Source organism: Candidatus Pantoea communis, assembly GCF_011752685.1.
Lineage (GTDB): Bacteria > Pseudomonadota > Gammaproteobacteria > Enterobacterales > Enterobacteriaceae > Pantoea > Pantoea communis.
The window spans coordinates 173015-229240 of record NZ_VWXC01000002.1 but is presented as its reverse complement, the minus strand read 5'-3'; the positions used below and the strand labels follow the sequence as shown (position 1 = coordinate 229240).

General features: G+C 52.8%; 61 protein-coding genes (1 of these 61 running past the window's edge). 28 read left to right on the top strand and 33 right to left on the bottom strand.

What is annotated here, in order from left to right:
- Positions 1-263: 263 nt before the first annotated feature.
- The 4 genes from efeB to putP form a co-directional block, all read right to left on the bottom strand.
- On the bottom strand, positions 264-1544 hold the full coding sequence (efeB, locus tag F3J37_RS05155; RefSeq protein ID WP_166932233.1) for an iron uptake transporter deferrochelatase/peroxidase subunit: 1281 nt from the start codon (positions 1542-1544) through the stop codon (positions 264-266).
- 2 nt (positions 1545-1546) lie between these two features.
- Positions 1547-2665 carry an iron uptake system protein EfeO gene (gene efeO / locus F3J37_RS05150; protein ID WP_034824332.1) on the bottom strand — a complete coding sequence of 373 codons (1119 nt, stop codon included), beginning with the start codon at positions 2663-2665 and terminating at the stop codon, positions 1547-1549.
- Positions 2666-2719: 54 nt separating this feature from the next.
- Positions 2720-3553 (bottom strand): iron uptake transporter permease EfeU, encoded by an 834-nt coding sequence (gene efeU, locus F3J37_RS05145; protein WP_166932231.1) that lies wholly within the window; start codon positions 3551-3553, stop codon positions 2720-2722.
- A gap of 643 nt (positions 3554-4196) precedes the next feature.
- On the bottom strand, positions 4197-5681 hold the full coding sequence (gene putP, locus F3J37_RS05140) for a sodium/proline symporter PutP (protein ID WP_166932230.1): 1485 nt from the start codon (positions 5679-5681) through the stop codon (positions 4197-4199).
- A 445-nt stretch (positions 5682-6126) separates the two neighbouring features.
- On the opposite strand from putP, the gene putA reads away from it, so the two are divergent.
- A complete protein-coding gene (gene putA, locus F3J37_RS05135; protein WP_166932229.1) occupies positions 6127-10071 on the top strand; it encodes a trifunctional transcriptional regulator/proline dehydrogenase/L-glutamate gamma-semialdehyde dehydrogenase in 3945 nt (1314 codons plus the stop codon).
- 89 nt (positions 10072-10160) lie between these two features.
- Here the strand turns inward: putA and F3J37_RS05130 are convergent, their stop codons facing one another.
- The 11 genes from F3J37_RS05130 to F3J37_RS05080 all read right to left on the bottom strand — a co-directional run bounded on the left by F3J37_RS05130 (position 10161) and on the right by F3J37_RS05080 (position 22240).
- A complete protein-coding gene (locus tag F3J37_RS05130; RefSeq protein ID WP_166932227.1) occupies positions 10161-11243 on the bottom strand; it encodes an acyltransferase family protein in 1083 nt (360 codons plus the stop codon).
- Positions 11244-11652: 409 nt separating this feature from the next.
- The gene (locus F3J37_RS05125; RefSeq protein WP_034824344.1) at positions 11653-12741 is read right to left on the bottom strand and encodes an acyltransferase family protein; all 1089 of its coding nucleotides are present in this window, start codon (positions 12739-12741) and stop codon (positions 11653-11655) included.
- A 236-nt stretch (positions 12742-12977) separates the two neighbouring features.
- Positions 12978-13730: an L-cystine ABC transporter ATP-binding protein TcyN gene (gene tcyN, locus F3J37_RS05120; protein ID WP_034824347.1), complete on the bottom strand. Its 753-nt coding sequence runs from the start codon at positions 13728-13730 to the stop codon at positions 12978-12980.
- On the bottom strand, positions 13727-14395 hold the full coding sequence (gene tcyL, locus F3J37_RS05115) for a cystine ABC transporter permease (protein WP_045815117.1): 669 nt from the start codon (positions 14393-14395) through the stop codon (positions 13727-13729). Before tcyL ends, tcyN begins: the two co-directional genes overlap by 4 nt.
- Positions 14395-15195, bottom strand: a complete 801-nt coding sequence (gene tcyJ / locus F3J37_RS05110; RefSeq protein WP_034824352.1) for a cystine ABC transporter substrate-binding protein — start codon at positions 15193-15195, stop codon at positions 14395-14397. The genes tcyL and tcyJ overlap by 1 nt, the downstream gene beginning before the upstream one ends.
- Before the next feature lie 143 nt (positions 15196-15338).
- Positions 15339-16325 carry a D-cysteine desulfhydrase gene (locus F3J37_RS05105; protein WP_038650031.1) on the bottom strand — a complete coding sequence of 329 codons (987 nt, stop codon included), beginning with the start codon at positions 16323-16325 and terminating at the stop codon, positions 15339-15341.
- A gap of 131 nt (positions 16326-16456) precedes the next feature.
- Positions 16457-16960, bottom strand: coding sequence for a flagella biosynthesis regulatory protein FliZ (gene fliZ / locus F3J37_RS05100; RefSeq protein WP_034824353.1), 504 nt, complete (start codon positions 16958-16960; stop codon positions 16457-16459).
- Positions 16961-17009: 49 nt separating this feature from the next.
- Positions 17010-17732 (bottom strand): RNA polymerase sigma factor FliA, encoded by a 723-nt coding sequence (locus tag F3J37_RS05095; RefSeq protein ID WP_034824356.1) that lies wholly within the window; start codon positions 17730-17732, stop codon positions 17010-17012.
- Positions 17733-17875: 143 nt separating this feature from the next.
- Positions 17876-18844, bottom strand: a complete 969-nt coding sequence (locus F3J37_RS05090) for an HNH endonuclease signature motif containing protein (protein WP_166932225.1) — start codon at positions 18842-18844, stop codon at positions 17876-17878.
- A gap of 245 nt (positions 18845-19089) precedes the next feature.
- Positions 19090-20292 carry a flagellin lysine-N-methylase gene (fliB, locus tag F3J37_RS05085; protein WP_166932223.1) on the bottom strand — a complete coding sequence of 401 codons (1203 nt, stop codon included), beginning with the start codon at positions 20290-20292 and terminating at the stop codon, positions 19090-19092.
- A gap of 169 nt (positions 20293-20461) precedes the next feature.
- Positions 20462-22240 (bottom strand): FliC/FljB family flagellin, encoded by a 1779-nt coding sequence (locus F3J37_RS05080; protein WP_166932221.1) that lies wholly within the window; start codon positions 22238-22240, stop codon positions 20462-20464.
- A gap of 336 nt (positions 22241-22576) precedes the next feature.
- On the opposite strand from F3J37_RS05080, the gene fliD reads away from it, so the two are divergent.
- Genes fliD through fliT form a run of 3 tightly spaced genes read left to right on the top strand, consistent with a single transcriptional unit; the run spans position 22577 to position 24774 of the window.
- A complete protein-coding gene (gene fliD / locus F3J37_RS05075) occupies positions 22577-24004 on the top strand; it encodes a flagellar filament capping protein FliD (RefSeq protein WP_166932219.1) in 1428 nt (475 codons plus the stop codon).
- A 9-nt stretch (positions 24005-24013) separates the two neighbouring features.
- Complete coding sequence (gene fliS, locus F3J37_RS05070; protein ID WP_038646375.1) at positions 24014-24421, top strand: flagellar export chaperone FliS; 408 nt, start codon at positions 24014-24016, stop codon at positions 24419-24421.
- Positions 24421-24774, top strand: coding sequence for a flagella biosynthesis regulatory protein FliT (gene fliT / locus F3J37_RS05065; RefSeq protein ID WP_166932217.1), 354 nt, complete (start codon positions 24421-24423; stop codon positions 24772-24774). Before fliS ends, fliT begins: the two co-directional genes overlap by 1 nt.
- A 72-nt stretch (positions 24775-24846) precedes the next feature.
- Here the strand turns inward: fliT and yedD are convergent, their stop codons facing one another.
- Positions 24847-25314 carry a lipoprotein YedD gene (gene yedD / locus F3J37_RS05060; protein WP_166932215.1) on the bottom strand — a complete coding sequence of 156 codons (468 nt, stop codon included), beginning with the start codon at positions 25312-25314 and terminating at the stop codon, positions 24847-24849.
- Between the two features lie 148 nt (positions 25315-25462).
- Between yedD and F3J37_RS05055 the strand changes: the two genes are divergently transcribed.
- The gene (locus F3J37_RS05055) at positions 25463-25786 is read left to right on the top strand and encodes a DUF6388 family protein (RefSeq protein WP_034824381.1); all 324 of its coding nucleotides are present in this window, start codon (positions 25463-25465) and stop codon (positions 25784-25786) included.
- A 197-nt stretch (positions 25787-25983) separates the two neighbouring features.
- Here F3J37_RS05055 and iraP read toward each other — a convergent pair whose 3' ends face one another.
- Positions 25984-26277, bottom strand: coding sequence for an anti-adapter protein IraP (gene iraP, locus F3J37_RS05050; protein ID WP_166932213.1), 294 nt, complete (start codon positions 26275-26277; stop codon positions 25984-25986).
- A gap of 169 nt (positions 26278-26446) precedes the next feature.
- Here iraP and F3J37_RS05045 point away from each other — a divergent pair, with 169 nt between their 5' ends.
- Positions 26447-26686, top strand: a complete 240-nt coding sequence (locus tag F3J37_RS05045) for a DinI-like family protein (RefSeq protein ID WP_160868127.1) — start codon at positions 26447-26449, stop codon at positions 26684-26686.
- 18 nt (positions 26687-26704) lie between these two features.
- Here F3J37_RS05045 and F3J37_RS05040 read toward each other — a convergent pair whose 3' ends face one another.
- The 4 genes from F3J37_RS05040 to F3J37_RS05025 all read right to left on the bottom strand — a co-directional run bounded on the left by F3J37_RS05040 (position 26705) and on the right by F3J37_RS05025 (position 28477).
- Positions 26705-26971 (bottom strand): hypothetical protein, encoded by a 267-nt coding sequence (locus F3J37_RS05040; protein WP_034824391.1) that lies wholly within the window; start codon positions 26969-26971, stop codon positions 26705-26707.
- A 127-nt stretch (positions 26972-27098) separates the two neighbouring features.
- Entirely contained in the window at positions 27099-27695 is a 597-nt protein-coding gene (locus tag F3J37_RS05035; protein ID WP_166932211.1) for a hypothetical protein, read from the bottom strand.
- A gap of 82 nt (positions 27696-27777) precedes the next feature.
- Positions 27778-28107, bottom strand: a complete 330-nt coding sequence (locus F3J37_RS05030) for a hypothetical protein (RefSeq protein ID WP_034824398.1) — start codon at positions 28105-28107, stop codon at positions 27778-27780.
- Positions 28088-28477 (bottom strand): hypothetical protein, encoded by a 390-nt coding sequence (locus F3J37_RS05025; protein WP_034824400.1) that lies wholly within the window; start codon positions 28475-28477, stop codon positions 28088-28090. Before F3J37_RS05025 ends, F3J37_RS05030 begins: the two co-directional genes overlap by 20 nt.
- A 144-nt stretch (positions 28478-28621) precedes the next feature.
- Here F3J37_RS05025 and F3J37_RS05020 point away from each other — a divergent pair, with 144 nt between their 5' ends.
- A complete protein-coding gene (locus tag F3J37_RS05020; RefSeq protein WP_166932209.1) occupies positions 28622-29269 on the top strand; it encodes a S24 family peptidase in 648 nt (215 codons plus the stop codon).
- A 57-nt stretch (positions 29270-29326) separates the two neighbouring features.
- Here the strand turns inward: F3J37_RS05020 and F3J37_RS05015 are convergent, their stop codons facing one another.
- Positions 29327-29575 (bottom strand): hypothetical protein, encoded by a 249-nt coding sequence (locus F3J37_RS05015; RefSeq protein ID WP_038646357.1) that lies wholly within the window; start codon positions 29573-29575, stop codon positions 29327-29329.
- Positions 29576-29822: 247 nt separating this feature from the next.
- On the opposite strand from F3J37_RS05015, the gene F3J37_RS05010 reads away from it, so the two are divergent.
- Positions 29823-31034 (top strand): diguanylate phosphodiesterase, encoded by a 1212-nt coding sequence (locus tag F3J37_RS05010; protein ID WP_166932207.1) that lies wholly within the window; start codon positions 29823-29825, stop codon positions 31032-31034.
- Between the two features lie 50 nt (positions 31035-31084).
- On the opposite strand, the gene F3J37_RS05005 is transcribed toward F3J37_RS05010, so the two are convergent.
- From F3J37_RS05005 to fliE, 3 genes are all read right to left on the bottom strand, one after another.
- Positions 31085-31267 carry a hypothetical protein gene (locus tag F3J37_RS05005; protein ID WP_045815127.1) on the bottom strand — a complete coding sequence of 61 codons (183 nt, stop codon included), beginning with the start codon at positions 31265-31267 and terminating at the stop codon, positions 31085-31087.
- Between the two features lie 229 nt (positions 31268-31496).
- Positions 31497-32204: a YnfC family lipoprotein gene (locus F3J37_RS05000; RefSeq protein ID WP_166932205.1), complete on the bottom strand. Its 708-nt coding sequence runs from the start codon at positions 32202-32204 to the stop codon at positions 31497-31499.
- A gap of 109 nt (positions 32205-32313) precedes the next feature.
- Positions 32314-32625 carry a flagellar hook-basal body complex protein FliE gene (fliE, locus tag F3J37_RS04995; protein ID WP_166932203.1) on the bottom strand — a complete coding sequence of 104 codons (312 nt, stop codon included), beginning with the start codon at positions 32623-32625 and terminating at the stop codon, positions 32314-32316.
- 235 nt (positions 32626-32860) lie between these two features.
- Between fliE and fliF the strand changes: the two genes are divergently transcribed.
- From fliF to F3J37_RS04920, 15 genes are all read left to right on the top strand, one after another.
- Positions 32861-34582 (top strand): flagellar basal-body MS-ring/collar protein FliF, encoded by a 1722-nt coding sequence (gene fliF, locus F3J37_RS04990; protein WP_166932201.1) that lies wholly within the window; start codon positions 32861-32863, stop codon positions 34580-34582.
- Positions 34579-35571, top strand: coding sequence for a flagellar motor switch protein FliG (fliG, locus tag F3J37_RS04985; RefSeq protein WP_166932199.1), 993 nt, complete (start codon positions 34579-34581; stop codon positions 35569-35571). Before fliF ends, fliG begins: the two co-directional genes overlap by 4 nt.
- A complete protein-coding gene (gene fliH, locus F3J37_RS04980; protein ID WP_034824427.1) occupies positions 35564-36265 on the top strand; it encodes a flagellar assembly protein FliH in 702 nt (233 codons plus the stop codon). Before fliG ends, fliH begins: the two co-directional genes overlap by 8 nt.
- The gene (fliI, locus tag F3J37_RS04975) at positions 36265-37629 is read left to right on the top strand and encodes a flagellar protein export ATPase FliI (RefSeq protein ID WP_045815130.1); all 1365 of its coding nucleotides are present in this window, start codon (positions 36265-36267) and stop codon (positions 37627-37629) included. The genes fliH and fliI overlap by 1 nt, the downstream gene beginning before the upstream one ends.
- 23 nt (positions 37630-37652) lie before the next feature.
- A complete protein-coding gene (fliJ, locus tag F3J37_RS04970) occupies positions 37653-38096 on the top strand; it encodes a flagellar export protein FliJ (protein ID WP_038646338.1) in 444 nt (147 codons plus the stop codon).
- Complete coding sequence (locus F3J37_RS04965) at positions 38093-39370, top strand: flagellar hook-length control protein FliK (protein ID WP_166932197.1); 1278 nt, start codon at positions 38093-38095, stop codon at positions 39368-39370. Before fliJ ends, F3J37_RS04965 begins: the two co-directional genes overlap by 4 nt.
- A 130-nt stretch (positions 39371-39500) precedes the next feature.
- Positions 39501-39986, top strand: coding sequence for a flagellar basal body-associated protein FliL (fliL, locus tag F3J37_RS04960; RefSeq protein ID WP_034824439.1), 486 nt, complete (start codon positions 39501-39503; stop codon positions 39984-39986).
- A 4-nt stretch (positions 39987-39990) separates the two neighbouring features.
- Positions 39991-40998, top strand: a complete 1008-nt coding sequence (fliM, locus tag F3J37_RS04955; RefSeq protein ID WP_166932195.1) for a flagellar motor switch protein FliM — start codon at positions 39991-39993, stop codon at positions 40996-40998.
- Positions 40991-41398: a flagellar motor switch protein FliN gene (fliN, locus tag F3J37_RS04950; protein ID WP_034824445.1), complete on the top strand. Its 408-nt coding sequence runs from the start codon at positions 40991-40993 to the stop codon at positions 41396-41398. Before fliM ends, fliN begins: the two co-directional genes overlap by 8 nt.
- Before the next feature lie 2 nt (positions 41399-41400).
- Complete coding sequence (fliO, locus tag F3J37_RS04945; RefSeq protein WP_034824448.1) at positions 41401-41796, top strand: flagellar biosynthetic protein FliO; 396 nt, start codon at positions 41401-41403, stop codon at positions 41794-41796.
- Positions 41796-42527, top strand: a complete 732-nt coding sequence (gene fliP, locus F3J37_RS04940) for a flagellar type III secretion system pore protein FliP (protein ID WP_034825234.1) — start codon at positions 41796-41798, stop codon at positions 42525-42527. Before fliO ends, fliP begins: the two co-directional genes overlap by 1 nt.
- Before the next feature lie 77 nt (positions 42528-42604).
- Positions 42605-42874 carry a flagellar biosynthesis protein FliQ gene (gene fliQ / locus F3J37_RS04935; RefSeq protein WP_034824451.1) on the top strand — a complete coding sequence of 90 codons (270 nt, stop codon included), beginning with the start codon at positions 42605-42607 and terminating at the stop codon, positions 42872-42874.
- A complete protein-coding gene (gene fliR, locus F3J37_RS04930; protein WP_160832785.1) occupies positions 42874-43662 on the top strand; it encodes a flagellar biosynthetic protein FliR in 789 nt (262 codons plus the stop codon). The genes fliQ and fliR overlap by 1 nt, the downstream gene beginning before the upstream one ends.
- A 629-nt stretch (positions 43663-44291) precedes the next feature.
- Positions 44292-44927, top strand: coding sequence for a transcriptional regulator RcsA (gene rcsA, locus F3J37_RS04925; protein ID WP_097116789.1), 636 nt, complete (start codon positions 44292-44294; stop codon positions 44925-44927).
- 176 nt (positions 44928-45103) lie between these two features.
- On the top strand, positions 45104-46810 hold the full coding sequence (locus F3J37_RS04920) for a methyl-accepting chemotaxis protein (RefSeq protein ID WP_097116788.1): 1707 nt from the start codon (positions 45104-45106) through the stop codon (positions 46808-46810).
- 78 nt (positions 46811-46888) lie between these two features.
- On the opposite strand, the gene dsrB is transcribed toward F3J37_RS04920, so the two are convergent.
- A complete protein-coding gene (gene dsrB / locus F3J37_RS04915; RefSeq protein ID WP_034824463.1) occupies positions 46889-47083 on the bottom strand; it encodes a protein DsrB in 195 nt (64 codons plus the stop codon).
- Positions 47084-47150: 67 nt separating this feature from the next.
- Positions 47151-47309 carry a YqaE/Pmp3 family membrane protein gene (locus tag F3J37_RS04910; RefSeq protein ID WP_034824466.1) on the bottom strand — a complete coding sequence of 53 codons (159 nt, stop codon included), beginning with the start codon at positions 47307-47309 and terminating at the stop codon, positions 47151-47153.
- Between the two features lie 318 nt (positions 47310-47627).
- Here F3J37_RS04910 and yodD point away from each other — a divergent pair, with 318 nt between their 5' ends.
- From yodD to F3J37_RS04895, 3 genes are all read left to right on the top strand, one after another.
- A complete protein-coding gene (gene yodD / locus F3J37_RS04905) occupies positions 47628-47861 on the top strand; it encodes a YodD family peroxide/acid resistance protein (protein ID WP_038646324.1) in 234 nt (77 codons plus the stop codon).
- A 360-nt stretch (positions 47862-48221) separates the two neighbouring features.
- Positions 48222-49019 (top strand): mannosyl-3-phosphoglycerate phosphatase-related protein, encoded by a 798-nt coding sequence (locus F3J37_RS04900; RefSeq protein WP_166932193.1) that lies wholly within the window; start codon positions 48222-48224, stop codon positions 49017-49019.
- 23 nt (positions 49020-49042) lie between these two features.
- Complete coding sequence (locus F3J37_RS04895; RefSeq protein WP_034824481.1) at positions 49043-50263, top strand: glycosyltransferase family protein; 1221 nt, start codon at positions 49043-49045, stop codon at positions 50261-50263.
- Here the strand turns inward: F3J37_RS04895 and dgcQ are convergent.
- From dgcQ to F3J37_RS04870, 6 genes are all read right to left on the bottom strand, one after another.
- Positions 50260-51912 (bottom strand): cellulose biosynthesis regulator diguanylate cyclase DgcQ, encoded by a 1653-nt coding sequence (gene dgcQ, locus F3J37_RS04890; RefSeq protein WP_166932191.1) that lies wholly within the window; start codon positions 51910-51912, stop codon positions 50260-50262. The two genes, F3J37_RS04895 and dgcQ, sit on opposite strands and share 4 nt — an antisense overlap.
- Before the next feature lie 131 nt (positions 51913-52043).
- A complete protein-coding gene (locus tag F3J37_RS04885; protein WP_034824498.1) occupies positions 52044-52223 on the bottom strand; it encodes a YodC family protein in 180 nt (59 codons plus the stop codon).
- A 180-nt stretch (positions 52224-52403) separates the two neighbouring features.
- Entirely contained in the window at positions 52404-52535 is a 132-nt protein-coding gene (locus F3J37_RS28355; protein ID WP_008105430.1) for a hypothetical protein, read from the bottom strand.
- 39 nt (positions 52536-52574) lie between these two features.
- Entirely contained in the window at positions 52575-53486 is a 912-nt protein-coding gene (locus tag F3J37_RS04880) for a DUF808 domain-containing protein (RefSeq protein ID WP_034824501.1), read from the bottom strand.
- 11 nt (positions 53487-53497) lie between these two features.
- On the bottom strand, positions 53498-53773 hold the full coding sequence (locus F3J37_RS28610; RefSeq protein WP_034824504.1) for a hypothetical protein: 276 nt from the start codon (positions 53771-53773) through the stop codon (positions 53498-53500).
- 70 nt (positions 53774-53843) lie between these two features.
- Positions 53844-54320 carry a very short patch repair endonuclease gene (locus tag F3J37_RS04870; RefSeq protein WP_034824507.1) on the bottom strand — a complete coding sequence of 159 codons (477 nt, stop codon included), beginning with the start codon at positions 54318-54320 and terminating at the stop codon, positions 53844-53846.
- Between the two features lie 127 nt (positions 54321-54447).
- Between F3J37_RS04870 and dcm the strand changes: the two genes are divergently transcribed.
- Together dcm and F3J37_RS04860 are read left to right on the top strand one after the other, a co-directional pair.
- Positions 54448-55848: a DNA (cytosine-5-)-methyltransferase gene (dcm, locus tag F3J37_RS04865; protein ID WP_166932189.1), complete on the top strand. Its 1401-nt coding sequence runs from the start codon at positions 54448-54450 to the stop codon at positions 55846-55848.
- 122 nt (positions 55849-55970) lie between these two features.
- On the top strand, positions 55971-56226 hold the 5' end (the start) of the coding sequence (locus F3J37_RS04860; RefSeq protein ID WP_166932187.1) for a methyl-accepting chemotaxis protein. 1346 nt of this gene lie beyond the right edge of the window; 256 of the gene's 1602 nt are visible here — the first part of the coding sequence; the start codon lies at positions 55971-55973; its stop codon lies off the right edge, out of view.

Here is a 56226-nt window from a genome sequence, read left to right as displayed (position 1 = left end):
CAACGCTTATGAGTAAAGTGCATCATATTAACCATGCTTTGCAACAGTATTTTTACGTCACGACAAAGAAAAACAGATAAGCGAAGCATGAGAATTTTCGTCTTAAATTAAATTATCTCGCATTTTCAGTGGGATGGATTATTTGACGTGCGACGAACTTTTTCGGAACATTCGGAAGTGGAAGCGACCAAAGGAAAGTTTACGGACGGTGAAAAAAGCGCCAGCGCAACCTTATCGCTGTGCTGGCACGGTGCGTTTATTAATCAGACCTGCAGTAAAGGCTGGCCAAGGTAATGTTTTTCGTCAGGGACGCCGGGCAAAACGAAAAAGTATCCTCCGCCAATCGGACGAATATATTCTTCCAGCGCTTCGCCATTGAGACGTTTTTGCACGGTGATAAAGCCTTTGGCTAAATCATGCTGATAGCAAACGAACAAGAGTCCCATATCTAGCTGCCCCGAACCGGTAATCCCTGAGGAGTAACTGTAACCCCGGCGCAGCATTAAACTGCTGTCGGTTTCCGGCGTGCGTGGGTTAGCGAGACGGATATGCGCATCCAGCGCGATGACATCGCCATCCGGGTCTTTGCTGTAATCCGGCACGTCATGTTCCTCTTTCATGCCCAGCGGCGCACCGGAAAGTTTCTCACGACCGAATATCGTTTGCTGTTCACCCAGTGGAGTGCGATCCCACATTTCAACGTGGAAACGAATGATACGCACCGCCTGATAACTGCCGCCCTGCGTCCATGCCGGTTCTTGTTGATTTGCAGTGACCCACAGCAACTGATCCATCAACGCAGGATTATGCGTGTCAGGGTTAGCGGTGCCATCTTTAAAGCCCAGCAGATTGATCGGCGTTTCTTTACCGTGACTGCGTGCGGCGTGGTCGGCGATAAAGCCGTCGCGCCGCCAGCGCACGGCCAGCAGATCGGGCGTGTACTTAATGATGTCGCGCAGTGCGTGTATCACCGTATCTTGCGTATTGGCGCAGATTTGCAGCAGCAGATCGCCGTGACACTGATCGGCATCCAGCGAATCGTTGGGGAAGCGCGTCATGCTTTGCAGTTGCGTCGGTTTGTGTGCACTCAAACCAAAGCGCTCATCAAACAACGAGGTGCCCACGGACAGCGTCATGGTGAGATTATCGGGTGCGATATCGGCGCCAAGAATGCCGGAATCCATTGGCGGCAGCTGCGGGTTGGTGACAACTGGCGCGGCGCCTCCTTTGGTCAGGAAAGCGAAGCGCGCTGTGAGCAGACGGAACAGACGCTCGAGGTCACTTTTATCACTGGCTAAGACGTCAAAGGCCACCAGCATCATCGAAGCTTGCTGCGGGGTGATAATGCCAGCCTGATGCGGGCCGTAGAAAGGTTGCGCCTGCTGGCGCGCATCGGGTGCAACCGTGCCAGGAGAGAAGCTGTCAGCCGCGGCTGCCGTATGGAACGGACAACCGCCACTCAGGGCGGCCGCGCCGCCCAACATACCTAACCCCTGTAATAAACGACGACGCGACGGCTCTGCCGCGTCATTTTTATGGCTCATGATTAGTCGAGACCTAAAGTTCCGCGCAGCAGGGAGAGATCTTCCGCCAGAGTGGTGATCGGCCCTTTCAGCGCATTGCGGTCAGCGGTAGTCAGTTTCTCGTAAGATTCGAAACCGTCTTTGGTGCGGTATTTGCTGAGGATGCTGTCGACTTTCTTAAAGTTAGCATCGACTTTCGCCAGCAGCTGCGGGTTAGCTTTTTGCAGCTGTGGACGCAGCAGATCAACGATTTTCTGTGCACCGTCGATATTGGCCTGGAAGTCGGACAGGTCGGTACGGCTGTAACGATCTTCTTCACCCGAGATTTTGCTGGCCGCCACTTCTTCGATCAGGCCTGCTGCGCCACCGACCACTTTCGCCGGAGGGAAGGCCAGTTCACTGATGCGGGTCTGCAGATCCAGCACGTCCTGATTCAGCTTAGTCGCAAACTCTTCTGCACCTTTGGTGGTTTTGTCGGCCCACAGGATTTTTTCGATGCGGTGGAAACCGGTAAATTTCGGGTCTTCGGCTTTTTTCTCGAAGTCATCTTCACGGGCATCGATGCTGCTGTCCAGATCGGAGAACAGTTCTGCAATCGGTTCGATACGCTCGTAGTGCGCACGGGTCGGTGCGTACAGCGCTTTGGCTTTTTCCAGGTCGCCCGCTTTAACCGCATCGGTGAAGGCCTGGGTGCCCGCCACCAGCTCTTTGACTTCGCTCATCACGTAGGTTTTGTAGTCCGTGATTGGGCCGGCCAGCTGCATGATGTCGGTTTTGCCTTTGGCTGCCGTTTTCGACTCACCTGACACCACCAGTTTGCCTTTCGGATTGGTCAGCAAGCCACAGGTCATGTCATATTCGCCTGCTTCGAGGTTCGCAGTCAGTTTCTGGCTAAAGCCCGGCGCGATGTTTTCACGCTCTTCTACCACCATCACCCCTTTCAGGATTTCCCACTCCAGCGCTTTCTGGCTGTTGTTTTTGATGATGAACTGGGTTTTACCCGCCTGCACATTGAGTGACATCGGCTCACACTGTTTGTCAGTGACGGTAACCGTGACTTGCGGGATGGATGCAGCAGATGCAGCGCCTGAGAGAGCCAGCATTGAAACCAACAGCGCCTTACGGCGGAAGCGAATCGTCATAGTGATATCCCTGTTACATGGAAGAACAGGCGCGCAATCGCGCCTGATTTAATTTCAGCGTGTGGTGCGCGCAGCACTGGCCGTTGGGCGCGCCGGGAAGAAGAACAGCAGCAGCGCCGGAATCAGGTAGATAAGCCAGGCCGCCACTTCACTGAGGCTTGGCGTTTCCTGATAGCCGAGAATGCCTTCCAGCAGCGTACCGACCACCGAGTGGGTGGAAAGCGTGTTGCTGAGATCGAAAGCAATGTCCTGGAAGTGGTTCCACAGACCTGCCTCATGGAAGGCACGAATCGCTCCTGCTGCCAGGCCTGCCGCAACAAAGAGGATGAATAAGCTGGTCCAGCGGAAGAAGCTCGCCAGGTTAAGGCGGATGCCGCCGTAGTAGAGCAGCATGCCCAAAACAATCGCCGTTAATAAGCCCAGCACCGCGCCAATCGGCGGCGCATAGCCAACATCCTGGGTGAAAGCCGCCAGCAGGAAGAAGACGGATTCGAGACCTTCACGCGCCACGGCCAGAAAGACCATGAGAACCAGCGGGAAGCCACCGCCGCCCTGTTTTTGCAATGCCTGGTCCACCGAGCGTTCCAGTGTGGCTTTGATATTGCGCGAGACTTTGCGCATCCAGAAGACCATGGACGTGAGGATGACCACCGCGACGACCGCGACGATGCCTTCAAACAGTTCTTGTTGTTTTTGCGGGAATTCGCCGGTGGTTTCATTGATGAAGATGCCAAGGCCTAAGCAGAGTGCCGCGGCAATGAAGACACCCGCCCACATCGCGGGGAACCACTGAGTACGCTGGGTGCGTTTCAGGTAGCTGGCAATCAGGCTGACGATGAGAGCTGCTTCAAGACCTTCACGCAGCATAATGAGAAACGGTACGAACATCACCAACCTCTTGATTGTTAAGCAGGGTAAACATTAGGTAAAAATACGTAAAGTGCAAACGATATCGATTATCATTATCGCGGGTAAAATTACAAGTCACTGAATGAAATTATTTCTCATTTGCGGGCTGTAATACGGATTCTGTGAAAAGGGGTGATGGGGATTTCAGCGTTCAGATAAATATTCAGTGCTGGGGTGTGGCTGCAAGCTCAGTACGGGGATATCGCTGCAGGTTCAATGCCGGGTTTCCGCTGCTGCACGTTCGGTGCAGAGTTATCGCTTCAGGTTCAGTGCAGAGGTGTCGCTTCAGGTTCAGTGCAGAGGTGTCGCTTCGAATTCAGCGCATTGTCCACTAAAGGCCATCCCGATCGCGAAGAAACCACGCATCCCTGCAGATCGGCCGCGCCGTCCATGGCGCGGACGCTTCGCTCTTCGGAATGGCCTTTATTGGACGTTTGGCTGTGGTATTGCGTTGAATTGAATGTTTAAGCATTGCCGATTTTAATGACACGCACAGAAGCTTCAGAGCAGAAAGGCACCAGACTGCGTTATCACCCGTTGTTTTAAATCGAGTGTCGGAGCCTGGTCGATTCCATAAAAAAACCCGCCGTTTGAAGGGCGGGCTTGATGTATCAGAGACAAATTACTTGGTGTTGTATTCAGCTTCAGCGGCGGCGAAGCGCGCTTGTGCTTCTTTTGATGGGCCTTTGCCGATCAGGCTGAACACCACAATCGCGATGCTGGCGAAGATGAAGCCAGGAATGATTTCATACAGCTCGGTGTAACCATATTGCTTCCACAGCAGCACGGTCAGTGCACCAATCACCATCCCGGCCAGCGCGCCATTGCGGGTCATACGTTTCCAGCATACGCCGAACAGAACAACCGGACCGAAGGCAGCACCAAAGCCCGCCCATGCATAGCTGACTAAGCCGAGCACACGGTTTTCCGGATTGGCCGCCAGCGCGATAGCGATCAACGCAATCAGCAGCACCATTAAACGCCCTACCCACACCAGCTCTTTTTGACTGGCATTTTTACGCAGGAAGCCTTTGTAAAGGTCTTCTGTCAGGGCGCTTGAACACACCAGCAGCTGGCAGCTTAAGGTGGACATCACCGCTGCCAGAATCGCAGACAGCAGGATGCCAGCAATCCACGGGTTAAACAGGATACGCGCCAGTTCAATGAACACGCGTTCGCCGTTCTGGCTTACGCCTGCCGCTTGTTCAGGGTGGTTCTGGAAGTAGGCGATACCGAAGAAGCCCACCGCCACGGCACCGGCCAGGCACAGGATCATCCAGGTCATGCCAATACGACGTGCAGTACGAATCGAGTGATGTGAATCCGCCGCCATAAAGCGCGCCAGAATATGCGGTTGTCCAAAGTAACCCAGGCCCCAGCCGAGTAAGGAGATAACGGCAACAAAGTTGAGCCCTTTCAGCATGTCGAGGTTTTCAAGACTTTTTGCTTCGATCACCGCCAGTGAATCATCCAGGCCACCTACCGCGATAATCACAAACACCGGGGTGAGGATCAGCGCGAAGATCATCAGGCTGGCCTGCACGGTATCGGTCCAGCTCACCGCCAGGAATCCGCCCACCAGCGTATAAAGAATGGTGGCAGCAGCACCGGCCCACAGCGCAGTTTGGTAATCCATACCGAAGGTGCTTTCAAACAGACGTGCACCCGCAACCACGCCTGATGCGCAATAAATGGTGAAGAAGATGAGAATGACTACAGCGGAGATAACACGCAGCAGCTTGCTTTTGTCTTCGAAACGGCTGGAGAAGAAGTCCGGCAGCGTTAAGGCATTATCGTGATGTTCGGTCTGCACGCGCAGGCGACCTGCCACAATTTTCCAGTTAAGCCAGGCACCGATGGTCAGGCCAATGGCGATCCAGCTTTCTGAAATGCCGGAAAGGAAGATGGCGCCGGGTAAGCCCATCAGCAACCAACCGCTCATATCTGATGCACCCGCTGACAGTGCGGTGACCACACTGCCTAAACTGCGTCCGCCCAGAATGTAGTCGTCAAAGTTTTTGGTCGAACGGTAGGCAATAAAGCCAATCAGCACCATTCCCAGGTTATAAATTACAAAGGTCACCAACATCGGTGTACTCATACTCATACTCTCTCCACTTATTATTTAATCCGTTAAGAGAAATCTTTTTTCCTGAGCCACCGGAACGGGACGGCATCAGGGCTTTACCGCATCCAGAGAAAGCGATTTCTCTTAAGGCGCGGTATCCTGCCGCAAAGGGGCGGCGCGCACAATGCATTTAACACAGCTGTCACAATGGTTTCACCTGACTTCGCTGATTTAATGCCAATAGGTTGCACACGCTCACACTTTGAGTTGCACCTTGTTCAACATGAGAGTGCTCTCGTTGACGGGAGTTGCAACTTTGGCGAGCTTCTTGCAGCAAGTTTTGTGCCGTTTCTTCACATGACCGATTTTAAGTGTTGATAAACGTGCAACTCAGGTCACATTTAACATGGTTGCACAAAGTTGCAACATGAGTGATAGTGCAGCCCACGCTGATGTTGAATCATATTTTGAGGACGAGGAAATCATGGGAACGACCACCATGGGGGTGAAGTTGGATGAAGCCACCCGCGATCGCATTAAATTGGCGGCAGGTAAAATTGACCGTACGCCACACTGGCTGATCAAACAGGCGATTTTTAACTACCTTTCGCAGCTGGAAGCCGGTGAATCTTTGCCGGAAATTCCCCTCCAGCTCGCCGACGCCGCCAGTGAAGAAGGCACGGCAGACGAGTCATTCCAGCCCTTCCTCGACTTCGCTGAACATATTTTGCCGCAGTCGGTCACGCGCTCTGCCATCACCGCTGCGTGGCGTCGTCCGGAAACCGATGCGGTACCGATGCTGCTGGAGCAGGCGCGTCTCCCTGCCCCGCTGGCCGAGAAAACCCATCAGCTGGCTTATAGCCTGGCGGATAAGTTGCGTCACCAAAAAGGTGCAACCGGACGCGCCGGAATGGTGCAAAGCCTGTTACAAGAGTTCTCCCTCTCTTCGCAGGAAGGCGTGGCGCTGATGTGTCTGGCGGAAGCGCTGCTGCGTATTCCCGACAAACCAACTCGTGATGCGCTTATTCGCGACAAAATCAGCAATGGCAACTGGCAGTCGCATCTGGGCCGCAGCCCGTCGATGTTCGTTAACGCCGCGACCTGGGGTCTGCTGTTTACCGGACGTCTGGTATCGACTCACAATGAAGCCAACTTGTCGCGTTCACTTAATCGCATTATTGGTAAGAGTGGAGAACCGCTGATCCGCAAAGGCGTGGATATGGCGATGCGCCTGATGGGCGAGCAGTTCGTCACCGGCGAAACCATTGCGGAAGCACTGGCCAATGCGCGCAAACTGGAAGAGAAAGGCTTCCGCTACTCCTACGATATGCTGGGTGAAGCGGCGCTGACCGCCAGCGATGCCAAAGCTTATCTGGTGTCCTATCAGCAGGCGATCCATGCCATTGGTAAAGCTTCCAATGGCCGTGGCATCTATGAAGGTCCGGGCATCTCGATCAAACTGTCGGCCCTGCATCCTCGCTATAGCCGCGCGCAGTATGAGCGCGTGATGGAAGAGCTATATCCGATCCTCAAATCACTGACCTTACTGGCGCGCTCTTACGACATCGGTATCAATATCGATGCGGAAGAAGCAGACCGTCTGGAACTGTCGCTCGATCTGCTGGAAAAACTGTGCTTCGAGCCGGAACTGGACGGCTGGAACGGGATTGGCTTTGTGATTCAGGCATACCAGAAGCGCTGCCCGTTTGTGATCGACGCCCTGATCGATCTCGCCCAACGTAGCCGCCGTCGCCTGATGATCCGTCTGGTAAAAGGCGCGTATTGGGATAGCGAAATCAAACGTGCGCAGATTGAAGGGCTGGAAGGTTATCCGGTTTATACCCGCAAGGTGTACACCGACATCTCTTACCTGGCTTGCGCCCGCAAACTGCTGGCGGTACCGAATCTGATCTACCCGCAATTTGCTACTCATAACGCTCACACGCTGGCAGCGATCTATCAGCTGGCAGGCAATAACTACTATCCGGGTCAGTACGAGTTCCAGTGCCTGCACGGCATGGGTGAACCGCTGTATGAGCAGGTGGTCGGCAAAGTGGCAGACGGCAAACTGAACCGTCCGTGCCGTATCTACGCACCGGTCGGCACCCATGAAACCCTGCTCGCCTATCTGGTACGTCGCTTACTGGAAAACGGGGCCAACACCTCGTTTGTTAACCGCATCGCGGATAACACCCTGCCGCTGGATGAGCTGGTTGCCGATCCGGTTTCTGCGGTGGAGAAGATGGCGCTGACCGAAGGCGCAGTCGGTTTACCGCATCCGAAAATCCCGCTGCCGCGCGATCTGTATGGTCAGAAGCGCGCCAACTCAGCCGGTCTGGATTTGGCTAACGAACATCGTCTGGCATCACTCTCCAGCGCCCTGCTCAATAGCGCCAGCCAGCCATGGATTGCCCAGCCGCTGGTCGAAGGTGAGCTGGGTGACGGCGTGAGCCGTCCGGTACTCAACCCGTCTGCGCCAGCCGATGTGGTGGGCAGCGTGCGCGATGCCAGCGAAGCAGAAGTCTCGGAAGCGCTGGATGCCGCAGTGAATGCCGGTCCAATCTGGTTTGCCACCCCGCCACAAGAACGTGCAGCCATTTTGGAGCGCGCCGCCGAAGCGATGGAAGGCCAGATGCAGCAACTGATTGGCCTGCTGGTGCGTGAAGCAGGTAAGACCTACAACAACGCCATTGCCGAGGTGCGTGAAGCGGTTGATTTCCTCTATTACTACGCCGGTATGGTGCGTGATGATTTCGATAACGAAACCCATCGTCCGCTCGGCCCGGTGGTGTGCATCAGCCCGTGGAACTTCCCGCTGGCGATCTTCACCGGTCAGATTGCTGCAGCACTGGCAGCCGGTAACAGCGTGCTGGCGAAACCCGCAGAGCAGACGCCGCTGATTGCCGCGCAGGCGGTACAAATCATGCTGGATGCGGGCGTGCCATCAGGTGTGCTGCAACTGCTGCCGGGCCAGGGCGAGACTGTTGGTGCACAGTTAACGGGTGACGAGCGAGTACGCGGTGTGATGTTCACCGGTTCCACCGCCGTCGCGACGCTGCTGCAACGCAATCTGGCGGGTCGTCTCGATCCGCAAGGCCGCCCAACGCCGCTGATTGCTGAAACCGGCGGCATGAACGCCATGATCGTGGATTCTTCGGCGCTGACTGAGCAGGTGGTGGTCGATATCGTTGCCTCCGCCTTTGACAGCGCCGGACAGCGTTGCTCGGCGCTGCGTCTGCTGTGCGTACAAGATGATGTCGCCGATCACACCCTGAAAATGCTGCGTGGCGCGATGGCCGAATGCCGCATGGGCAATCCGGAACGTCTCTCTACGGATATCGGCCCGGTGATCGACGCCGAAGCCAAAGGTAACATCGAGCGCCACATTCAGGCGATGCGCAATAAAGGTTTCACCGTGTATCAGGCGGCGCAGGACAATCCGCAAGACAGCAAAGAGTGGACCAGCGGCACCTTTATCAAGCCCACCCTGATCGAGCTGGGTCAGGTGAGCGATCTGGATAAAGAAGTGTTTGGCCCAGTGCTGCACGTGGTGCGTTATGCGCGTAACAGCCTGCCACAGCTGATCGATCAGATTAACGCCTCTGGTTACGGTCTGACGCTGGGTGTGCACACGCGTATCGATGAAACCATCGCACAAGTCACGGCAGGCGCGAAGGTCGGTAACCTGTATGTGAACCGCAATATGGTCGGCGCAGTCGTGGGCGTTCAGCCCTTTGGTGGAGAAGGTTTATCCGGCACCGGTCCAAAAGCCGGAGGTCCTTTGTATCTCTATCGCCTGCTGGCAAACCGCCCAGACAGTGCACTGCGTAAGACCTTCGATCGTCAGGATGCCGAGCGTCCAGTCGACAGTTCCGTTCGTGCTGAGCTGATGAGCGCGCACCAGGCATTGCAGAGCTGGGCGCAGGATAAACCTGAACTGCTGGCACTCTGTCAGCGTTATGACGAGCTGGCGCAGGCGGGTACGGTGCGACTGCTGCCCGGCCCAACGGGTGAACGTAACACCTTCACGCTTCTGCCGCGCGATCACGTCCTCTGTATTGCGGATAACGAGCAAGACGCACTGACACAACTGGCGGCAGTGACCAGCGTGGGCAGCCAGGCGCTGTGGCAGGATGATGAGTTGCATCGCGCACTGCGCAAATCACTACCTGCCGCCGTGCAAAAACACGTGGTGTTGGTGAAAGATTTGCTGGCAGCCGGGTTTGATGCGGTGATCTACCACGGTGACGCGGATCAATTGCGCGTGCTGTGCGAGCAGGTTGCCGCGCGGGACGGTGCGATTGTTTCGGTACAGGGCTTCGCGCGTGGCGAAACCAATCTGCTGCTGGAACGTCTGTTGATAGAGCGCTCACTGAGTGTAAATACCGCCGCAGCGGGTGGTAACGCCAGTCTGATGACCATTGGTTAAAAAGATAAGGGCCCGCAAGGGCCCTTTTTCATGGCGCGCCGCGACGAGTATATCCACTTGTTGCGGCGCTACTGTTTTGTACTTTGAGCTTAAGCCACAGACTTGTTGCGCTTCATGCCAATCAAGGTCGGGAAGACGAACAGCGACTGCCCCAACCCGCGATTGGTGACAGACCACACCGCCACCGACAGCAGCGAGCAAATCCCCACAATCGCCACCGGATAGAAACACGCCCACAACACGGAGAACCAGGCATAGTCAAACAGGTGATTGCGCTGAGCGAACAGAATCGCTGACATGCCAAAATACTCAATGAAAATACGATGGATCACGTAGATTTGCAGGGTGTTACGGCCAATCCAGTTAAAGTACGTCATCTTAAAGTGCGCGTTAAGCCAGCGGCAAGCCGCCACGCTCGCCAGCACCGCGATGATGCACAGGAACAGGCTCTTATCCAGACCGAAGATAATGTGAATCCCTGATACCGCCGCCAGCAGTGCCCATGGCACGAGATTTTCACGACGCCATTCGCTCATACGCAGCATCAGCGGGCTCCAGAACGCGCCAAGCAGGAAGAACAGGAAGTACTGCGCCACGCTTTGCGGTCCCCAGTATGGAATGATCTTCTCCACCGCCAGATAGTTAAGCGCAACCGCGACCACCAGCAACGCCACTTTCTGTTTGTGGAAGATCTTCGCACACAGGAAATACAGTGCCAGTCCGTACAGATACCACGAGGTGCTCATCGCCATAAACGTCAGCTTCAGGAACTCAAACAGTGAACCCGCATAGGCGGCATTCAGATTGTGTGAGATACGCTGGCCGGTGATCTCTGTGGAGATGCCCACAATCGACCACCACTGAATAAAGCCCCATAAAATATACAGATAGAACAGATTGGTAATACGACTGGTAAATACCTGCTTCCACGGACGATTAAGAATCCCGTTGGTTGCCAGCAAGCCCGAAACAAAGAAAAAGGCTGGCATACGCAGCGGAGATAAAACAGTATTAAACTGCACCCATATTTCTGCCGGTATCCAACCCGCCGTCAATAATTTCACCGTTCCTTCAAATCCGGGTAATACGGTGTGGTACAACACCACCAGCAATATGCAGGCCCCTTTCAGGGTATTGACCCATGCAATATCTTCTTTCCTGGCGTTATTCATATGATTAACTCCCGCTGCTGTGTAGGTCTTTAAGGAGAAGTATGAGGAAATAAACAATGATGCATTTCTGGTTATTCAACGATTATTAAACAAGCTGGCGGGGGATGACTCTAGCGAAAGTCCTAAAAGTTTTTTACTGGCCCTGATATAACAATACTTTACAGTTCCAGACATTAATCAAATGCTAAGCAGGCTAACAATATCTTCCCAAATTAGAGTCACTAAGGGTATGACGAGGGAAATAAGGTTAGCAATTAACACAGGGAAATTAAGAGCAATCCACCACAAACAAACCAAATTAAAATCAAATTTTATTCGGACAATTATGAAATGTGGCAGATGGATAAACGCGGATATTAATATTGTGCTAAGAGAAAATAATTAGGGCCAGCGAACTGGCCCTTTTTGATTATTGCAGCGGTGCCGCTTTTGTCTCTGGCACGGGTTTTCTCAACAGTCGCGGATAGATGAATAATATTCTGCCTGGGCCGCGATTCAGCAGTGACCACACCGCCAGTGAGATCGTCACGCAGAGCGCCACGCCCGTCATCGGCATCAGCAGCGCCCATGCCCAACTGAAGGCCGCATGATCAAACCAGCCGTAATGCAGCGCCAGGGCAATCGCGCTCAGTCCCAGCAACTCTATGAAGATGCGGTGCAGTACGTAAATCTGCAGCGTGTTACGGCCAATCCAGTTCAGCCACGCCATGTTCAGGCGCTCATTGAGGAAACGGCACACGACGATACCAAACACGATGGTCAGCAGGCTGTAGAACGGGTTTTTATAGATGCCCCCCACATGATGTACCACGCCAATCACCGCGATGCCTGCCAGCAGCAGCCAGTGTTGGCGCTTAAGCTGGCTAATCTCAATCAAAGACTGGCTGAAGAATACGCCGAGCAGGAAGTAGAGATAGTTTTGCGCCACGCTGGCCGGCCCCCAACCAGGGATCAGGCTAAACTGCGCAGCGTAGGTCGCGACAATCGCCAGTGCCATCAGCGCCATTTTCTGGCGGTGGAACAGTTTGGTGAACAGGAAGAAGCCCGCCAGCGCGTACAGATACCAGAGGCTGGTCATGGAAGTCAGCAGCAGTTTAAGGAACTCAAACGGCGTGTCGGCATAGGCAGCGTTTTTGGTGCTGGACAGCCGCTCACCGAGGTGCGTGGAGATATAGTGAATGCTCAGCCACTGAATCACCCCCCACAGCAAATAGAGATACACGATATTGCTGAACTTCTTGGTAAACACCTCTTTCCAGCTCTTTTTGACGATCGAACTGGCCGCCAGCAGGCCTGAGACAAAGAAAAAAGCGGGCATACGCAGCGGTGAAAGATAGGTATTGAAGGTCACCCACCAGTGCGCAGGTACCATGCCGGCCGTGAGGTGATGCAGTGAGGGAGCGAAAGTGGTGATAATCGAGTGGTGCAACACCACCAGCAAGATGCAGGCACCTTTTAACGTGTTGATCCAGAGGACTTCATTTCTGGCATGTGTCATTTTATGATCCTGATTGCGCCATGAATTTGTAAAGAATTATTTATATTTACAAAGATGTCTCAATCGGGGGCGTCTTAAAAATCCTTCTGCACCTTGCCAGCAAAATTTTATAAGCAATAAAATATTATTTTTCAGTTGGTTAATTGAAAGTTCTTTGACAATTTTCAGAGGAAACTGAGAGAAGGGATTCAGATGAGAAAAGAGAAAGCGCCGTCAGAACCAGACGACGCTTGAGACTATTGGTTAAGAAACTTGTCAAGAAATTGTCGGGTGCGTGCCTGCTGCGGATGGCTGAACAGCTCTTTCGCTGCGCCCTGCTCCACGATACGGCCCTGATCCATAAAGATCGCCCGATCGGCCACGTCACGCGCAAAACTCATCTCATGCGTAACGATCACCATGGTGCGTTTCTCCTGCGCCAGCGCGCGGATGGTATTCAGCACTTCACCCACCAGCTCAGGATCCAGCGCCGAAGTCGGCTCATCGAACAGAATCACTTCCGGTCGCATCGCCAGCGCTCGCGCAATGGCGACACGCTGCTGCTGTCCACCGGACAGACGACGCGGGAAGCTCTCCTCTTTGCCGTGCAGACCGACCTTCTCCAGCAAGCTGCGGGCTCGCGCCACGGCTTCTGCTTTCGGTTCACCCTTCACGATCACCGGCCCTTCAATGATGTTCTCCAGCACTGAACGATGCGGGAACAGATTGAAGTTCTGGAACACGAAACCCACCTGCTGACGCAAACGGCGAACCTGCTCTTTCTGCTTGTTGAGCCCAATACTGGCATCAATGGTGATATTACCCACCGTGACGCGGCCGCTATCGGGCACTTCCAGCAGATTGATACTGCGCAGCAAGGTGGTTTTCCCCGAACCGCTTGGCCCGATAATCGCCACCACTTCACCCGGTGCCACATCCAGATCGATGCCGTGCAACACGGTCTGGCCGTGAAACTGTTTCACCAGCTGACGTACTTCAATCGCACTCATTTCGCCTCCCGATCCTGTCGATTCACATGCGCTTCCAGGCGGTTTTGCAACGCCGACAGCACCGTCGCCATTACCCAGTAAATCAGCGAGGCAGCCAGATACATGGTGAACACTTCCAGCGTACGTGAGGTGATCAATTGCGCCTGACGGAACAGCTCCGGCACCTGAATGGTGGCCGCCAGCGAGGTGTCTTTCACCAGGCTGATAAAGCTATTACCGAGCGGTGGCAAAGCGGTACGTGCCGCTTGAGGTAGGATCACGCGGCGCAAGGTTTGCCATGGCGTCATGCCGATACTGGCCGCCGCTTCCCACTGCCCACGTTCAATCGCCGCAATCGCGCCACGCAGGGATTCAGAGGCATAGGCTGCTGTATTTAATGACAAACCGATCATCGCCGAGGGAATCGGATCCAGCTCAATACCGAACTGCGGCAAGCCGTAGTAGATCATAAACAGCTGGGCGATAAGCGGCGTGCCACGGAAAATCGACACATAGATACGCGCCAGCCAGTTTACTGGCCAGAAATGTGACAGGCGCATCAGCGCCAGCACAAAGCCAAGCACCAGACCGAAGAACATCCCGCCGATACTCAGCTGCAGCGTGAACAGCGCGCCTTTGAGTAAGAATGGTGCTGAATCCAGCACCAGTTGTAAGCTTTCCTGCATTATTTAGTGACGTCCGCGCCGAACCATTTCTCAGAGAGTTTGCTCAGCGAGCCATCTTTCTGCATATCAGCAATCGCTGCATCAATGGCTTTCAGCAGATCGTCATTGCCTTTACGCAGCGCCACGCCGGATTCGAGACGAGAGAAGGCCGGGCCCGCTACCGCCATGGTGTCGCCGGTTTTCTTCACCAGATCCAGCGCCGCTAAACGGTCCACCAGAATGGCATCAACACGACCTGAACGCAGATCCTGGTATTTGGTTGGGTCATCATCATAGGTACGGATATCGACGCCTTTGACGTTGTCACGCAGCCACTGTTCGTAGTTAGAACCCAGGCCGACACCGACTTTCTTACCAGAGAGATCCTCTGGCTTGGTGATGCTGCCAGCATTTTTCTTCATCGTCAGCGCCTGAACGCCAGAGATGGTGTATGGCGTGGAGAAGTCATACTTCTTCTTACGCTCGGGTGAAATCGTTACCTGATTGATCACCACGTCGATGCGCTTAGAATCCAGTGCCGCCAGCATGCCATCCCACTTGGTCGGTTTCAGATCCGCTTTGACACCAAGGTGTTGCGCCAGCTCTTGCGCAAACTCCACTTCGAAACCAGTCAGCTTGCCGCTCTCATCCTGGAAACTGAACGGCGGATAGGTGCCTTCCAGACCCACGCGCAGCTCACCTTTGCTCTTCACCTGTGCCAGCAGATCTTCTGCGGCGAACGTTTTAACGTTAACGCCCGCGACCAGCGCGACCGCCATCATGCCCATCACCAGTTGGCGACGAATTGGAGAGAAAGCCATGTTTACCCCATTTATTGTGATGTGTTGTGTGCTATGAGGCAGCGAAACCGGGGTTTGCCGCCTTTTCTTTATTGGCGCTGCATTCAGGCCCATTTCAGGCCAGAACAACAGCTGCCGGATTATAAACCTTTTTTATCTTAGCCTTAGACCGAAGGATGATAAGCAAATAACGCAGGCGCGCCGCCAGTATGAATAAACAGCAGCGGCCCTTCACGACGGAAACGATTCTGCGCAATGCCATCTATCAATCCGGCCATCGCTTTACCGGTGTAAACCGGGTCCAGCATGATGCCTTCAAGACGCGCCAGCAGTTTCACCGCTTCCATGCCTTCATCATTGGGTTCACCGTAACGCGGCGCGAAATAGTCATCCCAAAGCGTGATCGGCGCGTGTGTCTGCACTTCCAGCTGTTCAGCCAGCGCGCTGCGGATGCGCTCTACCACCGGCAACTGCGCGTCGACTTTGCGTGAAACCGTCACACCGACCAGCTCGGTATTAGGCAGCAACTGCTCCAGCCCTACCGCTAAACCTGCATGGGTGCCGGCGCTGCCCGATGCAACCACTACAGCGGCGAAATCCACCACGCCTTCGCTTTGGTGCGCGATCTCCTGCGCACACTCCACATAGCCGAGCGCGCCCAGTGCGTTGGAACCGCCAACCGGCACAATATAAGGACGGAAACCCTGGGCTTCGAGGCGTTCAGCCTGTTCGGCCAGCTGTTCAGTGGGGTTGTGCAACGCATCGACCATCACCACCTCGACGTCCATCAGGTCGAGCATCAGGCGATTACCGTTGGTGAGGTAGTTTTCTGAGGTCGTGCCAATTGGATTTTCCAGCAGCGCCACACACTTGAGGCCAAGGCGCGCCGCCACCGCCGCCGTCTGGCGCACATGGTTGGATTGAATCGCGCCCGCCGTCAGCAGGACATCTGCGCCCTCGCGCAGCGCATCGGCCGCGAGGAATTCGAGTTTACGCAGTTTATTGCCGCCCATGGCCACGGGCGTGAAGTCATCGCGCTTAATAAAGATATCGCGACCGAGATAATCAGAAAGCCGTGGCAGATGCTCAAGCGGCGTGGGTGCACCGAGTAATTCAAGACGTGGGAACTGGTGCAAGAGATGTAAAGACAATGCAGCCTCCATTCGGGCAATGTGCAATTATCCATACAGTGTTGCAGAAGATGAGAAAAGTCGCACCCGGAATTCTGCGAGTGCGGCCCCTGTTGCTGCTATGCTCAGCAACAACAAGGGCAGGATCACAGTCAGCCCTGCTGCCAGCCTAAAAACTGGTCATATTTACGCAGTGCGATGCGGTAATTGTTGTTACCCGCATCCGGCAAATCGTTTTCCAGACATTCATGCCAGCTGTTGCCCCGTAATCTGTCGGCCGGGAAATTTTTCGCTTTCAGCATGTCATCAAGACGACGCAGCCGCACCACATACTCGCGAATGGTGCTGTGACTCATCTCGGTCTGCTCAAACAGATACTGTTTGAACGCCATAATGTCGAAGTAATTCGGATGGGTATTACAAAAAATATCGCTGCAGAAACGACATAACGCGGTCAGTTCGGGCTGGAGTTTCATCCATACCTGGTCATCAATCATCTGGTCCATCCGCGCGATGGCCTCTTTATTGATGATCTGTCCACGAAACACTAACGCCATACGATCTAAAACTTTGCCACAATGTGAACAGTTGCTTTGGCTGTGTTTATAGTCTTTAAGATAACGACTTAAAGGTCTGGCTTTGGCTTTGGCTCCCATTGCTGAGTCCCCGGTATTTTTATTTTTTCGATGCCAGGTACTGAGTCTGTCAGCGCGCCCCCGCTAACCGGGCACGCAGGCGTTTAATCGCCTGACTGTGCAGTTGACTGACGCGGGATTCCCCCACTTCAAGCACTGCGCCAATCTCTTTCAGGTTCAGTTCTTCCTGGTAGTACAGTGTGAGCACTAATTTTTCACGATCGGGCAATGCCTCGATGGCTTCAATCACGCGATCACGCAGGTTTCCTTCCATTAACTGATGAAGCGGGTTGGCTTCTTCATGCCCATCCGTCACCAGCTCCGCGCTGTCACCGTGTTCTTCCCGATACTCGTCGTAGGAGAAGAGTTGGCTGTTATTGGTATCGAGCAGAATCTGCCGATACTCTTCCAGCGAAACATTCAACTGTTCAGCCACTTCCTGCTCAGTAGCCGAGCGCCCCAACGCTTGTTCTACCTGATGCATCGCACCGGCCACTTCGCGCGCATTACGACGCACGCTGCGAGGTGCCCAGTCGCGGCTGCGCAGTTCATCCAGCATTGCGCCCCGGATACGCTGCACGGCATAAGTGGTAAAGGCGGTGCCTTGCAGCGCGTCGTAGCGCTCCACGGCATTTAATAAACCAATGCCACCGGCCTGCAGCAGATCGTCAAGCTCAACGCTGGCTGGCAGACGTACCTGCAAGCGCAACGCTTCGTGTCGCACCAGAGGAACGTAGCGCTGCCAGAGCGAATGTTTATCCATCACGCCTTCGGGCGTATAGAGATCGTTCACGGTGACTACCCTGCGTTAATAAAGTTATCGGCATGATTATCCAATTCTGTAGGGGTTTCGATTGGCAGAATAGGCGGGCAAAAGCGAGGTTATTTCAAATTTGTTATGGATGGCGGTGGAATGCACCGCCATAGGCGAAGCCGCTAGCGTAGATTGCGCAGCCGTTGCCGCGTGCCAGGCGGCACCGCGTCCCATAATGCACAGGTTTTACCATCAAGTGCCTGATAAAAATCGCTTATCGGCGCTTCAGTTTCGAGCAGCGGATTAAACATCACCTGCCCGGATTCCGCGTCGATACTTATCATTTTATTGATAAACAATCGCTGTAAGTCACTGCGCAGGAACAAGCCGTTATCGACGCTGTTATCGGCAAGAAAACCTTCTTCATTTTCCTGGGTATCGATATAGCAGGCCTCCACCCACGGCCAGCTGTGACGTTCTGTAAGCTGCGTGCCGGTAATAATACAGGCGCCATAGCGTGCTTTAACGGCCGAACTAAACTCTGCCTGGCTGGCACGCTGGAACACTTTCGCCTTTACGCGCCGCCCGACTTCTGTGCCTGGCATCACCGCCGTCGGCACTTTATGCTGCGGCGTACTCAGCACCACCAGAAACTGAATTTTGCGCGACAGTGGGAAGCAAGGGTGCGCATGGGGATCGAACAGCTGCCAGTACTCCTCCTCTTCCGTCTGTCGCATCAACACCAGCTTGAAGCCCCGACTGGTGAGCAGGTTCTGCGCTTCTGCCGAATTCGGATCCAGCATGGCGTAAACCTGGGTTTCACCCACCACCTTCCAGCGCCCTTCCTTCTTTATTTCATCGTTACGGCGGAAATAAAGGAAAGCCTGCTGGCTTTTGAGATAGTGCTCAAAACGACGCAGATAGTTTTTGCGCTCGTTATCGTCAGAGACGAACAGCAGATCCTCCAACGGACTGTTGATCTCCTCCTGCGCGAACACTGCACGGATCACTAAATTGCGAAAACTGGTCGACGGGCTCAGCAACCCGCGGGCGGTGAGTTCTTTCTCATCAGGATGCTGCTGCGCATAGCGCAACGCGATCTCTTCGAAGGTCAGTAGCTCACCCGGTAACAAGTCATAATTGAAGCGCATAGACACCCCAGAAACAGAAAAAAATCGTGCAAAAAATGGGAATGATTCTGGGGAAGTTATCGGCATTTCTGTGCGGGACTGTAACAGGTTGGTTACTTTTTTGGGGTTATAGGGTGCTGGGGTAAATTATGACTAGCATGGGGCGATGATTTAAGTTTGATCAGAATAAATCACCACATCACTCATGCAATTTTGTAGAGCGCGACTTATACGCCGCGCCTTGAATTTGTTATTTCTGGTGCTGGTTATTTCAGCAGGTAAATCAGCGAGAGATCGTCATTCACTTTAGACTTCTCAATTTCTTCCAGGAACGCTCTATCCGAATGCTGATCGTGTTTCGTCACTGCATGATAGCTGTAGATGATATTGACAACATCCTCTTCTTCAATGTTTTCGACTAAATCAGCGCTAGCAGAAAGTAACGATTTAATAAGGAACCATTCGCACACCAGCAAATATAAATTTGCCAGATTACTAATCTCTTTCTTTGCCGGGAACTCATCTGTATACATACGGTACTGAATATAGTTACTCAGCAAATGTGGGCGTTCCGAAAGCCACGGTAACATTCGGTTTTGCCAAGCCGCATCCAGCCGCTGCATTGATGACGAAACTTCTTCATTTTGCACATTATCGCTTTGGATAAAGATCAACTTATTGGCGTAATGGTGTAGCGTTGACCAGCCGCGAGTGCCTTGTTTCCTTGCCAGATAAACCTGTACGCGTAACAGCAATGCCCATTGCAGCTGATAATCGGGTTTAATATCATCAATATTATTTTTGATTTGCCCATTCTGAAGCGACGCGATGATATTGCTGTAATAATTATCTAGCTTTTCAAATTTATCCGCATCCTCTTTTACTTTCTCCAGATAAAGGAATAGCAGCGCAATCCCGTAAAAGCCCTCTTCCGGTCTAATGCCGCTCACTAACATAATGTTAGTGCACATCAAATTAATGAGACGGGATTCCTGGTCAACGTCAGGTACTTTTAACGCCTGATCTTTCAATACTTTTTTTTGATCGAGCAACATGGAATCTTCACGAAGCAGCAGCTGTTTTGTAGCTTCAGGACAGGAAAGAGAGAGATTCTGGCGAATCTCATATTTGAACTGTTTCTGCAGACGAGGATAGGTTGCACAGGTGATGCTTAACGCGCTGGCCCCCATAGATTTATGTATTTTGCATAAGCGTTCTTCACTCAAGAAAGCGCACTGCCCCTTTTCTGATAACTTCATTTTCCCCCAGTTATTGTAGCTGCTCTTGGTGGTTATAATATTTTCTGCAGCAATTGTGCGAATCTCAATTTCACCACTTTTCAGATAGCGGTTTACGGTAGGTTTATCCAGAAATATATCCCACCCTTTGCAGCAGTGTTCACGGCACTCACTACCAATACATTTAAATGTATTAAAAAAAATCGGTTCAACGACGGAAATTTCTTTCATGATTCTACCTGCTGTTATGTCGACATTGCCGCAAGGCGGTAAATATGAGAAAGGTTAGCAAGTTCTCGCCTCGTCAATACGCATAATAACTGAGCAAAAGTAGGCTTTTCCTGGGCATAAAAAAACCCCGCCGAAGCGGGGTTTAATAAGACATAAGCTAAAGTTGCGATTAGCCCTGCAGCAGAGACAGAACCTGCTGTGGAACCTGGTTCGCTTTAGCCAACACTGAGTTACCAGCCTGCTGGATAATCTGTGCTTTAGACATGTTTGAAACTTCAGTTGCGTAGTCAGCATCCTGAATACGTGACTGTGCTTCAGACAGGTTAGTCGTGGTGTTGTTCAGGTTAGTTACCGCTGAGTCCAGACGGTTCTGAATCGCACCCAGGCTTGAACGGAACTTGTCGATGCTGCTGATAGCAGAGTCCAGAGCGGCCAGTGGATCTGAAGTCGCAGTACCTGCGCTGGTAGCATCTGTGGTGATTTTACCTGAAGCAGTTACGTTAACAGTAGCGCCTACAGTTTTAGCGTTCGGGTTAGCAGATGAGTTATCTACAGTGGTGCCGTCGGCCAGGATGTTTGCTTTAACAGTAACGGCCCCGGTATCTTTATCAACAGCATACTGAGTAGTGAATTTCGCTACGTCGGTGAAGTTACCGTTAGCATCGGAATAAGTATCGCTTGATTTTCCTACAGATGCACCGTCGAAGTTCACAGCACCTTTCATAACACCTGATTGATAGTTGATAACAGCAGTTTTTGCTGCGCCAGCAGTAGAAGCCGTGCTATCAGCAGCAGCAACTTTAGCTTGCACTTCGTCTTTAGAGATAGAAGCGGTGTAAGTTACATCACCAGTGGTACCATCGAAGCCATAAGAGGTGCCACCGATTGATACTGTTGAGGCATAAGTGCCACCTTTGGCAGCATTTGAAGACGCGGTGAAGACTGAAGTCAATGTAGCCTGAGTCAATGAACCGCTGGCGTTGTTAGTAGTCAGGTTGCCAGTTGTATCCAGGTACGCAGTCTGACCGTCAATGGTCAGATTACCGTTGTTATCAGCCTGGAAGGTAACAGCATCGCTTGAACCGCCTGCTGCAGTGTAAGTACCAGTGATGGAACCTGTATCTGGTGCCAATTTGCCACCAAAGGTACCCGCACCCGCACCAGCAGTGCCTGCAGCAACGTCTGCAGTGTAAGAGAAGTTGCCTTTAGTTGCATCGTAGGTGTAAGTAGTTGCAGTACCCGCGCCATCGGTAACTTTAACTGTGTCGCCAGTTGACAGTTTATCAAATGCCTGTGAAGCAGTCAGAGCGCTGTTCTGAGTGACCAGATTGTAAACACCTGATCCAGTTGAAGTTTCAGTTGCACCAGCAGCAGTCAGGTTTGATACAGTAGCTGCCTTGTTAGTGACGGTACCAGTACCATTCACGTTGAAACCGTTCAGACCCAGAGTAGAAGAGTCAATCTTCTTCAGGTCGATAGAGATGGTCTGGCCATCGTTCGCGCCTACCTGAATTTTCAGGGAGCCGTCTTTAGACAGTACGTTCACGCCGTTGAAGGTAGTCTGACCTGATACGCGGTCAATCTCGTCCAGACGTGATTTGATTTCGTCCTGGATTGAGTCCAGGTCAGACTGGCTGTTGGTGCCGTTCTGAGACTGTACAGTCAGTTCACGAACACGCTGTAAGTTGTTGTTGATTTCTGACAGTGCGCCTTCAGTGGTCTGCGCAGCAGAGATACCGTCGTTGGCGTTACGAGCAGCCTGAGTCAGACCAGTGATGTTTGACTGGAAGCGGTTGGCAATTGCCTGACCAGCAGCGTCATCTTTAGCGCTGTTGATACGCAGACCAGAAGACAGACGCTCGATAGAGGTAGACAGAGCAGACTGGTTCTTGTTGATGTTGTTCTGGGTGATCAGCGAGAGGCTGTTGGTGTTAATTACTTGAGCCATGGTTTAAGTTCCTATTAATCAAGTCTTTGGTTATGGTTTGGGCTTCAACCCGCCGGCTTCAGCGCCGTCAAAGTTGTTATCGTCTGTGCTTAAACAACCTTTAGAGATTTTTTAGTACCAGGCGAAAAATTTTCCCTTCAACCTGTCACGCTTATCTTTATCGCCCTGCGCCCGCACTTCTTTAGTGCAACCTGATCATTTTTCTAGCGCCAGAAATACCCTTCTCTATAGCCTTTATTCGCTTTATCACTCGCTGGTAAATAAATCTAAACTTTGGCTCAAATAAGCCGATAACCGCGGTATTCACTCTCCGTGTCGACATGAAAAGGAAACAACATGGCTAGTATCACTACCCTCGGTGTCGGTTCAGGCCTCGACTTAAGTAGCATCCTGGATAGCTTATCCACTGCGGAAAAAGCTTCCTTAACACCGATCTCCAATCAGCAGAGCGCTTATACCGCAAAGCTGAGTGCTTACGGTACGCTTTCCAGTGCGTTGACAACGTTCCAGACCGCCAACACCGCACTGAACAGTGCTGACCTGTTCTCCGCCACCACCGCCACCAGTAGCAGCAGCGCTTTTAGCGCGACAACGTCTGGCACTGTGGTTGCAGGTAAATACAATGTGGCGGTTACGCAGCTGGCACAGGCACAGACCCTGACCTCTGCGGTACAAACCAGCAACACCACCGCATTGGGCGACAGCTCAGCCACCAGCCGCACTCTGACTATCAAGCTCGCTGATGGCACCAGCAAAGATATTTCGCTGACCACCGATCAGACTTCACTGACTGGCATGCGTGATGCCATCAACGGTGCCAGCGCCGGCGTCAGCGCAAGTATTATCAAGGTGGCAGACGGTTCTTATCGCTTGTCGCTGACCGCTTCCAAAACGGGTGAAGCAAACGCTGTCTCGTCAATTAGCGTGACGGGCGATGACACCCTGAACAATATCGTAGGTTTTGATTCGACTAAGACCGACACCGATAACCCGATGGACGTGAGCGTGGCGGCGCAGGATGCCAAACTGACGGTGAACAACGTTGAGATTACCAACAGCAGCAACACCATCAGTGATGCGCTGGAAGGGATCACACTGAACCTGAACGACATCACTTCAGGAAACCAAACGCTGACCGTCGCGCAAGATACCTCTAAAGCGACCACCGCGATCTCAAACTTTGTCACTGCATACAACACGCTGTTGGATCAGTTCAACACACTGACCAAATACACCGCGGTGGATGTCGGTTCTGATACTCAGGATTCCAGCAACGGTGCCCTGGTGGGTGATAGCACACTGCGCGGGATCCAGACGCAGATAAAGAGCATGCTGACCAACTCATCAAGCTCTTCAACCTATAAAACGCTGGCACAGATTGGCATCACGACTGATCCAACGACGGGTGAATTGACGCTGGATTCCGACAAGCTCAAAACCGAGCTGACGAAAGATCCGGATGGCATCAAGCAGATGATTGTGGGCGACGGTAAAACCACCGGCATTACCACCACCTTAGCCACTAACCTCACCAGTTGGCTCTCTTCTACTGGTAGCATTCAGTCAGCGAAAGACGGCGTGAGTAAAACGCTGAATAATCTGACTCAGCAATACAACGATATGAACACGCGAGTGAATAACCTCATCGCGCGTTACAAAGCGCAGTTTACCCAGCTCGACGTCACCATGAGCTCGCTGAACAGCACCAGTTCTTACCTGACGCAGCAGTTCGATACGTCAAGCAGCTCTAGCTCGAAATCGTAAGGAGTGAACATGTACAGCGCAAATGGCACTCAGGCCTATGCAAAAATTGGTGTGGAAAGCTCGGTGATGAGCGCCAACCAACAGCAACTGATTACGCTGCTGTTTGACGGCGCGATCAGTGCACTGATCCGTGCCCGCCTGTTTATGCAGGATGGCAATATTCAGGGAAAAGGTAATTCGATTTCCAAAGCGATTAACATCATCGAAAGTGGACTGAAGCAGGGTCTGGATGAGCAGTCAGGCGATGACCTCACCGATAATCTGTTAGGTCTTTATGCTTATATGGTTCGCCGTTTGATTCAGGCGAATCTGCGTAATGATGTTGAAGCTCTCGAAGAAGTAGAAGGTCTTCTGCGTAATATCGCGGATGCCTGGAAAGAAGTCGCACAACCTCAACACCTTCAGGACGCCGTTTAATGAATAACGCACCGCAACTGATAAACGTTTACCAACAGCTACTCGATCTCAGCCATGGAATGCTGCGCCTGGCCGCAGACGGCGAATGGGATGACCTGATTATAAAGGAAGTGGATTACGTCAGTGCGGTGCAAACTTTGGCCCGCTCGACTGAGGCCTCGCCACCGTCCAACTATTTGCAAGAACAACTGCGTCCGGTACTGCGCCATATCCTGGACAATGAGAGTGAAGTCAGACGTCTACTACAGGCGCGCATGGATGAACTGTCGCAGTTGATTGGTCAATCCACAATGCAAAAGTCGGTCATGAGTGCTTACGGCAAGCAAGGTAATGTCTATCTGCCACAGAATTAATTCGCGGCGGGCTGAATGAGAAACGGGTGAGCTGATGCTCACCCGTTTTTATTTGGAACTGTGGTCACAAAATCACTTCTGCGCAGGGACCGACACCGGCTCCATAATCTGCGGCTGAATATCCTGAATCACCGCATCCTTCGGACGCTTCGCCACTTCTTCCAGCGCCTGCTGGCACTCAACAGTGGGTTGATCGACCTTACGCATGCGCAAGCCGTCATAACGCAGTTCACCGTTCTCCAGCGTCAACGGCATCACGCGCACCTGACGCGTCACGTTGACCCACTCATCGCTCAGGCGGGTTAACTTGCCTGGCTTAGCAATCACGCGCTGCCACTGGCGGCAGTCCAGCGTGTCGCCTTCTGCACCAATGATCAGGCTCCCCATCGCCTGGCCACTGATCAACTTGCTCTGCGGCCCGACAGTCTGCCAGTTACCTTGCAATTCCACTGGTGCCGGGGTTTTTACCGCTTCATCGTAATTGCTGATTTGCGCACATCCGCTCAAGCCCAGCGCGGCCAATACCATCCACTTTTTCATTCCTGGTCCCTACACTCGCCTCAATGGCGGCTACGTTATAATTTTTCGCGTAAGTTACGCAAGGAATCTCGGCGAAAACCCGGCTGAGCCTGACAAGACAGTTCGCGCACGTTACACTAGCGCGCAAGTCGATAAGCAGGAAACTCGCATGAAAACCCCAGAAGAGTATTACGCCCAGGCCCGCACGATGTTTTTTGCCGCGCACGCCGATTTTCAAGCCGCGCTGGATGAACTGACCGAGAGCGATGCGCGCGCGGCCAACTTGTCACTGCGCCAACTGCGCGAGTGGCACGCTGAGCGCATTTATGCCGCATTCTTACGCCAGAAAAAGCTGGATGGCATGCTGTTTTCCATTCAACTGGCAGAGCCTGATAAAGCGGTTGCTGCTGAAGCGATTGAAACTTACCTGAAATCTCATGCGGAAGCGCTCGGCATGACGTGGGAAGAGTTTTGCATTAAGAACGAGCTTTAAGCGCAACGGCCCTAAAAATATATCTCAAACACACCTCCAACCACACAAATCGGCAAGGAAAAAGTTGTACAATCCCGAATAAGTTGTATAACTTGTATCTGACGGCTTCGGTCGTAGATTGTCCTTGAACGAAGGTGCTATTGCGCCGCCTCTGGAGGTGTTGCTGGATTTCCCCTCCAGAGGTAGTATTTTTTCCGCTATCCTTCTCGCTCGCCCCCCTTCACTTCGACATAACGCGCAACGGCCAGCAGCCGATTAATGTGTGTCAGCAGCAGATCCACATCTGACTGGAGGAACTGCTCACCAGAGCGCGATGCAGTAACAATGGCATCCTGCACGGTTTCAGTAATGGTGAGCGTGTTGTCTTCTTTAGCCTGAATCAGTAATGCCGCCAGTAACAGCGACTGCGCTTCAACCTGCGCCACCAGCTCTTTTGCTTCGGTATCCATCTTTGCCATTTTCAGCAGAATATCGATCACCAGTTGCCGCATATTACCCCCTCATGAGTCCATTTCCCTGTGTAACGCTGTTGAGTATCAGCGCAAAAGCGGTGCTGCGCCTGCCAGAAACAAAAAAATTTAGCAGCGCAACGGTTCATCGCTTGCCACTGGTTTTATTTACAGTAATATGGCGCACCCGCTTGATAAATGGAATGCCCTGATGTTTGTGGAGTTGATTTACGATAAACGCAACGTTGCCGGTCTGCCGGGCGCACGTGAGATGATATTGCAGGAGCTTGAGAAACGCGTACAACGCGTGTTTCCAGAGGTTGAGGTGCGCGTTAAACCGATGGAACGCAATGCTATCGATACCGATTTAAGTAAGAACGATAAAGCGACAGTGGCACGTATTGTCGAAGAGATGTTCGATGAAGCCGAAATGTGGCTGGTGGCCGAGTAAGCCACCAGCGCGAGGAACTTAGCTTTCTTGCTCGCTGTGATTGATGGCGATCTCTAAATCCTGAATCGCCAGCTCGATATCATCTAACAACTGTCCCTGCTTGTTGAGTAGCGTGTCAAAACGTCCTGCGTACTCTTTGTCTTTGTACTCGCCTGCATCAAATGCCAACCAGTGGCTGGATAGCGTCTCAGTATTAGTCTGCGCATAGTGACGCATCTCTTTTAACTGGGAGGTGACATCACGCAGGTAGTCAGTTTTGGTTTTGATTGCCTCTGTATCACTCATGCTATCTTCCTTTTCGCTAATTAAACCCGTTTAAATAACGTTTGAATGATTAAAGTTAGTAGAAAATAGCGAGACCGCATTAAGAATAATCGGAAGATGGAAAGGCGACCCGAAGGCCGCCTGAGCATTACAAATATTTGCGCGCGAGGGCGATTAGCTCATCCTTAGCCGCCGCACCTAGCTTCTCAACCCCACTTTCAACAAAGTTAAATGCCTGAGTGAAGTCCTTCACGCTGGCGTTGATGTCCTGACTAACAGCATCCGTAATGACTCCCACGGCAGGTTGCTCAGCGAGAATCCCGACGGTAGAAGCCGATGAAGGCCCCGCGCTGGCAGAACCGTTGGTCAGAGGATCGGGCGTGGCCAACTGCTGGGTGAGATCCGTTGCATCCGCCGCCACTTGTGCCTCGCTGCCAGCGTTCGCGGCTGACGTTGAGGTGTCCAATGCGGGCACGTTGCTTGCTGTCAACGATGAGACGTCCGGAGCTGGCGTATTGCTCTCAGCGGGCGTTGAGACGTCAGGTGCTGGCGCACTGCTCACCGCTGACGTTGTGCCTACCTGTCCTGCTGCACTGCTCACGGCTGCCGTTGAGGCGTCCGCAGCGGGCGCACTGCTTGCCACCGGCACAGCCACCTCATTAGCAAAACTCTCTAACGGTGACAGCGTGCTGGCATCCGGTGTTGCAGTTGTTGCACTATTTTCGATTACAGTTTGGTCGCTCATAATTTTCTCCTTCTTGCTTAATAAAGACCGCAGTCGGCCGAAGCTGCCTGCAATCCGCTCGGTAATACTCATCATGGCCTCCTTAATGCGTCGATTCGGGTGGCGCGTCTTCCCCCACAACCTGCTTCACTTTGTCCGCTGTCTTGTTCGCGGTGCGGTCCGGCAAGCCGTCGAGTTTTTTCTGCAGCGTCACTAACTGGCTGGTCAGTTCCGCCACCCGCGCTTCCCGCCGATCGGAAATCGCACGGTACTGCTGTCGGATATCCTCCACCCGTCGGTTGGCGCTGTTATTCACGAACACGAACATAATGGTCATCGCCACACACAGCAGCGACAGCATCAGCAGCAGACCGCCCAGCAGTAGCTGACGCCGATGGCCGCGTACTGAAAATTCACTGTTTATCTGCACCATCGCGACTCTCCTCTAAAGTGGTGATCAGTTGATTGATCTGACTGCGGAATTTATCGCTGTGATCAGATTCCGTGGTGGCTAACAGAATGCCCAACGCGTTCTTAATCAGCCGTAGATCGGTCTCCAGCGAAGAGATGCGCCGCAGGTTTTTGTCGTGGCGAATACGCAGGTCATCGTTCTCCTGGCGCATCAGCGCATGGCTCTCTTTGAGAAGCATCACCTGCTCTTTATAGCTGGTGATGATCTCGCCGCCGGCGCGATTGCTGGTGACGATGGCCGCGATGCCGGCCATTAAGGGTTTCCAAAACACAGCTGCCGCACCGCCACCGAGAAGTAGCGCACCGACGCTGGTCACCAAACTACTTTCCATGCCTCACCTCTCTTCACTGGCAAGGGATCCGCCCGAGAAACATGTTGTCCGCCCTTGCCAGTTGCGCGGCCAACATCAGAATTTAAGTTTACTTTAATTAATGAATTTAAGTATACTTAAGTAAAACCCAGCGGAGTTGTCAAGATGATGAAAAAAGAATCTGCAGGTGAACGCATTCGCAGCCGTCGTAAAGCGCTAAAGCTCACGCAGTTAGTGGTGGCAAGTGGCATTGGCGTGTCACATGTCGCTGTTTCACAATGGGAAAAAGATGAGACGGTCCCGCGCGGCGAGAACCTGTTGCGGCTGGCAGAACTGCTGCAATGTACGGCAGCTTGGATAATTGATGGCGAGGGCGAGGTGTTTACCGCCCCGCTTAACGTCAGTGATGTCAGTGCTCTGCCGTTGATCACTCTGGCGCAAGCGGCTGCGTGGATGCAGGAGCAACGCTTATTGATTCAGCAGCAGGCGATCCGCTTTCTCTACAGCGATAGCAGACTGAGTGAATCAGCGTTGGCGATCACCCTTGAGGATAACGCCATGCAACCTGACTACCGACCTGGCGACACGCTGATATTTGATCCTGCCGTTAATCCACAACCGGGTGATGTGGTGCTGGCACAGATCAATGGCGTGGCGCAGGTGCGCATTTATCGTTTGATGGCCGAGCAGCACGACGAACAAATTTTCTCGTTGCGGCCGTTAAATGATGACTTCCCCGCGCAGACATCGTCGGAGAAAAAGATTGAATTAATCGGAACTATGATGGAAATGCGCCGCTATCGTACCAGATAAGAGAATGCAAAAAACCCGCCTATGAGCGGGTCAAAACCAGCAAAACTACGGCAATTATTACAAAACGTCGGTCAAATGATCGACGACAACCCTCCCGTGCACATCCTTCTGCGTAATGCGATAGTTAACACAATATGAGCGGCGGTTGCAGAGCTTATCGAACAGCGTCACGCTGCCTTTTTGCTTGCCGTCTACGCTAACAATATGCCATTCAGTGACATCTTCCTGACCGCGGTTATTGAGTCTTAATACGCTCTGTTCAACTAAACGGTCGCTATCATCAATCTTTAAATAGTCGCGTAACATTATGCTCACCTCTGGTTAACGAGGGTCAAGATACGCTTTTTATTTATCTATTCAATCGAAATTATTTATCGTAAATACTCCCCCGGTGCAATTAATTAACAATTCGATTTGACGCCGTTTCGCTAGCCGTTTCGGTTAACTCATTAATTGGAAAATAGTTTACGATTCGAGTCTATATTGGTGGACAGCCCCCGCCCCAGGCCTGCTACTGTAGGCCCCACAATAAAAAGCTGTCCGGACAATCGCTATGCTTACCACCATCATTTATCGCAGTCACCTCCATGACCATGTTCCTATCAAAACACTTGAAGACATGGTGACCAAAGCGAATAACAAAAACAGCTCGCACGATGTCACAGGCATTCTGCTTTTTGATGGACTGCACTTCTTTCAGTTACTTGAAGGGCCCCGTGACGCTGTGCAGGGTATTTATGATCGCATTTGCCTGGACGCCCGCCACCACAATCTGGTGGAGTTGATGCATGACTTTGCCCCCGCTCGCCGCTTTGGCAAAGTGGGTATGGAGCTGTTTGATTTACGCGAGCATGATAAATCCATGGTGCTGCAAGCCGTGTTAGACAAAGGCACCTCGCGCTATCAACTGACCTACGATGACCGCGCGTTGCAGTTCCTGCGTACATTTGTTATCGCTCGTGATAAAGAGAACTATTTTGAAATCCCCGCAGCCAGCACATGGGAATTTATTGCGGATGAGCCATCTCGTACCCTTCAGGATGAAGTCATTGACTCACTGAAAGAGTGCCACTTCGCCTTTCAGCCGATTATCGATCCGTTTGCACGCCGCGTGGCATCGTATGAGGCGTTAATCCGTACCCCAAATGGCGGTTCGCCAGGCGAATACTTTTCGGCCTTCGGTGGCGAGGCTGTTTATCATGCGGATATTCAGTCTAAAAAACTGGCGTTCGAACTGGCGAAAAAGTTAGGTATTGGCGAACACAGTATCTCCATCAACTTGCTGCCAATGTCCCTGGTCACGGTTCCTGATGCGGTGGATTTTCTGCTGACGCAGATTGAAGCCAATGGTTTGGTCCCCGAGCAGGTGATTGTTGAAGTCACAGAAAATGAGATCATCTCGCGCACCGATGAGTTTGCGGCACAGGTGCGCAAACTAAAATCGGCGGGTATCAGTCTGGCCCTGGATGATTTTGGCGCGGGCTTTGCTGGCCTGTCACTTCTATCAAGATTCCAGCCGGACAAAATTAAGATTGATCGTGAGCTGATTAGCGATGTGCACAAAAGCGGTCCTAAACAGGCCATTTTGCATGCCATCATTAAGTGCTGTAACTCGCTGGAGATTGCGGTGATTGCAGAGGGCGTGGAGAAAGCCGAGGAGTGGATGTGGCTGGAAGCGGCAGGCATTAGCCAGTTCCAGGGGTATCTGTTCGCGCGTCCGCAATTAAATGGTTTCCCGGCTATCGCCTGGCCGGAAATCAAATAGCGAACGGTTAGAGAGAATAAAAAACCGCCTTTAACCGGCGGTTTTTGCATTTAAAGCGGGAAGTAACCCGGTGGTAATAATCGATCGCTGATGACCTGGTAGTTCATCAACTTAAAAGAACTTAAGGTGATGGGCACGGCAACGCAGGGACGGTACCAGCCAAATTGCTTTATATATCGCCAGACTTCTGGTGGGTTATCTTTATCTCTAACCCAGTAATAACCTTCTTTCATTCTTACACGCTTCTTGTCGCTGCAACCCTTACTCAACACTCCTCAACGCCTCGCGTGATGCGCATGTTGCACACCGAGTTCCCTGCTCTGACGAATGCTGACCTAAGGCCCACACTTTAGCATATCGAGCGCACAATTGATCAGTAAGTGATTGTTTTATTTAGCGCTTCGCTTATCGGCGCCGATATTAACGGCATAAAAAAAGCCGCATTCGCGGCTTACTCAGGCATCAATAATAAGTGACATCAATGGTGCCGTACTGCCTGTCCGTGACTTGCCCTTCGGCATCAGTGGTTACGGTATCGTAACGGAAAGGAACATCATTCTTATACTGGCATTGCGTGGTGACCGTCTTGCTTTGCTCGTTTCTTTGCACCATCGTCACCACATCGGATATCTTTTTTGCGTCCGTATCATGTTTGGCACTGGCGCGTGACACTTCCTCATCGCCCTTCTTAATACTCAACAGCGTCATATCACCGACGTTATTGTAGGTCAGATGGAATTTAACATCGGAGGCGGGAGAGGAGATTTGATCAACCCAACCCTGATCGTTATAGCCAATATCCACCGTCATGCTGGGAGTGACCTTTTTTATTACCGCGCACTGCTTATTCAGCGTGACGACCACATCCTGACCGTTCTCTGTGCCAGTCAGTTTATCGCCTTCCCGCGTCACTTCGGTGATCTCTCCGGCTTTATCAATGGATTTCACATGGGCAATACAGCCTTGCCCATCGAACGCGATATCGACATCAAAGATTGGCGTGTCGTCGGCGCTAAACAGGCGCTGATGCGTGCTTTTGACTTTGCCGGGAATGGCTTCGAACTGATAGAGGTAAGCGTAATTTTTCATCTGCGGTGCAAAGTCCGCATTTTTATTATCACAGCCGGATAGCATAATCATTGCCATCAGCAGCAGCAGGGTGGGCCTCACGTGAGAATCCTCTTCTCGATATACGCTGTGTGTCAGGCCAGCATCATGCCGCTGTTACTGAAAAAGATAAATGCTTTCCCGCCTGACACCGCAATAATCTTTGCAGCCACTACACCTGCATATTCATGATATCGGTGTACGCCGATACCAGTTTGTTACGCACCTGAATCCCCATTTGCATGGAAATGGAGGATTTCTGCAGATCGACCATCACATCGTTTAACTGGATGCCCGGTTTGCCCATTTCAAAATCCTGCGCCTGGGTGCGAGCCGCAGTTTGCGTGTAGCTGATCTTATCCAGTGCTGCTTTCATGGTGGCACCAAAATCTACCTGATTGGTTGACTCGGCCTGCTTGCCGCTGGCCTGTAACGACGTTAACTGCAGCTGCTGCAACACACCATCAATTGCCTGAATCGACATTGCCTGTACCTCATTAAAGAAGGGTTTAAATTTTCACGCTGCAAAAGTTAACACACTGTCAATAGGACAAAGGCGCTAAATAAACGTAAAAAACCCAGCTTATCCAGCCATCGAAGTGACCCGATTCATCAATAATGCCAGCCATAAGATTGGAATTTCATTTAAGACGTTGCTTCAGGGAGTCTGTTTTGTCACCACAACTAACCCGGTCAATTATGTCAGGCAGGAATCGGTCATGAATGCGAGTGCAGCCGCCACACAAGATACCGCAAAGAAAGGTTTCAATGACCTTCTGGCTCGCCTGCGCGCCAATCCGCGAATTCCAATCATTGTTGCTGCCGCTGCCGCTATCGCAGTGGTTTTTGCTTTGGTGCTGTGGGCTAAAGCCCCTGACTATCGCGTCCTTTATAACAACCTCTCCGATGAGGATGGCGGCGCGATTGTTACCCAGCTAACGCAAATGAACATTCCTTACCAGTTCGCCGAAAACGGCGGTGCCTTGATGGTGCCTGCCGATAAGGTACATGAACTGCGTCTGCGCCTGGCGCAACAGGGGCTGCCGAAAGGTGGCTCTGTTGGCTTTGAGCTGATGGACAAAGAGAAGTTCGGCATCAGCCAGTTTAGCGAGCAGATCAACTACCAGCGTGCACTGGAAGGTGAGCTGGCCCGCACCATTGAAACGCTCGGCCCGGTCAAGAGCGCGCGCGTGCATCTGGCGATGCCAAAACCTACGCTGTTCGTGCGTGAGCAGAAAGCGCCTTCGGCCTCCGTGACATTGAACCTGCAACCGGGTCGCGCACTCGATGAAGGCCAGATTCAGGCAATTCAGCATATGGTGTCGAGCAGCGTCGCCGGTCTGCCGCCTGGCAACGTGACCGTGGTGGATCAGGCCGGTCGTCTGCTGACCCGTTCTGACAGCGAAGGTCGTGACCTGAATGATGCACAGCTGAAGTACGCGTCTGAAGTGGAAGCGCGTTATCAGCAGCGTATCGAAGCCATTCTGAATCCGATCGTTGGCCAGGGCAATGTGCATGCGCAGGTGACAGCGCAGATCAACTTTGACCGCAGCGAACAAACCGACGAGAAGTACAAACCGAACGCCGATCCGAACAGCACGGCGATTCGCTCGCGTCAGACCAATACCAGCCAGCAGAATGGCAGCCCGTACCCAGGTGGCGTGCCCGGTGCGTTGTCGAATCAACCTGCCCCTGCGAATACTGCACCGGTTACCAATCCGCAGCAGCAAAATGCCAACGGCCAGAATGCGAATGGCCAGAACAACGCGGCAAACAACAACGGCACTACCACCAGCACGCAGCAAAGCAGCGGCCCGAGCAGCTCAAGCCGTAACGACACCGTGAACTACGAACTGGACCGCACCATTCGCCACACCAAGGTCAATGTGGGCGATGTGCAGCGTCTGTCGGTGGCCGTGGTGGTGAACTACCGTGATGACGGCAAAGGCAAAGCCGTTGCATTGAACGATCAGCAGATCAAACAGATTGAAGATCTGACCCGTGAAGCGATGGGCTACTCGCAGAATCGTGGCGACAGCGTCAACGTGGTGAACTCGCAGTTCAACATGACTGAGCCGTCTGGCGGTGACCTGCCGTTCTGGCAGTCGCAAGCGTTCTTCGACATGTTGATGAGCGGCGGTCGCTGGCTGCTGGTGGCGCTGGTTGCCTTCATCCTGTATCGCAAGCTGGTGCGTCCACAGCTGCTGCGTAAGAAAGCGCAGGAGCAAGCGGCAGCAGAAGCGGCGGCAGCGCGTGCGGAAGCGCTGGAATCTGAAGAAGCTTATAGCGTGCAGCTCAGCAAAGATGAGCTGGAACAAGAGCGTAAATCCAATAACCGCATGAGCGCCGAGGTGATGAGCCAACGCATCCGCGATATGTCTGAAAACGATCCGCGCGTTGTAGCGCTGGTTATCCGCGAATGGATGAGTAAAGAACTATGAGTCTGACCGGTACTGAAAAAAGCGCCATTCTGATGATGACCATTGGCGAAGAACGTGCGGCCGAGGTATTCAAACACCTCAACCAGCGTGAAGTGCAGCACCTGAGCGCCGCGATGGCGGGCATGCGTCAGGTGTCGCACAAGCAACTGACCGAAGTGCTGCGTGAGTTCGAAGTCGATGCCGAGCAGTTCGCGGCACTCAGCCTCAACTCCAACGAGTACCTGCGTTCTGTTCTGGTTAAAGCCCTGGGCGAGGAACGCGCCTCCAGCCTGCTGGAAGATATTCTCGAGAAAAACGAGACCACCAGCGGCATGGAAACACTCAACTTTATGGAACCACAGGCTGCTGCCGACCTTATCCGCGACGAGCATCCGCAGATTATCGCCACCATCCTGGTGCACCTCAAACGTGGCCAGGCCGCAGATATTCTGGCGCTGTTCGACGAACGCCTGCGTCACGACGTGATGCTGCGTATCGCCACCTTCGGCGGTGTACAACCAGCGGCGCTGGCAGAACTGACCGAAGTCCTGAACGGTCTGCTGGATGGCACCAACCTCAAGCGTGCGAAGATGGGTGGCGTGAGAACCGCAGCCGAAATTATCAACCTGATGAAAACGCAGCAGGAAGAAGCGGTTATCGAAGCGGTACGCGACTTCGACGGCGAGCTGGCACAGAAGATCATCGACGAGATGTTCCTGTTCGAAAACCTGGTGGAAGTGGACGATCGCAGCATCCAGCGCCTGCTGCAGGAAGTGGAGTCCGAGCAGTTGCTGATCGCCCTGAAAGGTGCCGAACAGCCGCTGCGCGAGAAGTTCCTCAAGAACATGTCAGCGCGTGCAGCCGATATCCTGCGCGACGATCTGGCCAACCGTGGTCCGGTGCGTATGTCGGCCGTGGAGAACGAACAGAAAGCGATCCTGCTGGTGGTCCGTCGCCTGGCAGAATCCGGCGAAATGGTAATTGGTGGTGGCGAGGAAACTTATGTCTGATGCCTTTTCCGCCCGTGCGTGGCAGCGCTGGCAGCCTGATGATTTAGGCAGCACCTTCAAAGTGGCGGAAGAACTGCCGCAGGAAGAGCCGGCTGTGGATGTCGAAATGAGTGCCGAAGCTGAGCAACAGCAGATGCTGGAGCGCATGCAACAGCAGATGCGCAAAGATGCACAGACGCAAGGTTACAGCGAGGGCTATCAAAAGGGTTTTGCCGAGTCACAGCAGAACGGTTACGACGCCGGTTTCCAGCAGGGACTCGCCGATGCCCAACAGCAGCAGGCGCCCTTACAGGCGCGCATGCAGCAGTTAGTCACTGAGTTCCATCACACGCTGGAAGCGCTGGATAGCGTCATCGCCTCACGTCTGATGCAGCTGGCCTTGGAAGCGGCACGCACGGTGATTGGCCAGGCCACACAAGTGGATGGCACCGCCCTGCTGCGCCAGATTCAGCAGCTGATTCAACAAGAACCCATGTTCAGCGGCAAACCGCAGCTGCGTGTGCATCCTGATGATTTACAGCGCATTGAGCAGACACTGGGCCCGACGCTGGATCTGCACGGCTGGAAACTGCTGGCCGATAATTCACTGCATCCCGGCGGCTGTAAACTCAGCGCCGAAGATGGTGATCTCGATGCCAGCGTGGCAACCCGCTGGCAGGAACTGTGCCGTCTGGCCGCACCGGGGACCTTGTAATGACCTCGTCGCGTCTTTCCCGCTGGCTTGGCGCACTCGATGCCTTCGAGGATCGTATTTCGCAGGTGCAAACCGTGCGCCGCTATGGCCGTCTGACCCGTGCTACCGGTTTAGTACTGGAGGCCACCGGGCTGCAACTGCCGCTCGGTGCGACCTGCATCATCGAACGTCACGACGGCAACAACATCACTGAAGTGGAAAGTGAAGTGGTGGGTTTCAACGGTCAGAAACTGTTGATGATGCCGCTGGAAGAAGTGGACGGCATTTTGCCGGGTGCGCGCGTTTATGCCCGTTTTAGCGGTGACAACGCACAAGGCGGTAAACAGCTGTTGCTTGGGCCAGAACTGCTCGGCCGCGTGCTGGATGGCGCAGGCAAACCGCTGGATGGTTTACCTGCCCCGGACACCGGCTATCGTGCGCCATTGATCACCGCCCCGTTTAACCCACTGCAACGTACGCCAATCCACGATGTACTGGATACCGGCGTACGGGCGATCAACGCCCTGCTGACTGTCGGACGGGGTCAGCGTATGGGCCTGTTTGCGGGTTCCGGCGTCGGTAAGTCGGTGTTGCTTGGCATGATGGCGCGTTATACCAAAGCCGATGTGATTGTGGTTGGCCTGATCGGTGAACGTGGCCGTGAAGTCAAAGAATTCATTGAGAACATCCTCGGCGCAGAAGGCCGTGCACGCTCGGTGGTGATCGCCGCACCGGCTGACGTTTCGCCGCTGCTGCGTATGCAGGGTGCCGCGTATGCTACACGCATCGCGGAAGATTTTCGCGATCGCGGCCAGCACGTGCTGCTGATCATGGACTCCCTCACCCGCTACGCCATGGCGCAGCGTGAAATCGCCCTGGCGATTGGTGAGCCACCGGCCACCAAAGGTTATCCGCCTTCCGTGTTCGCGAAGCTCCCCGCCCTGGTGGAACGCGCCGGTAACGGCACCCACGGCGGCGGTTCGATTACGGCTTTCTATACCGTGCTTACCGAAGGTGACGATCAGCAAGACCCGATTGCCGACTCGGCGCGCGCCATTCTTGATGGTCACATTGTATTGTCGCGCCGTCTGGCCGAAGCCGGTCACTATCCGGCGATTGATATTGAAGCCTCAATCAGCCGTGCGATGACCGCGTTAATTGATGACACCCACTACGCGCGGGTGCGTCAGTTCAAACAACTGCTCTCCAGTTTCCAGCGCAACCGCGATCTGGTGAGTGTAGGCGCGTATGCCGCTGGAAGCGATCCGATGCTCGATAAAGCCATCAAGCTTTACCCGGAGATGGAAGCCTTCCTGCAACAGGGTATTTTCGAACGCAGCGACTATGACGACGCCAGTCTGCACCTGCAGGCCATGTTCGGCTAGCGCGAGCCCAAGCGAGGTAAGCCATGAAAACTGCCAGTGCAATCGATAAGCTGCGCGATATGGCGGAGCAGGATTTGGAACAGGCCGTGATTCATTTAGGTGACATGCGCCGTGGCGTAAAGCAGGCGGATGAGCAGCTCACCATGCTGCTCGACTATCAGGATGAGTACCGCAATAAGCTCAACACCGATATGTCAGGCGGTATTTCCAGCCTGCGCTGGACCAATTACCACCAGTTTATTCAGACGCTGGAGAAAGCCATTGAACAGCATCGGCAACAGCTGAATCAGTGGAATCAACGTCTGGATCAGGCGCTGAGCAGCTGGCAAGAAAAGCATAAGCGATTGAATGCGTATCAAACACTGATCACTCGCGCTGCCGAAAACGCATTACGACAAGAAAACCGTCTCGATCAGAAACGGATGGATGAATTTGCCCAACGGGCCGCTATGAGGAGAGGCGAATGATTACGCTGCCAACTATGGTTACGCAAACCTCTAAAGTCAGCGATGCAGACAGTGCTGTAGCATCAGACAATTTACTGGGTACAGATGCGCTGCCACAGGGATTTATCACTGAACTGGGTAACCGCTTACTGACGCTGGCTCAGCAACAAGGTGTTAACACGCAATCGACTGATCTGACAGCAGAAGTCGATGAAAAAGGCGTCACAAAAGCGTCATTAAGCGCGTTATTGCAAGCACTGGACAAACCAGAGGCGTTAAACGCACTTTTACAACCGGAAAACACTAAAGCCACGCTGAAATCAGCCGATGATAAAGACAAGTCTGAAGCAAGTTCGTTAAGTGCCAGCGACTTACAGAATGTGCAGGCACTGTTCGCGATGTTACCGGTTGCGGTTGAAGCGCGAAACAGTCAGAGCGCCGTCAGCGCCAGCACGGATAAAACCTCTGCCGATGCAGAGACTACGCTAAACGGATCATTGTTAAGCCGAACGCTGCAGAACGCCGTGAAAGAGGAACAAGAGGCACAGTCCGACAGTGCGCCTCATAAGAAATCCAGCGATGTGCTGAGCGCTGTCAGCCGTGATGTCAGTACAACGACAGCCAGTAGCAGTGCCGCTGCCGCCAGCACCACGGCCAGCACCAGCAATGGCGCACTGTCACTGGATGAGAGCTTTAAGCAGGTGCTGAGTACGCTCAGCAAACCGGAAGAACGTCGTGATACGCAAAGCGACACGGTAACAGCATTAACCAGCGCACCGGTCAGCAGCAGTAGCACACTGACCAACAGTACGGCGACGACCAGCACCACTCCGTCGACGCCGATGCTGAATGCCCAACTCGGCAGCAATGAGTGGCAGCAGGCGTTAAGCCAGCAAATCGTGATGTTCAGTCGCAACGGCCAGCAAAATGCCGAACTGCGCTTACATCCCGAAGATTTGGGTGCTATCCAGATCAACCTGACCCTCGACAAGGATCAGGCGCAGTTAAGTATGGTTTCCAGCCACAGCCAAGTGAGGGCCGCGCTGGAAGCAGCTCTCCCTCAGCTTCGTAGTGCGCTGGCGGAGAGCGGTATTAACCTGGGACAGAGTAATGTCAGCAGCGACGCCTTCGCACAAAGCCAGAATTATCAGGGCCAGCAGGAAGGACGTCGTGATGGCCAGCACGGCAGCTTTACCCTCTCCCAGGACAGTGAAAACGAGATAACGCCTATTGCCGTCCCGGCAGCCCTTCAGGCGCGCGCGACAGGTAACGGCGCTGTCGATATCTTTGCCTGACAGCGGCTAAACGCTGAAGGTAAGCGTAAAACCCGCGTCTTTTCTTCCCATTGTTTGACTTAAGACGCGGGATAATCTGTCCAGGCGAGCCGAGAGGCTTGCCCATAATTCACAGGAAGTAACTGCAAACATGTCTGATAACGCGAAAGCTAAAGGCCGCAAACGTTCACTACTAATACCGGTGTTACTGATTGTAACGCTGGCCGCTTGCAGCGTGGCAGGCTATGCAGTCTGGCGAATGATGAATAAACACGGGGATGACAAACCGGAAGCGGCGAAAGTAGAGCCACCGGCCGCCCCTGTATTTTTTGCAATGGATACGTTTACGGTTAACCTGGTCAATCCTGACAACGATCCCGACCGTGTGTTGTACGTAGGCTTTACCCTGCGTCTGCCGGATGAGGATACCCGTCGTCGGTTGAATGATTACCTGCCTGAGGTGCGCAGCCGTTTACTGCTGCTGCTCTCGCGTCAAAGTGCCGCTCAGCTTGCCACAGAACAAGGTAAGCAGGCCCTGGTTGAGCAGATCAAACAGGCATTGGCGCCACCGCTGGTAAAAACGCAACCGCCACAGGTGGTCAGTGACGTGCTGTTTACCGCCTTCATTTTGAGGTGATTTAATGGGCGATAGCATTCTCTCCCAGGCTGAGATTGACGCGCTGCTTAATGGCGACAGTGACAGCGCGGAAGTAGAGAACAGTTCCAAAGGGACCGATGGCGATATCCGTCCCTATGATCCTAATACTCAGCGTCGCGTGGTGCGCGAGCGTCTGCAGGCGCTGGAGATCATTAACGAGCGTTTTGCCCGTCATTTTCGTATGGCGCTGTTTAACTTACTGCGCCGTAGCCCGGATATCAGTGTCGGTACGATCAAGATTCAGCCTTACCATGAGTTCGCCCGCAATTTACCGGTGCCAACCAACCTGAACCTGATCCACCTGAAACCGCTGCGCGGAACTGCGCTGGTGGTGTTCTCACCGAGTCTGGTGTTTATCGCCGTAGATAACCTGTTTGGTGGTGATGGCCGTTTCCCGACCAAAGTGGAAGGCCGTGAATTTACCCATACCGAGCAACGCGTCATCCGTCGCATGCTGAAGCTGGCACTGGATGGTTACAGCGATGCCTGGAAAGCGATTTACCCGCTGGATGTTGAGTACGTTCGTTCCGAAATGCAGGTGAAATTTACCAACATCACCACTTCGCCGAACGATATCGTCGTCAACACCCCGTTCCAGGTCGAGATTGGTAACCTGGTGGGTGAATTTAATATCTGTATTCCGTTTTCAATGATTGAGCCGCTGCGCGAGCTGCTGGTCAATCCACCACTGGAAAACTCCCGTCAGGAAGATACGCACTGGCGCGACAATCTGGTGAAACAGGTGCAGCACTCGGAGCTGGAGCTGATTGCCCACTTCGCGGAAACATCCATGCGCCTGTCACGTATTTTGCAACTGAAACCTGGTGACGTCCTGCCCATTGAGAAGCCGGACCGCATCATTGCTCACGTCGATGGCGTACCCGTGCTGACCAGCCAATATGGCACCATGAATGGCCAGTACGCGCTGCGTGTTGAACACCTGATTAACCCGATTTTGAATTCGCTGAACGAGGAACAGCCCGATGAGTGACAGCAAAAAACCGTCCGATGATATTTCTGCGGACGACCTGTGGGCTGAGGCAATGAACGAGCAGGCAACCACCAGCACGCCTGATCCAACCGAGAACGTGTTCAAATCGTTTGAAAGCAACGGTGCCAGTGGCTCGCTGCAAGACATCGATCTGATTATGGATATCCCGGTCAAACTCACCGTGGAACTGGGTCGCACCAAGATGACCATCAAAGAGCTGCTGCGCCTGACGCAGGGTTCCGTGGTGGCTCTGGATGGCCTGGCCGGTGAACCACTGGATATCTTGATCAATGGTTACCTGATTGCGCAGGGCGAAGTCGTCGTCGTGAACGACAAATATGGCGTGCGTATCACCGACATTATTACGCCATCTGAACGTATGCGTCGTCTGAGCCGTTAAGCATGTTAAAAAACGCGCAAATTGGCCAGCCTGTTCATAGCCAGCCGGTGGTCTCTACCGGTTCGGTGATTGGGCAAGTCAGCAGCGTGCTGGCAGTGATTGTTCTGCTGATTCTGGCCTGTGGTTGGCTGGCAAAACGCCTTGGCTTTGCGCCCAAAACCGTCAACACCCAGGCGCTGAAAATTAGCGCCAGCGTGCAGGTGGGTCGTCAGGAGCGGGTGGTGATTGTTGACACCGCCGATGCGCGTTTAGTGCTGGGCGTCACCGCCCAGCAAATTACCCATCTGCATTCGCTGCCACCGCTGCCACCTGAAGAGCTGGTGAACAAAACCGTGGCGCCGCAGGATTTTCGTCAGCTGTTCCAGAATCTGGTTAAACGTCCCGGAAAACCCCAATGATGCGTCGATTGCTTCCCCTCTTGCCGCTGCTGTTGCTGGCACCGGTTGCCCATGCGCAATTGCCTGGTCTGGTCAGTCAGCCATTGGCGAATGGCGGCCAGAGCTGGTCACTGCCGGTGCAGACGCTGGTGTTTATCACCTCGCTGACCTTTATTCCGGCCATCTTGCTGATGATGACCAGCTTCACCCGCATCATAATTGTTTTTGGCTTGCTGCGTAACGCCTTAGGCACGCCTTCTGCCCCCCCCAATCAGGTTTTGCTTGGCCTTGCGCTGTTTTTAACCTTCTTTATTATGGCGCCGACCTTCGACAAGATTTATAGCGACGCCTATTTGCCGTTCAGTCAGGACAAAATCAGCATGGACGTAGCGATCGACAAAGGCGCTCAACCGCTGCGTGAGTTTATGCTGCGTCAGACGCGTGAAGCCGATTTAGCGCTGTTTGCTCGTCTTGCCAACACCGCGCCGATTCAAGGTCCGGAAGCCGTACCGATGCGCATTTTGCTGCCGGCTTACGTCACCAGTGAACTGAAAACCGCTTTCCAGATTGGTTTTACTGTGTTCATCCCGTTCCTGATCATCGACCTGGTGGTTGCCAGCGTGTTGATGGCGCTGGGGATGATGATGGTGCCGCCGGCGACCATTTCTCTGCCATTCAAGCTGATGTTGTTTGTGTTGGTGGATGGCTGGCAGCTGCTGGTGGGTTCACTGGCACAAAGTTTCTACTCCTAGCGGCACACCTGGAAGTCGATGGCAACTCTCAATCCGGTCGGCCTGAAGGCCGCAACATATAACGCCAGGAGCGCAGCATGACACCCGAATCGGTTATGGTCATCGGCCAGGAAGCAATGCGAATTGCCCTGATGCTCGCCGCCCCGCTGTTGCTGGCGGCACTGGTCAGCGGTCTGATCATCAGCCTGTTACAGGCGGCCACGCAGGTCAACGAACAGACACTCTCCTTTATTCCTAAGATCCTTGCCGTTGCCGCCACCGCGGTGATTGCCGGCCCGTGGATGCTGAACCTGATACTGGATTACATGCGTAATCTGTTGACCAACTTACCTTATATCATCGGCTGATGATTAACCTCGATAGCAGCCAGCTGGTCCATTGGGTCGCGCAATTTTTCTGGCCGATGGTACGTTTGCTGGCACTCTTTGCCAGTGCGCCGGTGCTGAGTGAGAAATCCATTCCCAAGCGCGTGAAAGTGGGCCTCGCGGTATTGACGACCTGGATCGTCATTCCCGTGTTGCCTCCGGTGGAAGTCACGTTATTTACCCCTGCGGGTTTCTGGATCCTGTTACAGCAATTACTGATTGGTGTGGGGATTGGCCTGACGATGCAACTGGCGTTTGCCGCGGTGCGTATGGCCGGTGAAGTCGTGGGATTACAGATGGGCTTATCCTTTGCCACCTTCTTTGATCCTGGCAGCCGCCTTAACATGCCCGTGCTGGCGCGTTTTCTCGATATGCTGGCCATGCTGCTGTTTCTGACCTTCAACGGACACTTGTGGCTGATTTCGCTGCTGGTGGACAGTTTTCATACTCTGCCGATTAACGATCAACCCCTCAACGCCAATGCTTTTATGGCGCTGGTGAAGTCCGCCGGGTTAATTTTCCTTAATGGCATGATGTTAGCGCTACCCTTAATTGTTTTATTGCTCACGCTAAACATGGCACTAGGTTTGTTAAACCGTGTTTCACCACAACTCTCGGTTTTCGCGATCGGCTTTCCGATTACCTTAACGGTGGGGATCCTCAGTCTGGGTATGATGATGCCGCTACTCGCCCCCTTCTGCGAACATCTCTTCGGCGAAGTCTTTGATTTACTCGCCCAGTTTGTCTCAGAACTCTCCCGCGCACGCTAATTAACGTTTCTGTAGAAGTTCTTATGCGATAGTTAAGTATTCAAAATCAATCTGTGCATTTTTCGAACCATATTTCTCAGAAATCAACTGAGGTTATTCTGATAAATGCGCATTTCTTGGGAAAATTATTCTTATTAAACGGCGCTTCGCGTATTTTAGTCAGACGATTCCTAAGGTGATAAACCTTGAGAATTGGTTGAATAAATGCTCAAAGGGCTGTTTTTAAACAAAAAAAATATTGCAGCGATTTTTCTTGTCTAAATCCCTTTTTTCCGGCATTGTCAACACTCGCTGAAACGTCACACTTTCGCGATTCAAATGTTTTTAAGAATTGTCCTATCAGATTTGTCTGTGACTTGCGCGATAGTGACAGGGCTCTCAAAAACAGAGCGAATTACACACTTAATGCAAACTCCCGGCGATTCCCACTATCGCGGGGACAAGAGTGACGTGGAAGTAACACAAAAAACTTCGCAGAAGGGTTCAGGGATAGAGTCATGATGGCGCACGGATATCATTCGCCAGTCTGCCGAGCAGAATAAAAAAGTGTCTTTGGAAATCTCTCTCGTACCGCAAACGCGTATTCATCGTTGATTTAAACGGATAACAAATTGGTGAGGGTCGCTATAATGCCAACGATTATTATGGATTCATGTAACTACACACGCCTGGGATTATCAGACTATATGTCGGCCAAAGGAGTTAAAAAGAAAAATATTACTCCGGTCTCTGATATTGAACAACTGCAACAAAGATGTGAACAGTTAAAGCCTGGTGTCGTTTTTATTAATGAAGAATGCTTCATTCATGAATCCGATTCCAGCGATCGTATTCGTGCTATTATTATGCAGCATCCAGATACGCTATTTTTTATCTTTATGGCGATCTCGAATATCCATTTTGAGGAATACCTCTACGTTCGTAAGAACCTGATTATTACGTCAAAATCGGTAAAAACCTCGACTCTGGATTCACTGCTCGGCACTTACCTGCAAAAGAAACTCAGCGCTACCCCGCGTATTTCAGCAGGCCTGGATGTTCACCCACTGACATTAAGTCAGACTGAATCAAATATGCTGAAAATGTGGATGTCAGGACATGACACCATTCAAATTTCAGACAAGATGCAAATTAAAGCCAAAACGGTATCGTCACACAAAGGTAATATAAAACGCAAAATTAAGACACATAATAAACAGGTTATTTATCATGTGGTGCGACTGACCGATAATGTGACCTCCGGTATTTATGTCAACGTGCGATAGTTCTGCATGTAAACAGTTTGAGTAAATAGCCGTAGCCGACAAAGGGCCAATCCGCAGATTGGCCCTTTGTCGTTTTGCCTGGATCTGCGAGCCAGGTCTCACTTCGCCCCCTAATCCTTTAGCCTAAACTGCCGATGCTTGTTCTCAGAACACCTACCCAAAATGAGAGCAAGGATATGAAAACAGCATCGATTGATGAGCAATATAAGCTCAGCATCTGGCAGAACCTGCGCCTGATGCCTCTTTTCAGCATGATCTTTGGTGGCATTCTGCTGCTTTTTGCCCTGTGTATCGGCCTCGCCAGCTATTTTTTAATCCAGAGTAATAATTCCCTCAACGATGCGACGGATGAAATTCAAATCCGTATGGGCATCTCTAATAGCTCAAACCATTTGCGTACCGCTCGTCTGAACGTGCTGCAATCCGGCGCCGCTGCCCGCATCGGTGAAATGGACGGCTATCGTGCCGATCTGGCGCGCACGGAGACCCGCATCAAGCAAGCGCGTGACGGTTTTAAAACTTACATGGACCGCAAGGCGAAAACGCCGGAGGATATCGCGCTGGATGCGCCACTCACCGCGGCATTCAATGACTATATCGACAAGGGATTGAAGCCGATGATTGAGTCGGCTAAGCAAGGCAGCTTCGAAGGGATCGTGGCGCAGGAAACCGACGTGACACGCAAGTTGGATGATGCGTATAACGCGGTATTACTGAAAGCGATAAAAATTCGTACTGACCGTGCCGAAGCGATCAACGCGGAAGCTGCGCACCAGTCCCGCGTTGGCTTTATTGCCATGGCTGTGGCCTTTGCTGCTGCACTGGTATTGGTGCTCCTCACCTTCGTCTTCCTCCGCCGTGTGGTGATCAGCCCGCTGCGTCAGTCGGTTGAGCGTATTGAGCGTATTGCGCAGGGCGATCTGACCGCACCGGAACAAGCGTATGGCCGTAGCGAGATCGGTAGCCTGTTGCATAATCTGCAACTGATGCAGGCCGCACTGGTGCGTACCGTAGGCACCGTCCGCGAAGGCGCCGTTGCCATCTATCAGGGTTCCAGCGAGATCTCAGCCGGTAACACCGATTTGTCTTCACGCACTGAGGAGCAGGCCTCCGCGCTGGAGCAAACCGCTGCCAGCATGGAACAGCTTACCGCGACCGTGAAGCAAAATGCGGAGAACGCCCATCATGCCAGTCAACTGGCTGCGGATGCTTCCGGCAAAGCCCGTAGCGGTGGTGAGTTGGTGCATGGCGTGGTGAAAACCATGAACAATATCTCTGGCAGCTCGAAGAAAATTGCTGAGATCACCAACGTCATTAACAGTATCGCCTTCCAGACCAACATCCTGGCGCTGAACGCGGCGGTAGAAGCAGCGCGTGCTGGTGAGCAAGGACGTGGTTTCGCCGTCGTAGCGAGCGAAGTACGCAATCTGGCCCAGCGCAGTGCCCAGGCCGCGAAAGAGATTGAAACGCTGATTGCCGAGTCGGTTGATCTGATTAATAACGGTTCACATCAGGTGGGTGAAGCCGGCTCAACCATGGGTGAGATCGTCGAGGCGGTGCGTCGCGTCACCGATATTATGTCGGAAATTGCCGCCGCCTCCGATGAGCAGAGCCGTGGCATTCAGCAGGTGAGTCTGGCGGTTACCGAGATGGACAACGTGACGCAGCAGAACGCCTCGCTGGTGGAAGAAGCCTCTTCAGCGGCAGCCTCGCTGGAAGATCAGGCGGGTCGTCTGACACAGGCCGTTGCGGCATTTAAACTTAACGATTCACCCGCATCGCGAGTGATGGCACCTTCATCAGGCACCCTGAAGGCCCCGACGCTGACACCGCGTCCAGCATTGGCAGCGGCGAACAGTAATGACAACTGGGAAACGTTCTAAACCTTCTCGCCGTCATTGATGGCAGCGGTTGATATGCATCAGGTGCACCTTATGTGCACCTGATTTTTTTATGCAGTCTTAAGCTTCCTCGTAGGGCTCAACAAACACCCCTTCCGCATGGTCGCTTTCATTAAAGAACCAAATCCCCAGCGGATAATCCTCCAGCGCCACCAGGTACATGGTCCCTTCATTAAAACCTTCAACTGCCAGTACCGTACCCACGCGACGTGGGCCGCCATCGGTTTTTACCGTTACGCGGTCATTCACCTGCATTGATTACTCTCCAGATATTGTCCTGAATACAGTGTAACGGAAGAAAATGGCGGCCGCCTGATCCGGATCAGCGTCGGGCGATGACCCACACGGCATGCACAATGCCCGGGATATAACCGCACAGTGTGAGCAGGATATTCAGCCAGAAGGCACCGCCAAAGCCCACCTGCAGAAATACACCCAGCGGTGGCAGTAAAATCGCAATCACAATTCGAATAAAATCCATACTAACTCCCTGATATCACTTCTTTATCGTCAAGCTTTAAGCATAGCCGCTGATTCGATTGATGAGATGACAGACGGGTAAAGTTCTGTCAAACCGCGGCTTTTCACTTTCTTAACAGTACGCAGAGAGACTTCTGACGCGGGTAGCCCGTACACTTCTTCGTACTGCACCAACCCCAAAGGCGCAGTCAACCTAAAAGTAACAAGGATTTTTGCCCGCGCAGCGCGGGCTTTTTTTTGCCTGAAATCTGCCCTTTCCTGCCCATTCTTCCCGTTGTCTATACTGATAAAGAATCTCATCGCCTCTGGGAGGCCGACCATGACAACCGCAAAAGAGTACAGTGACAACGTGCAGCGCGAAGTGAACATTGACGTTGAAGCATTGCTGGAAGCGATTCAGAAGAAAACCTCAGGCGAGGTTAAAGAGTTCATGGAAGCGGAACACGCTCACCGGGTGAAAGTGAATGGTGAAGCCTATGACTCTTATATCGAGCTGGCTGAAGCATTTGAACTCGATATCCGTGACTTCTCGATCACTGAAGTTAACCGTTGAAATCGATTTCAAAAAAATACCCGGCGGGATGGCCGGGTAAAGTAAATCAGTGAATTCGTTACACCAGGAAATTCTTAACACCTGAGTCAGACTACGCTTTAGTCAACACAAGACAAGTCCCAATCTTGCGTATAAAACGAACAAAAATGCATTACCTTCCCCATTTGTTACCGAAAACACCGTGTGACTGCTGTGTTTCTTAAATGCACAACCTGTGCATGTCCCTTATTGTTACCGTTTTGTTTTAAGATTTATCCTGGAAATTGACGCAGTAGACTCGCAAAAAAGTGTGATCTTCATAACGCTATTATACTGATTACTCTCTGCTTTACGGACGCGCCTGGCGTAAGGAGTGTGTAGATGCTCAGACTTAACTCGTCGCTGATGATTGTGACCGATCTCGATGGCTCGCTATTGGATCATCATGACTACAACTGGGATGCCGCCAGTGAATGGTTGCAGCGCCTCAAACAGCAGGCGATTCCCGTGGTGTTCTGTTCCAGTAAAACGGCCGCTGAAATGATCCCCTTACAGAAACGCCTGGGTCTTTCCGGTACCCCTTTCATCGCTGAAAACGGGGCGTTTATCGCTTTTAATGGCGAGCAGATTGCAGCGGAGGAACCGGGCGAAAATTATCTGGCGCTATGCCGCTCACTGAAAACCTTGCAATCCACTTTCCGCTTCAGTGGATTTCACGACTTTAGCGATGCGGAAGTGGCTCGCTTCACCGGATTAACCCTGGCCGAAGCCAGCCAGAGCAGACTGCGCGATGCTTCAGAAGTCATACTCTGGCGCGATGATAGTGAAAAGCTGGAGGATTTTCGTATGGCGCTGGCGGAACACAACCTGGCGCTCACCCAAGGGGGACGATTCTGGCATGTGATGCCCGCGGGCTGCGGTAAAGGCATCGCACTGCAGCAGCTGCAGCAGCATCTCGAACAGCGCAGTGGAGAGAAGCGGACCACCCTCGGCCTCGGTGATGGCCCCAATGATGTGCCGATGCTGGAGCAGGTCGATTATGCCGTAGTGATTAAAGGATTCAGTAAAACCCCGGTGATCCTCACGCGCCGCGATCAACAAAATGTCTATCACACCGCGCATGCTGGCCCGCTGGGCTGGCGTGAAGGGCTGGACTATTTTCTCGCGCAACCCGAATAACCCTCTGACCTAAGGATGAGAAAATGAGTGATTTTTACCAAAATGGTGTCATTACTAACTTTCATAATCTCACCCAACGCAGCGTTGAATCGCTGGAAAAAGAGATGGTACGTTTCGCGCGTAAACGCAAAATGGGGCTAATCCTGCCTTCCCTGTTCTCAGAACTGGAAGGTCCGGCGCTGGATAACATCGTCAATGAGCTGGCCAAAGTGCCTTATCTGGATGAGATTGTCATCGGTCTCGATCGTGCTGACCGCGACCAGTTTCTCTTTGCTCGCGAGTTCTTTTCTCGTTTGCCACAACGCCATCGCATCCTGTGGAATGATGGACCGCGATTGAAAGCGCTGGATGCTGAACTGGATAAAGAAGGGTTGTCGCCGAGCCAGCCGGGTAAAGGACGCAACGTGTGGTTCTGCACCGGGTATACGCTGGCCTCGGATCGCACCCAGTGCGTGGCGCTGCATGACTGCGATATCGTCACCTATGAGCGCAGCATGCTGGCGCGCTTGCTCTATCCGCTTGCCAATCCCGCTTTCCAGTATGAGTTCTGCAAAGGGTTCTATGCGCGCGTCGCGGACGGCAAGCTTAATGGCCGTGTAGGCCGCTTGCTGGTCGGCCCATTACTGCGTTCTCTGCAAAAGGTGTATGGCCACTCTGAATACCTCGATTACCTCACCAGCTTCCGCTATCCACTTTCCGGCGAATTCGCCATGCGCACCCACGTGCTGAACGGCATCAAGATTCCCGGCGACTGGGGGCTGGAAATTGGCGTGCTGTCGGAGATCTACCGCAACTACACTACGCGACAAACCTGTCAGGTGGAAATTGCCGATAACTACGATCACAAACACCAGCCACTGGCGGAAGAGGATGGCACGGGCGGCCTGAAACGCATGAGTAATGATATTGTGCAGTCATTACTGCGCAAGCTGGCGACCATGGGCGTGCCGCTCACCAGTGACTCATTCCGCGTGCTCAAAGCCACTTATTATCGCAATGCGCTGGATATGATGGAGATCTACAACCACGAAGCGACAATGAATGGCCTGAAGTTTGATCAGCATATTGAGGAAGCGGCGGTCGAGATGTTCACGCAGGCGATTCTTGATGCCGGGCAATCCTTTATCGAGCGCCCCAATGAGAAACCTTTTATTCCCAGCTGGAGCCGCGTGCAGTCGGCTTTCCCCGATATCCTTCAGCGGATTTATCAGGCGGTCGAAGAGGATAATGAAGGCAAGGTTTAATCTTCTGCCACCACGCGGTTGCGACCGCCGGTTTTCGCCAGATACAGGCGGCGATCGGCGGTGGCTTGCAGGCTCTCGGCATGATAATCGCCCAGCTCTTCGCTACCGGTCACGCCTGCCGACAGCGTGACGCTAAACGTGGTGCTGGCATTCACCAGAATCGTTTTTGCCGCTAAACGCGCACGGATGCGTTCCGCAACTGCACTGGCATCCGCCAGCGTAGTTTCCGGCAGTACAATACAAAACTCCTCTCCGCCGATACGGCCCGCCACATCATATTTACGCAGCGTATGGCTAATCACGCCCGCCACCCGAATCAATGCCTGATCGCCTGCCGCATGTCCCCAGGTATCGTTCACTTTCTTGAAGTGATCGACATCCAGCTGAATCACCGCGAGGGGCGTTTGCTGCTGCTGGCTGCGGGCAGAGATCGCCACAAACTGTTCAAAGAACGCATTGCGATTGAGCAACCGCGTCATACCGTCGTAATTGGCGCGCCAGGTGAGTTTGGCGGAGAGATCGTCCATACGGCGCACCAGACGAATAATGACCTGATGCACGACCAGCAGTAGCAGTACAAACAGCAACCACATGCCGAGCAAGAACAGCGATACGCGGCCCAGTTCCTGTGACATCCCCTGCCTCAGGCTCTGAATATTCACGATATACGCGTCCACATTCTTTAATTTGCTCCAGCTGGCAAACTGGGTGCCAAGGCGCATCACACCTCCAGGCAGTTGCCGGATTCGGCTCTCCAGACGCTCCTGCTGTTCTGGCGTCAAGGGCTCATCGTTGGGTGCATGCAAGCGAGTGATTTCATTTAACGAGCGGTCCACCATGAGCAACTTGCCTTGTAGCAAGCTGTGCCGTGCTTCGGCCATCAGCCCATGTATCCGCGCCTGGGTGAAATCCATCGACAGTACACCGTACCAGTAACCATGACTGACGATCGGCGTGCTCACTGTCATCATTAACCCTTCGTGAAATTCACCCTGATAGGCTTCACTCCAGCGCAATCGACCGCGCTGCGGATTATCCGGTGCCTGATCGCGAAAATAGGGACGCTCCGTCATGGTGGTATAGCTTTCTATCAGCTCTTGCGGACTTTGCGGAGGCCTTGAACTGATAAAAAAACCGGCGCGCGAGATATACCAAAAGCGTGAGTGAAAATCCTGTCCCGGGTCGCTGAACTGCATGATAAAGCTGAATTCCATGGCGGCGCGCAATTCCGCATTGATGTGATCGCTGTTGCGCAGCAGCAGGGGATCGCGCATTAACCAACTGTCACTCACGCCATTCAACGGCATACTGCGCAGGCTGGCCAACTTTAACTGCCAGGTCGTTTGCTGGCGCAATTGTTGAAAGCGGGTAATGGCTTCGCGCGTTTGACTCGAATCCAGCGGATGCATCAACGCATAGTTGAGCATTCTCTCGTAATACGTCAATTCATCGATGCTTTCCTGAAATCGGCTGTCGAGGTTTTTCTGGATTTCAGCCAATTGTGCGCGCTGACGCTCCTCATAGTTATTTTTTAGCTCAATCGCTTCATGCACGGTAAGGAATGCAGAGAACAAAAAGACCGCCAGAAAGCAGAGATGCACCGGCAAAAAAGGATTACCTGTGCGTGGCGTCAAAGGCGAAGTGGGCATGGGCAACAGTTATTCAAAAAAGGGCGGATGCGAAAAGTGTAGTCAGCAGGAGAAAAGTCGTACAGGCAGGGATCAAAGGAAAATCAGATAGGTAAAAACGCAACGGGACGGATTGACCGTCCCGCACACGCTTAGCTGGCCAGCTGGCGCGCTCCGGATAAGTGACTCAGTTCGTCACTACGGAACGCCTCGCGTCGCACGCTGTAGCCATCATACCAACGACACTCTACCATTCCGCTGGCATAGCCGGTCACCACCATCGTGGGTCCGCCCTCTTTGTGCTGAACTTCATCACTGATCGCAAAGGTCATACCGCGCCCTCCCTTTTTCCGTTGAATGAACGGATAAAGTTATAGCAGCTGCACCCCATTTACGCCTATAGGATAATGTTATTACTGTGACGAAATCGGAATAAGCAGTGTAAAATGTTGTTTATAAAAAAAGCCGATAAAAATTATTATCGGCTTTGAAACACTTTCCCGGGTGGGAAATCAGATTTTGCAACCTTCGCAGTCCGCTTCGTCGCTGATATCAGCCGGGACTTCATTGGCTTTTTCAGCCGCTTTCGCTTCAGCCTGTTCCAGCTGCGCATCGATATCAAATTCAAACATATCGTCGTTCATCATCGTTCTCCTGACCCGTGATTGATAAATTCCTGCGCTTTATACCGATTTACCGCGTACTTTCGCAACCAGATTTACCGCCAACAGCACGATCGACCCAATGATAAAGCCGAGTACCAGATTGGCACCGTTGCTCAGTAAGGCAGAGATAACGCCATGGAAGCCGCTGCTGTACTCCTCAATCGCGTGATGCAACGGCGCGATACCGTGCACAATAATGCCGCCTCCGACCAGGAACATTGCCACCGTGCCCACCACCGTTAACACCTTCATCAGCCAGGGGGCCAGCGCGAGTAACGCACCGCCAGTCGCCTGAGCCAGCGTGGAGGACTTTTCCCGCAGCCAGTATCCGAGGTCGTCGATTTTCACGATCATCGCCACGATGCCGTAAACACCAATCGTCACCAGAATCGCAATCCCCGCCAGAATCAACACCTGATTCAACAGCGGCGCTTCAGAGACAATCCCTAAGGTGATTGCCACAATTTCCGCAGAAAGAATGAAATCTGTGCGTACAGCACCTTTCACTTTATCTTTTTCGAACTGGCGCGGATCCTGCTGCGCCAGCTTATCCAGACGCTGTTGACGTGCCTCCGGGCTGCTTTCTGCCTTATCGTGATTCAGGCTGTGCAGCACCTTTTCCACGCCTTCATAGCAAAGGTAAGCGCCGCCCAGCATCAACAGCGGTGTGATTAGCCAGGGCGCAAACGCCGAGATAATCAGCGCCAGCGGCACCAGAATTAATTTATTGAGAAATGATCCTTTTGCGACGCTCCAGACCACGGGTAGTTCACGGTTGGCTTTTACGCCGGTGACCTGCTGCGCATTGAGTGAGAGATCATCACCCAATACGCCAGCGGTCTTCTTTGCCGCGACCTTGCCCATCACTGAAATATCATCAAGCAGCGTCGCAATGTCATCCAGAAGCGTGAGTAAACTGGTTCCTGCCAAAATAGTTATCCTTATTCCGGTTCGTGATCCTGACAACAGGGGCATCGCTCAACCGCCGTCACTGACATATCAGCGATGCCCGCACAGTCCCATTCGACGCGAAGTGTTTGCCCGGCAAGATCGCCAGCGTGCACATATTTGCTGACCGGACTTTCCGTCATTCCGCTGATCTCCTCGGTGGCCACCAGTTGCTCGCCTAAATAAATGCGTGCCGTTGCATGGGTGTTCACCATCCGCTCATCACGGAGTTGATACAGGCGTTTGACCGTCAGTTTGATGCTGCTCATGGCTCGATTCCGCGTCCCAGAGAAAGAGAAGATCTAAACCGTTATGGCGGCTAAAAGCAACAATCGCACGCTATTCAACACGATAGTGATGCAAGCCTTGATGATCGATTTCGCCACTGTGCATGGCGGCCAGCAGCCACTCTTCCAGTCGTTCAATCAACGCCTCGTCTTCAAGGCGCAATTTTCCGCGCAGCGCGCACTCCCAGACAATCAGTACTTTCCAGCCGCTTTGTTGTAACTGCCCGATATAACGGCGGTCGCGTTCAACGTTGCTGTTAATTTTGCCGTTCCAGAACTCAGTGCGCGTGGCGGGCATCTTGAATAAATAGCAGTGATGGCGATGCCAGAAGCAGCCATGGACAAAGATAATCGCCCGCTCGTGTGGCAAAACAAAGTCTGGCCGACCCGGCAGCGCTTTATCTTGTACACGATAGTTGAAGCCACGATCTTTCAAAATCAACGCGATACGCTGCTCAATCGCCGTGTCCTGATTGCGAATGGCACGCATATTTTTGCTGCGAATAGCTTGCGAATGGACGTCGACCATGGCGTCTCCTTTTTATTGGGGCTTCTACAACTTTAGCGGTTTGGCGTGAAAGCGAAAGGCACGCGCAACAAGTGTGTGAAGACGCGAGGAGTGATAGCATAGCGGCTTCACTGTTAAGGAAAAACGCATGCTTGCTATCGATCCCGCCGCGACGGTTTCACCCTCCTCATTTTCTTCCCCTTCGGATGACGCCACTTCGCTGTTAATGCAGGTTCTCGATATCTATGCCGCACGCGATGTGGTGCAAACCTTAACCGAGGCGGGCGGATGCGACTGGAGCGTGCCGCGTCTGAATCGTATTCGTCAGGGCAAAAGCGCCGTCCCTGCCCTTTCCAGCGATGAAGTCAGCAGCCTGCAAGCGTTGTTGCCTTCGCGCCCTGCGCATTACGCTGCGCCTAAATTTCAATTTGTCGATCTATTTGCCGGCATCGGCGGGATTCGTCGTGGTTTCGAGCAAATTGGCGGCCAGTGCGTGTTCACCAGTGAATGGAATAAAGAAGCGGTTCGTACTTATAAAGCCAATCACTATAGCGATCCGCAACGACACCAGTTCAATAGCGATATTCGTTTGGTGACGCAGCCCGCAGGACTCACTGACGAACAGGCGATTTATCAGCACATCGACCAAACCATCCCCGATCATCAGGTGCTGCTGGCGGGTTTTCCCTGCCAGCCGTTTTCACTGGCCGGCGTCAGTAAAAAAAATGCGTTAGGTCGTGCGCACGGTTTTGAGTGTGAAGCGCAGGGCACGTTGTTTTTCGATGTTGCCCGCATTCTCGCTGCCAAAAAGCCGCCGTTCTTCGTGCTGGAAAACGTGAAAAACCTCAAGAGTCATGACAAAGGACGCACCTTCGCCATCATTATGGCGACGCTGGATGAACTTGGCTACGACGTCGCCGATGCGGCCGACAGCGCAACACCCGATGCGAAAGTGGTGGATGCGCGCCATTTCCTGCCGCAACATCGCGAACGCATTGTGCTGGTCGGCATTCGCCGTGACACAGGATTGAGCGACGGTTTTTCACTGCGCGCGCTGTCAAAACTCTATCCGCAGCAGGTGCCCACGCTGCAAAGCTTGCTGGAGCCGACGCCAGATGCGAAATACATCCTGTCGCCGACACTGTGGAACTATCTCTATCAATACGCCAAAAAGCACAAAGCCAAAGGCAATGGCTTCGGCTTTGGTCTTAACGATCCCCGCAATCCCAACGTGTGTGTTCGCACCCTGTCCGCGCGCTATTATAAAGACGGCTCAGAAATTCTGATCGACCGCGGCTGGGATCAGGCGCAGGGGGAAGCGGATTTCCAGCTCGCCAGCAATATGGCTCTGCGTCCGCGTCGGTTAACACCGCGCGAATGCGCCCGACTGATGGGATTTGAGGCACCGGGTCAAAGCCAGTTCCGTATTCCGGTCTCGGATACCCAGGCATATAAGCAGTTTGGCAACTCCGTGGTGGTCCCGGTTTTTGCTGCTGTGGCACAGTTACTTTCGCCGCTTATCGAACAACATCTTAGCCAAAACACTTAGCGCCACAGGTCCACAATTTCCTTTAGGGACGCGTATTATGCTGTTTTGCGCTGAAACGCGTCTATTGTCACCAAACTGTCACGCCCGCTCTCAATACTCCTTTTTATTTTTGGGGGCGTTAGATGTCACTCCTTTCTGTAATCTCGTTACCGCTGCGTTTACGTACACGTCTTACCTGGCGCTTGCCGCTTTGGCTCACCAGTCTTCGTAACCAGTTTTTGCTGTTTATCGTGCTGTTCTGTCTCCTGCAGTTCGCGGGCGTACTGCTGCTCAGCAATCACGTTAATCAGACGCAAACGTCACTCCAGCAAGCCAACCAACTGCGGGAAAGATTGGCCCTGCTGGATAAAGCACGTATCGAATTGCTCACCGCCAGTG

Excerpts from the sequence above, each read along its gene's own strand:
- efeB (WP_166932233.1), bottom strand. The coding sequence starts at position 1,544 with ATGAGCCATAAAAATGACGCGGCAGAGCCGTCGCGTCGTCGTTTATTA.
- efeO (WP_034824332.1), bottom strand. The coding sequence starts at position 2,665 with ATGACGATTCGCTTCCGCCGTAAGGCGCTGTTGGTTTCAATGCTGGCT.
- efeU (WP_166932231.1), bottom strand. The coding sequence starts at position 3,553 with ATGTTCGTACCGTTTCTCATTATGCTGCGTGAAGGTCTTGAAGCAGCT.
- putP (WP_166932230.1), bottom strand. The coding sequence starts at position 5,681 with ATGAGTATGAGTACACCGATGTTGGTGACCTTTGTAATTTATAACCTG.
- putA (WP_166932229.1), top strand. The coding sequence starts at position 6,127 with ATGGGAACGACCACCATGGGGGTGAAGTTGGATGAAGCCACCCGCGAT.
- F3J37_RS05130 (WP_166932227.1), bottom strand. The coding sequence starts at position 11,243 with ATGAATAACGCCAGGAAAGAAGATATTGCATGGGTCAATACCCTGAAA.
- F3J37_RS05125 (WP_034824344.1), bottom strand. The coding sequence starts at position 12,741 with ATGACACATGCCAGAAATGAAGTCCTCTGGATCAACACGTTAAAAGGT.
- tcyN (WP_034824347.1), bottom strand. The coding sequence starts at position 13,730 with ATGAGTGCGATTGAAGTACGTCAGCTGGTGAAACAGTTTCACGGCCAG.
- tcyL (WP_045815117.1), bottom strand. The coding sequence starts at position 14,395 with ATGCAGGAAAGCTTACAACTGGTGCTGGATTCAGCACCATTCTTACTC.
- tcyJ (WP_034824352.1), bottom strand. The coding sequence starts at position 15,195 with ATGGCTTTCTCTCCAATTCGTCGCCAACTGGTGATGGGCATGATGGCG.
- fliZ (WP_034824353.1), bottom strand. The coding sequence starts at position 16,960 with ATGGGAGCCAAAGCCAAAGCCAGACCTTTAAGTCGTTATCTTAAAGAC.
- F3J37_RS05090 (WP_166932225.1), bottom strand. The coding sequence starts at position 18,844 with ATGCGCTTCAATTATGACTTGTTACCGGGTGAGCTACTGACCTTCGAA.
- fliB (WP_166932223.1), bottom strand. The coding sequence starts at position 20,292 with ATGAAAGAAATTTCCGTCGTTGAACCGATTTTTTTTAATACATTTAAA.
- F3J37_RS05080 (WP_166932221.1), bottom strand. The coding sequence starts at position 22,240 with ATGGCTCAAGTAATTAACACCAACAGCCTCTCGCTGATCACCCAGAAC.
- fliD (WP_166932219.1), top strand. The coding sequence starts at position 22,577 with ATGGCTAGTATCACTACCCTCGGTGTCGGTTCAGGCCTCGACTTAAGT.
- fliS (WP_038646375.1), top strand. The coding sequence starts at position 24,014 with ATGTACAGCGCAAATGGCACTCAGGCCTATGCAAAAATTGGTGTGGAA.
- fliT (WP_166932217.1), top strand. The coding sequence starts at position 24,421 with ATGAATAACGCACCGCAACTGATAAACGTTTACCAACAGCTACTCGAT.
- yedD (WP_166932215.1), bottom strand. The coding sequence starts at position 25,314 with ATGAAAAAGTGGATGGTATTGGCCGCGCTGGGCTTGAGCGGATGTGCG.
- F3J37_RS05055 (WP_034824381.1), top strand. The coding sequence starts at position 25,463 with ATGAAAACCCCAGAAGAGTATTACGCCCAGGCCCGCACGATGTTTTTT.
- iraP (WP_166932213.1), bottom strand. The coding sequence starts at position 26,277 with ATGCGGCAACTGGTGATCGATATTCTGCTGAAAATGGCAAAGATGGAT.
- F3J37_RS05045 (WP_160868127.1), top strand. The coding sequence starts at position 26,447 with ATGTTTGTGGAGTTGATTTACGATAAACGCAACGTTGCCGGTCTGCCG.
- F3J37_RS05040 (WP_034824391.1), bottom strand. The coding sequence starts at position 26,971 with ATGAGTGATACAGAGGCAATCAAAACCAAAACTGACTACCTGCGTGAT.
- F3J37_RS05035 (WP_166932211.1), bottom strand. The coding sequence starts at position 27,695 with ATGAGCGACCAAACTGTAATCGAAAATAGTGCAACAACTGCAACACCG.
- F3J37_RS05030 (WP_034824398.1), bottom strand. The coding sequence starts at position 28,107 with ATGGTGCAGATAAACAGTGAATTTTCAGTACGCGGCCATCGGCGTCAG.
- F3J37_RS05025 (WP_034824400.1), bottom strand. The coding sequence starts at position 28,477 with ATGGAAAGTAGTTTGGTGACCAGCGTCGGTGCGCTACTTCTCGGTGGC.
- F3J37_RS05020 (WP_166932209.1), top strand. The coding sequence starts at position 28,622 with ATGATGAAAAAAGAATCTGCAGGTGAACGCATTCGCAGCCGTCGTAAA.
- F3J37_RS05015 (WP_038646357.1), bottom strand. The coding sequence starts at position 29,575 with ATGTTACGCGACTATTTAAAGATTGATGATAGCGACCGTTTAGTTGAA.
- F3J37_RS05010 (WP_166932207.1), top strand. The coding sequence starts at position 29,823 with ATGCTTACCACCATCATTTATCGCAGTCACCTCCATGACCATGTTCCT.
- F3J37_RS05005 (WP_045815127.1), bottom strand. The coding sequence starts at position 31,267 with ATGAAAGAAGGTTATTACTGGGTTAGAGATAAAGATAACCCACCAGAA.
- fliE (WP_166932203.1), bottom strand. The coding sequence starts at position 32,625 with ATGTCGATTCAGGCAATTGATGGTGTGTTGCAGCAGCTGCAGTTAACG.
- fliF (WP_166932201.1), top strand. The coding sequence starts at position 32,861 with ATGAATGCGAGTGCAGCCGCCACACAAGATACCGCAAAGAAAGGTTTC.
- fliG (WP_166932199.1), top strand. The coding sequence starts at position 34,579 with ATGAGTCTGACCGGTACTGAAAAAAGCGCCATTCTGATGATGACCATT.
- fliH (WP_034824427.1), top strand. The coding sequence starts at position 35,564 with ATGTCTGATGCCTTTTCCGCCCGTGCGTGGCAGCGCTGGCAGCCTGAT.
- fliI (WP_045815130.1), top strand. The coding sequence starts at position 36,265 with ATGACCTCGTCGCGTCTTTCCCGCTGGCTTGGCGCACTCGATGCCTTC.
- fliJ (WP_038646338.1), top strand. The coding sequence starts at position 37,653 with ATGAAAACTGCCAGTGCAATCGATAAGCTGCGCGATATGGCGGAGCAG.
- F3J37_RS04965 (WP_166932197.1), top strand. The coding sequence starts at position 38,093 with ATGATTACGCTGCCAACTATGGTTACGCAAACCTCTAAAGTCAGCGAT.
- fliL (WP_034824439.1), top strand. The coding sequence starts at position 39,501 with ATGTCTGATAACGCGAAAGCTAAAGGCCGCAAACGTTCACTACTAATA.
- fliM (WP_166932195.1), top strand. The coding sequence starts at position 39,991 with ATGGGCGATAGCATTCTCTCCCAGGCTGAGATTGACGCGCTGCTTAAT.
- fliN (WP_034824445.1), top strand. The coding sequence starts at position 40,991 with ATGAGTGACAGCAAAAAACCGTCCGATGATATTTCTGCGGACGACCTG.
- fliO (WP_034824448.1), top strand. The coding sequence starts at position 41,401 with ATGTTAAAAAACGCGCAAATTGGCCAGCCTGTTCATAGCCAGCCGGTG.
- fliP (WP_034825234.1), top strand. The coding sequence starts at position 41,796 with ATGCGTCGATTGCTTCCCCTCTTGCCGCTGCTGTTGCTGGCACCGGTT.
- fliQ (WP_034824451.1), top strand. The coding sequence starts at position 42,605 with ATGACACCCGAATCGGTTATGGTCATCGGCCAGGAAGCAATGCGAATT.
- fliR (WP_160832785.1), top strand. The coding sequence starts at position 42,874 with ATGATTAACCTCGATAGCAGCCAGCTGGTCCATTGGGTCGCGCAATTT.
- rcsA (WP_097116789.1), top strand. The coding sequence starts at position 44,292 with ATGCCAACGATTATTATGGATTCATGTAACTACACACGCCTGGGATTA.
- F3J37_RS04920 (WP_097116788.1), top strand. The coding sequence starts at position 45,104 with ATGAAAACAGCATCGATTGATGAGCAATATAAGCTCAGCATCTGGCAG.
- dsrB (WP_034824463.1), bottom strand. The coding sequence starts at position 47,083 with ATGCAGGTGAATGACCGCGTAACGGTAAAAACCGATGGCGGCCCACGT.
- F3J37_RS04910 (WP_034824466.1), bottom strand. The coding sequence starts at position 47,309 with ATGGATTTTATTCGAATTGTGATTGCGATTTTACTGCCACCGCTGGGT.
- yodD (WP_038646324.1), top strand. The coding sequence starts at position 47,628 with ATGACAACCGCAAAAGAGTACAGTGACAACGTGCAGCGCGAAGTGAAC.
- F3J37_RS04900 (WP_166932193.1), top strand. The coding sequence starts at position 48,222 with ATGCTCAGACTTAACTCGTCGCTGATGATTGTGACCGATCTCGATGGC.
- F3J37_RS04895 (WP_034824481.1), top strand. The coding sequence starts at position 49,043 with ATGAGTGATTTTTACCAAAATGGTGTCATTACTAACTTTCATAATCTC.
- dgcQ (WP_166932191.1), bottom strand. The coding sequence starts at position 51,912 with ATGCCCACTTCGCCTTTGACGCCACGCACAGGTAATCCTTTTTTGCCG.
- F3J37_RS04885 (WP_034824498.1), bottom strand. The coding sequence starts at position 52,223 with ATGACCTTTGCGATCAGTGATGAAGTTCAGCACAAAGAGGGCGGACCC.
- F3J37_RS28355 (WP_008105430.1), bottom strand. The coding sequence starts at position 52,535 with ATGAACGACGATATGTTTGAATTTGATATCGATGCGCAGCTGGAACAG.
- F3J37_RS28610 (WP_034824504.1), bottom strand. The coding sequence starts at position 53,773 with ATGAGCAGCATCAAACTGACGGTCAAACGCCTGTATCAACTCCGTGAT.
- F3J37_RS04870 (WP_034824507.1), bottom strand. The coding sequence starts at position 54,320 with ATGGTCGACGTCCATTCGCAAGCTATTCGCAGCAAAAATATGCGTGCC.
- dcm (WP_166932189.1), top strand. The coding sequence starts at position 54,448 with ATGCTTGCTATCGATCCCGCCGCGACGGTTTCACCCTCCTCATTTTCT.